General features: G+C 57.0%; 34 protein-coding genes, 1 other RNA gene and 1 riboswitch. Of the genes, 17 read left to right on the forward strand and 18 right to left on the reverse strand.

What is annotated here, in order from left to right; all coding sequences use genetic code 11:
* The first annotated feature begins 152 nt into the window (after window positions 1–152).
* The gene (locus tag KYK14_RS08975) at window positions 153–1,004 is read left to right on the forward strand and encodes a transporter (protein ID WP_219158561.1); all 852 of its coding nucleotides are present in this window, start codon (window positions 153–155) and stop codon (window positions 1,002–1,004) included.
* Between the two features lie 148 nt (window positions 1,005–1,152).
* Here the strand turns inward: KYK14_RS08975 and KYK14_RS08980 are convergent, their stop codons facing one another.
* Window positions 1,153–2,457: a M20/M25/M40 family metallo-hydrolase gene (locus KYK14_RS08980; RefSeq protein WP_219158562.1), complete on the reverse strand. Its 1,305-nt coding sequence runs from the start codon at window positions 2,455–2,457 to the stop codon at window positions 1,153–1,155.
* 40 nt (window positions 2,458–2,497) lie between these two features.
* Window positions 2,498–3,271 carry a hypothetical protein gene (locus KYK14_RS08985; RefSeq protein ID WP_219158563.1) on the reverse strand — a complete coding sequence of 258 codons (774 nt, stop codon included), beginning with the start codon at window positions 3,269–3,271 and terminating at the stop codon, window positions 2,498–2,500.
* A gap of 155 nt (window positions 3,272–3,426) precedes the next feature.
* On the opposite strand from KYK14_RS08985, the gene KYK14_RS08990 reads away from it, so the two are divergent.
* Complete coding sequence (locus tag KYK14_RS08990) at window positions 3,427–3,894, forward strand: META domain-containing protein (RefSeq protein WP_185283106.1); 468 nt, start codon at window positions 3,427–3,429, stop codon at window positions 3,892–3,894.
* A 99-nt stretch (window positions 3,895–3,993) separates the two neighbouring features.
* Here KYK14_RS08990 and KYK14_RS08995 read toward each other — a convergent pair whose 3' ends face one another.
* On the reverse strand, window positions 3,994–7,440 hold the full coding sequence (locus tag KYK14_RS08995) for a pyruvate carboxylase (protein ID WP_208305946.1): 3,447 nt from the start codon (window positions 7,438–7,440) through the stop codon (window positions 3,994–3,996).
* A gap of 268 nt (window positions 7,441–7,708) precedes the next feature.
* A riboswitch (SAM riboswitch) is annotated at window positions 7,709–7,816 on the forward strand.
* A 163-nt stretch (window positions 7,817–7,979) separates the two neighbouring features.
* Here KYK14_RS08995 and KYK14_RS09000 point away from each other — a divergent pair.
* From KYK14_RS09000 to KYK14_RS09025, 6 genes are all read left to right on the forward strand, one after another.
* Entirely contained in the window at window positions 7,980–9,245 is a 1,266-nt protein-coding gene (locus KYK14_RS09000; RefSeq protein WP_219158564.1) for a homoserine dehydrogenase, read from the forward strand.
* 138 nt (window positions 9,246–9,383) lie between these two features.
* Window positions 9,384–10,100: an SDR family NAD(P)-dependent oxidoreductase gene (locus KYK14_RS09005; RefSeq protein ID WP_219158565.1), complete on the forward strand. Its 717-nt coding sequence runs from the start codon at window positions 9,384–9,386 to the stop codon at window positions 10,098–10,100.
* Between the two features lie 150 nt (window positions 10,101–10,250).
* Window positions 10,251–11,561 carry a cryptochrome/photolyase family protein gene (locus tag KYK14_RS09010; RefSeq protein WP_219158566.1) on the forward strand — a complete coding sequence of 437 codons (1,311 nt, stop codon included), beginning with the start codon at window positions 10,251–10,253 and terminating at the stop codon, window positions 11,559–11,561.
* Window positions 11,562–11,605: 44 nt separating this feature from the next.
* Entirely contained in the window at window positions 11,606–12,238 is a 633-nt protein-coding gene (locus KYK14_RS09015) for a TetR/AcrR family transcriptional regulator (RefSeq protein ID WP_185283101.1), read from the forward strand.
* Between the two features lie 218 nt (window positions 12,239–12,456).
* Window positions 12,457–13,764: an ABC1 kinase family protein gene (locus tag KYK14_RS09020; RefSeq protein ID WP_219158567.1), complete on the forward strand. Its 1,308-nt coding sequence runs from the start codon at window positions 12,457–12,459 to the stop codon at window positions 13,762–13,764.
* Between the two features lie 109 nt (window positions 13,765–13,873).
* Window positions 13,874–14,731 (forward strand): dienelactone hydrolase family protein, encoded by an 858-nt coding sequence (locus tag KYK14_RS09025; protein ID WP_219158568.1) that lies wholly within the window; start codon window positions 13,874–13,876, stop codon window positions 14,729–14,731.
* A 168-nt stretch (window positions 14,732–14,899) separates the two neighbouring features.
* On the opposite strand, the gene KYK14_RS09030 is transcribed toward KYK14_RS09025, so the two are convergent.
* The 10 genes from KYK14_RS09030 to KYK14_RS09075 form a co-directional block, all read right to left on the reverse strand.
* Window positions 14,900–15,631 carry a phenylalanine 4-monooxygenase gene (locus tag KYK14_RS09030; RefSeq protein WP_243900078.1) on the reverse strand — a complete coding sequence of 244 codons (732 nt, stop codon included), beginning with the start codon at window positions 15,629–15,631 and terminating at the stop codon, window positions 14,900–14,902.
* A 376-nt stretch (window positions 15,632–16,007) separates the two neighbouring features.
* Window positions 16,008–17,021 carry a 3-deoxy-7-phosphoheptulonate synthase gene (gene aroF, locus KYK14_RS09035; protein ID WP_208305940.1) on the reverse strand — a complete coding sequence of 338 codons (1,014 nt, stop codon included), beginning with the start codon at window positions 17,019–17,021 and terminating at the stop codon, window positions 16,008–16,010.
* Between the two features lie 50 nt (window positions 17,022–17,071).
* Window positions 17,072–17,854 carry a tryptophan synthase subunit alpha gene (trpA, locus tag KYK14_RS09040; protein ID WP_246601763.1) on the reverse strand — a complete coding sequence of 261 codons (783 nt, stop codon included), beginning with the start codon at window positions 17,852–17,854 and terminating at the stop codon, window positions 17,072–17,074.
* 147 nt (window positions 17,855–18,001) lie between these two features.
* Window positions 18,002–19,207, reverse strand: a complete 1,206-nt coding sequence (gene trpB, locus KYK14_RS09045; protein WP_219158569.1) for a tryptophan synthase subunit beta — start codon at window positions 19,205–19,207, stop codon at window positions 18,002–18,004.
* A gap of 63 nt (window positions 19,208–19,270) precedes the next feature.
* Complete coding sequence (locus tag KYK14_RS09050) at window positions 19,271–19,969, reverse strand: phosphoribosylanthranilate isomerase (RefSeq protein ID WP_219158570.1); 699 nt, start codon at window positions 19,967–19,969, stop codon at window positions 19,271–19,273.
* A gap of 17 nt (window positions 19,970–19,986) precedes the next feature.
* Complete coding sequence (trpC, locus tag KYK14_RS09055) at window positions 19,987–20,808, reverse strand: indole-3-glycerol phosphate synthase TrpC (protein WP_219158584.1); 822 nt, start codon at window positions 20,806–20,808, stop codon at window positions 19,987–19,989.
* 76 nt (window positions 20,809–20,884) lie between these two features.
* Window positions 20,885–21,874, reverse strand: coding sequence for an anthranilate phosphoribosyltransferase (gene trpD / locus KYK14_RS09060; RefSeq protein ID WP_185283093.1), 990 nt, complete (start codon window positions 21,872–21,874; stop codon window positions 20,885–20,887).
* A 138-nt stretch (window positions 21,875–22,012) separates the two neighbouring features.
* The gene (locus tag KYK14_RS09065; RefSeq protein WP_219158571.1) at window positions 22,013–22,585 is read right to left on the reverse strand and encodes an anthranilate synthase component II; all 573 of its coding nucleotides are present in this window, start codon (window positions 22,583–22,585) and stop codon (window positions 22,013–22,015) included.
* Window positions 22,586–22,630: 45 nt separating this feature from the next.
* Window positions 22,631–24,046 (reverse strand): anthranilate synthase component I family protein, encoded by a 1,416-nt coding sequence (locus KYK14_RS09070; protein WP_219158572.1) that lies wholly within the window; start codon window positions 24,044–24,046, stop codon window positions 22,631–22,633.
* Window positions 24,047–24,272: 226 nt separating this feature from the next.
* Window positions 24,273–25,157, reverse strand: coding sequence for an alpha/beta hydrolase (locus KYK14_RS09075; RefSeq protein ID WP_219158573.1), 885 nt, complete (start codon window positions 25,155–25,157; stop codon window positions 24,273–24,275).
* Between the two features lie 456 nt (window positions 25,158–25,613).
* On the opposite strand from KYK14_RS09075, the gene KYK14_RS09080 reads away from it, so the two are divergent.
* The 3 genes from KYK14_RS09080 (at window position 25,614) to KYK14_RS09090 (ending at window position 31,439) form a co-directional block, all read left to right on the forward strand.
* The gene (locus KYK14_RS09080) at window positions 25,614–28,655 is read left to right on the forward strand and encodes a SusC/RagA family TonB-linked outer membrane protein (protein WP_219158574.1); all 3,042 of its coding nucleotides are present in this window, start codon (window positions 25,614–25,616) and stop codon (window positions 28,653–28,655) included.
* Window positions 28,656–28,674: 19 nt separating this feature from the next.
* Entirely contained in the window at window positions 28,675–30,285 is a 1,611-nt protein-coding gene (locus KYK14_RS09085) for a RagB/SusD family nutrient uptake outer membrane protein (RefSeq protein ID WP_219158575.1), read from the forward strand.
* Window positions 30,286–30,362: 77 nt separating this feature from the next.
* Window positions 30,363–31,439, forward strand: a complete 1,077-nt coding sequence (locus KYK14_RS09090) for a SusE domain-containing protein (RefSeq protein WP_219158576.1) — start codon at window positions 30,363–30,365, stop codon at window positions 31,437–31,439.
* Between the two features lie 161 nt (window positions 31,440–31,600).
* Here KYK14_RS09090 and KYK14_RS09095 read toward each other — a convergent pair whose 3' ends face one another.
* On the reverse strand, window positions 31,601–34,150 hold the full coding sequence (locus KYK14_RS09095; protein WP_219158577.1) for a cellulase family glycosylhydrolase: 2,550 nt from the start codon (window positions 34,148–34,150) through the stop codon (window positions 31,601–31,603).
* A 477-nt stretch (window positions 34,151–34,627) separates the two neighbouring features.
* On the opposite strand from KYK14_RS09095, the gene KYK14_RS09100 reads away from it, so the two are divergent.
* Entirely contained in the window at window positions 34,628–35,479 is an 852-nt protein-coding gene (locus tag KYK14_RS09100) for an N-acetylglucosamine kinase (protein ID WP_208305927.1), read from the forward strand.
* A 140-nt stretch (window positions 35,480–35,619) separates the two neighbouring features.
* On the opposite strand, the gene KYK14_RS09105 is transcribed toward KYK14_RS09100, so the two are convergent.
* Window positions 35,620–38,487 (reverse strand): alpha-amylase family glycosyl hydrolase, encoded by a 2,868-nt coding sequence (locus tag KYK14_RS09105; protein WP_219158578.1) that lies wholly within the window; start codon window positions 38,485–38,487, stop codon window positions 35,620–35,622.
* Between the two features lie 225 nt (window positions 38,488–38,712).
* Here KYK14_RS09105 and KYK14_RS09110 point away from each other — a divergent pair, with 225 nt between their 5' ends.
* The 3 genes from KYK14_RS09110 to KYK14_RS09120 all read left to right on the forward strand — a co-directional run bounded on the left by KYK14_RS09110 (window position 38,713) and on the right by KYK14_RS09120 (window position 43,125).
* On the forward strand, window positions 38,713–39,663 hold the full coding sequence (locus tag KYK14_RS09110; RefSeq protein ID WP_246601764.1) for a DUF2279 domain-containing protein: 951 nt from the start codon (window positions 38,713–38,715) through the stop codon (window positions 39,661–39,663).
* A 282-nt stretch (window positions 39,664–39,945) separates the two neighbouring features.
* Window positions 39,946–41,049, forward strand: coding sequence for a Smr/MutS family protein (locus KYK14_RS09115; RefSeq protein ID WP_219158579.1), 1,104 nt, complete (start codon window positions 39,946–39,948; stop codon window positions 41,047–41,049).
* A 204-nt stretch (window positions 41,050–41,253) separates the two neighbouring features.
* Complete coding sequence (locus KYK14_RS09120) at window positions 41,254–43,125, forward strand: M1 family metallopeptidase (protein ID WP_219158580.1); 1,872 nt, start codon at window positions 41,254–41,256, stop codon at window positions 43,123–43,125.
* A 474-nt stretch (window positions 43,126–43,599) separates the two neighbouring features.
* Here the strand turns inward: KYK14_RS09120 and KYK14_RS09125 are convergent, their stop codons facing one another.
* On the reverse strand, window positions 43,600–44,829 hold the full coding sequence (locus KYK14_RS09125; RefSeq protein ID WP_246601765.1) for a S8 family serine peptidase: 1,230 nt from the start codon (window positions 44,827–44,829) through the stop codon (window positions 43,600–43,602).
* A gap of 237 nt (window positions 44,830–45,066) precedes the next feature.
* On the opposite strand from KYK14_RS09125, the gene rnpB reads away from it, so the two are divergent.
* Window positions 45,067–45,535, forward strand: an RNA gene (rnpB, locus tag KYK14_RS09130) — RNase P RNA component class A.
* A 77-nt stretch (window positions 45,536–45,612) separates the two neighbouring features.
* On the opposite strand, the gene KYK14_RS09135 is transcribed toward rnpB, so the two are convergent.
* Entirely contained in the window at window positions 45,613–46,056 is a 444-nt protein-coding gene (locus tag KYK14_RS09135) for a c-type cytochrome (protein WP_219158581.1), read from the reverse strand.
* The gene (locus KYK14_RS09140) at window positions 46,056–47,336 is read right to left on the reverse strand and encodes a PQQ-dependent sugar dehydrogenase (RefSeq protein WP_219158582.1); all 1,281 of its coding nucleotides are present in this window, start codon (window positions 47,334–47,336) and stop codon (window positions 46,056–46,058) included. Before KYK14_RS09140 ends, KYK14_RS09135 begins: the two co-directional genes overlap by 1 nt.
* A gap of 301 nt (window positions 47,337–47,637) precedes the next feature.
* On the opposite strand from KYK14_RS09140, the gene KYK14_RS09145 reads away from it, so the two are divergent.
* Complete coding sequence (locus KYK14_RS09145; protein ID WP_219158583.1) at window positions 47,638–48,795, forward strand: sigma-54-dependent transcriptional regulator; 1,158 nt, start codon at window positions 47,638–47,640, stop codon at window positions 48,793–48,795.
* Window positions 48,796–48,881 lie beyond the last annotated feature (86 nt).

A 48,881-nucleotide genomic window follows, 5' to 3' on the forward strand; every position in this document is an offset into this window, starting at 1 on the left:
TGTGAACGACAGACGTCATAACGACTCGTTCTGTGGGCATAAGGTCCTTCGCAAGCTCAGGATGACAGACGGTTTTTTAATATCCATTTTTTTCACCCGTACCTCGCCGACTCATCCACTGAACTTTCCGCCGCTCAAGCGTGTCGGGAGCTATGCGCACGACCACTCTGCTGACGGCTACCGGCTTGCTCCTGCTCGCCGGCTCGGCCCGCACCCTGGCCCAAAGCCTCCCCTCCGACCCTGTTGCCAACGCAGAAACACCCTTTATCCGCAACCTCCGCCCCGACCGGCCCGGCCAAACCGTTACGACGAGCATGCTGTATCCCGGCCAGGTGCAGGTAGAGTTGGGGACGTTGCGCTACGCGCCGCCGGACGGCTTGGGGCCGCGCCGCACGCTTTCGTCGGCCCTATTGCGGGTAGGGTTTTTCAACCACATAGAGCTGCGGGCTTCGCAAGGTTATTTGGCTGATGTTTCCGCACGTCCTACCCTTGGCGATGCGCCGCAACCTACCCTACCCTCTTATCCCAACGGCTTCGCGCCCCTTACGGTGGGCGCTAAGTTCTTGGCTTCCAGCAACCAAGACGCCCGCTCTCAGGTGGTACTACTCACTGAGCTGACACTGCCTACCGGTGACGCGTCCTACCTTAATCAAACCTACGAGCCGGCAGCTCGCCTGCTAGTGTCGCAACAGTTGGGCCAGCGCTACGGCCTGGAGGCCAACGTAGGATTTCGGCAACGTGGGTTTCGGGCCGAAGGAACCAGCCAAGGGCAATACCTGGGTACATTGGCCCTAAATGGTGCTATTCTGCCCACCGTTGGCTTTTTTGCGGAAACTTATACCTTCTGGCAACGCACCTACGGTTGGCAGCCGGGCCTCACGGGTGGCCTCTATTGGCGCCCCCTACCCGGCCTGCGCCTCGACCTAAACGCCGGCAACACCTGGCGCGAAGGTCGCGCCGCCCCGCAGGTAGGCGCCGGCCTCAGCGTGCGGCTGCCGAAGTAGTGAGGTGGTGAGATAGTGAGTAAAAAAGGTGTGTCATCCTGAGCTTGCGAAGGACCTTATGCCCGCAGAACGAGTCGTTATGACGTCTGTCGTTCTGCGGGCATAAGGTCCTTCGCAAGCTCAGGATGACACACCTTTTCTTAACTCCCTACTCCTTCGCCACGCGTGTGGGCGTTTGCTGACCTGATATGATATCGGTAGCGCTGCGGGCAATGGCGTTGATAACGGACGTCATATTTTGTAGATCCAGACTCTCGATTTCGTCGTCGACGGAGTGGTAGAGCTTGTCCGTGGGAATCTGGTCGGTGCTGATGGTGTGGGCTGGCACGCCTAATTTTGCCAGCGTGGCGTTGTCGGAGCGGTAGAACAGGTTTTGCTCGGGATACGGGTCGGGCTCGAAGCGGAACGGCGAGCCTTGCAAGTTTTGCTGCAACAGCGGGCCGAAGTCGCTCCGCTCGTAGCCGGTGATGAAAGCCGTGTTGGGGCCGAACTTCGCTACCTTGCCAATCATCTCAATGTTGAACATCGCTACCACCTTGTCTGGGTCGAGCTGACGAGAGAAATACTGCGAGCCAAACCCACCGATTTCTTCTGCCGTGAAAGCTGCGAAAACTAGCGTGCGGGCGTTCTTTTTCTGCTTTTTGTAGTACTCAGCCAGGGCCACTACGGCCGTGGTACCACTGGCGTCGTCGTCGGCACCATTGGCAATGGAGTCGCCGGCTACGGCCTGGGTGATGCCCAGGTGGTCGTAGTGCGCGGAGAAAACCACCATTTCCGGGGCCAGCTTTTTGTCGCGGCCGGGTAGTATCCCTACCACGTTGCGCATAGCAACGGGTTTGATGGTAGTGGTAGCCGTTACGGCGTAGGTAGGCGCAGCACCTTCTAGCGGTGCAGTCGCCAGCAACATTGCAACGGCGTGTGCTGCTGGCTGTTGGGCCTTCACCGACCCCTTATTCAATCCTAGCAACCGCTTAAACTGCGCCTGATGCGCCGGATCGACAATGACCACGGTGTTTTCGTGCAGATCCAGCAACGGCCGCACCACCTGAAACAGATTGTCCTGCGCCCCTACCATCACTGTGCGTATCGTCGCGTCGGTATTTGTCCAGTCCACCTGGGGCAGACCCGAAGAAAGCACGATGTTATCGGGGGGTAGGGCCGTACCATTCAGAGTGGCGGTCCGGGCGCTCGTCTGCGCTTCATAGGCCTCAAACTCCTGTAAAAAATTGTCCTTGCCCGGCAGCGGCTTCAAGCCAATACGCTTGAACTCAGCGGCCAGAAACTGACCAGCTTTCAGGTTGCCGGGGCCGGCGCTAGGGCGGCCGGCCATGTCGTCGGCGGTGAGGGTACGGGCCACGCGCTCCACAGTAGCCGCCGATACGGCCGGTTGCTTTTGGGCGGTGGCCTGAGAGCCAACCAATAGGCCAGCAGCAAGTAAAAAGAAGTGTTTCATAGGACAAGCTTACTGCTTTGCGGTAGGTTCTACAATTGCATCACGTTGTTGGGTCTACTACCCGCAGCAGCGCTATCAAGTCAGCCTCCGATTTGCCCATGCTCTTGTTGCGGTCGGCCTCACTTTTCAGCTTAGCTGCTAGCTCCGGCGCCGCGCTCTGCAAGGCTTTCAGCGTGAGCTTATTGATGGGCACTACCTTGCCATCGGGCCGGCGTAGGTAGTACGTTTCTTTGGTTACCAGCTCGTCATAGCGCTTGTCCTGGCTGTAGGCGCCTTTGTAGCTGGCTTGCTCCAGCTTCTTCTGGTACTGCTTGAGCACCGTGTACTTGCCTTCGTGCAACACCTCCACAAACTCACGGCCCTGCGCCGGTTCCGGAGCCTCCACGAAGCGTCGGAACCGGCGCTCAGGCACCGTGCCGGTAGCATCTGTCAGCACGAAGCTTTTCACGCGGTTCTCGTTCAGCAGCATCGAGTCAGTGCGAGTAGGCTGACGGGCGTAAAGGAGTTGCTGCACCACATCGTATTTCAGCAGCACGGGTTGCAGCTTCACGTCGTGGTCGGTGGTGACGACGGCTGGCAGCCAGCGCGCAATAGCGTAAGGCGAGCCTACCAAGCCCTGATATCGCGTATCAATGGTGTAGCCCTGTCCACCACGCGCAATGGAGTTGATGTTTTCCTGAGCCATCACGCCGCTGCCGCTGGTAGGCACCTGGCTTACTTGGGCCCTACTTTGTTGGACGGATAATCCTACCAACAACCCGGCGATAATCCCACCCCAACCAACTGCCCGACGTGTAGTTGCGTACTGCATCATGGTATTGCTTTTTAGTAGATACTATACTGTTGGTTCTAACGGTTCTGCTTGCGTAGCAGTATCTGCCAGCGTTTCCGACTGCGACCAATAGCAATTGGCAAGCTAAAAGATTTCATCTTTGTTGCCTACTCCCTTGTTTTTCCCTCATCTATCTCATGCGTATTTCTTCGTTTTTCGCTTCCGTAATCACCGCGGCACTGCTCGGCAGTTGCGCCGGCCGCGAGCCTGCCGAAACCACTCAAACGCCCACCGCAACCACCACGCCCCTACGCGGTACGTATTGGGTACTCGAGCAACTAGGCGATTCTGCCGTAACTACCCCCGAAAACAGCCAGGAAATATACCTGACATTGGCTGCTGACAGCAGCAACCGCGCCGAAGGACAAGCTGGTTGCAACCGCTTCCGGGGCCGCTTCACTCTGGCTGCCAACGATCAGTTGAGCTTTTCGCCGCTTATGTCGACTAAGATGGCCTGCCCGCGTGTGTCCCTGGAAACCCGCTACCTCAACGCCCTCGAAACAACCACGCGCTATCAGCTAGAAGGTGACACCCTCCGCCTATTGGGTGCCCCTGCAGGTACGCAAGTGGTAGCACAGTTTCACGCCGGCGAAGCGCCGGAGTAGAGTTTATAAAGGCAGTTAGCCGTTGGCTGCTAGCGCTTAGCCTTTCAGTAAACGAAAGCTAAGCGCTAGCAGCCAACGGCTAACTGCTTTTATAAACTCCTACCCCAATGTCAGTACCAAATCGTCGGCATTCACGAGGGTGCCCTCTTCCAGGGTTACGGCTTCCACGGTGGTATCGTCGGGGGCGGTGATGGTGGTTTCCATCTTCATGGCCTCAATGATGAACAGCGGGGCGTTGCGCTTCACTTCCTGCCCAGGTTCCACCAATACGCGCGACAGCAGCCCCTGCAATGGTGCTCCTACCTGGCGCGGATTGGCTTTATCGGCCTTGGCGTGCTGTACTTTCACTACTTCTACCGAGCGGTCGCGCACTTCCAAGTTGCGGGTTTCGCCATTGATGGAGAAGAACACCGTGCGCTTGCCCTCGTCGTTGGCAATGCCTAGGGAGCGGAATTTTACGATGATGCTCTTGCCGCGGGCAATGTCGATGATGCTTTCTTCGCCCGGTTGCAGGCCGTAGAAAAACAACCGCGTGGGCACCACCGACACGTCGCCGTACTCCTGCACAAAGGCCCAGTATTGCTCAAACACTTTAGGATAGAGCAGGTAGGAAAGCAAGTCCGTGAACTCCACACTCGGCCCAAACTTCTGTTGAAACACCTTCCACTCCGCATCAAAGTCGATGGCTTCGAGGTGCTCGTTAGGCCGTTCGGTGTAGGCCGGTTGGCCTTTCAGGATAATCTCCTGCAAGCCCTCGGGCCAACCGCCTTCGGGCTGCCCAATATCGCCGCGAAACAGGCTCTGCACCGATTCGGGGAAGTTTAGCGTCTGGCCTTTGTCCCACACATCCTGGGTCGTGAGGTTGTTGGACACCAGGAATAGCGCCATATCGCCTACTACTTTCGAAGAAGGCGTGACCTTGGTGATGTCGCCAAAGAGCTGATTGACATCGGCAAACGTCTTCTTAATCAGCTCAAACTTGTCGCCCAGGCCCAGCGCTACAGCTTGCGGGCGCAGGTTGGAGTACTGCCCGCCTGGAATTTCGTGCTGGAACACGTCGGCCGACCCAGCTTTCAGGCCCGACTCAAACGGCTGGTAGTAGGTGCGCACGCCTTCCCAGTAGTTGCTGAACTCGTTGAGGCTCTGCTGGTCGAACTCGCGATGGCGGGGCGTGTGGCGCAACATCTCCACGGTGGCGTTGAAGTTGGGCTGCGAGGTGAGCCCTGACAGGCTTCCCAGAGCGACGTCAATCACATCCACCCCAGCCTCCACGGCCTTGAGGTAGGTAGCGGCTTGCAGGCTGCTGGTGTCGTGGGTGTGCAGGTGGATGGGTAGGCTGATGGTATCGCGCAGGCCGGCAATTAGCTCCTGCGCGGCATAGGGCTTCAGGAGGCCCGCCATGTCCTTGATGCACAGAATGTTTGCACCGGCGTCCTCAATTTGTCGGGCCAGGCGCAGGTAGTAATCGAGGTTGTATTTCTTGTTCTGCGGGTCCAGCAAATCGTTGGTGTAGCAGATGCTAGCCTCGGCTAGCCCCCCCGTTTTCTCGCGCACAAACCGGATGCAGCTTTCCATACCCGGCATCCAGTTCAACGAATCAAAAATGCGGAACACGTCGATGCCGGTTTCCCAGCTTTGCTGCACAAAGCGCTCTACCAGGTTGTCGGGGTAGGCCTTGTAGCCCACGCCGTTGGCCCCACGGATCAGCATTTGCAGCAGGATGTTGGGCACGGCCTCGCGCAGCTTGGCCAGGCGCTCCCAGGGGTCTTCGTGCAGGAAGCGCAGGGCCACATCGAAGGTAGCACCGCCCCAGCACTCCAGCGAAAACGTCTGGGGGTGCTGCTTGGCGAAGCGCTCCGCCACCTTCAGCATATCAAAGGTGCGCATGCGCGTGGCCAACAGGCTCTGGTGGGCGTCGCGCAGGGTAGTATCGGTGTAGTGGATGAGGGTATCCTCGCGCAGCCACTTGGCAAAGCCCTCAGGACCTAGTTCGGTAAGGCGGTTTTTGGTGCCGGGGGGGTAGGGCGCGGTGGCATCGTAGTGGGGTAGCTTGGGCTTGGGCAGGTCGCGGGCCGGGTCCTGGGCGCCGTGCACGTCGGGGTTGCCGTTCACGATGATGTCGCCCAAGAAGGTCAGCAGCTTGGTGCCACGGTCTTGGCGCACCTCAAACTTGAATAGCTCGGGATGGTCTTTGATGAAGTCGACGGTGGCGCTACCATTCTGAAAATCAGGGTGCGCCACAATGTTTTGCAGGAACTGAATATTGGTGCGCACGCCCCGAATCCGGAACTCCGATAGGGTGCGCAGCATCCGCTCGGCCGCCTCCTTGAGGGTAGGCGCCTGGGCCGACACCTTCACCAGCAAGGAGTCGAAAAACGGCAGAATCTTGGCGCCCTGGTACACCGAGCCCTGGTCCAGCCGGATACCGAAACCGCCCGCCGAGCGGTAGGCCACAATGGTGCCGTAGTCGGGCTTGAAGTCGTTTTCGGGCGCTTCGGTGGTGAGGCGGCACTGCAACGCAAAGCCCGTAATGCGGGGCCGCACCTGCGGGTCGAGGTTGATTTCGGGGTCCTGCAAGTGGTAACCCGACGCGATGTAAAGCTGGGTTTTGATGAGGTCGACACCCGTGACCATTTCCGTGACAGTGTGCTCTACCTGAATGCGCGGGTTCACCTCAATGAAGTAAATCTCACCTTCCTCCGGCTTCACCAGAAATTCCACCGTGCCCACGTTGTTGTAGTTCACGGCGCGGGCCAGGCGCAGGGCGTAGTCGTATAATTGCTCGCGTAGTTCCTCGGCTAGGCCCAGAGCGGGCGCTACCTCCACTACCTTCTGGAAGCGGCGCTGCACCGAGCAGTCGCGCTCGTAGAGGTGCGTTACGCTGCCGTAGGCGTCAGCCACCACCTGCACCTCAATGTGCTTGGGTTGCTCCACAAACTTCTCGAGGAATACGGTGTCGTCGCCGAAGGCTTTCAGGGCTTCGTTGCGGGCCTCGAAGAAGCCCTTCTCCAACTGGTCGTCGTCGCGGATGACGCGCATGCCCCTTCCCCCACCGCCGCTGGCAGCTTTCAGCATCACGGGGTAGCCGATGCGGTTGGCCTCGGCGCGAGCTGTTTCGAAGTCATTCAACTCTTCTTCACTGCTCTGAATAATAGGCACTTGCTCGCGCAAGGCAACTTCCTTGGCGCGCACCTTGTCGCCGAGCGCCTCCATCACTTCGGGCCGCGGCCCCACGAAGATGATGCCTTCCTCGCCGCAGCGCCGGGCTAGGGTCGCGTTTTCGCTCAAAAACCCGTAGCCGGGGTGGATGGCGTCTACACCGTTGGCTTTGGCTATGCGCAGCAGGCCTTCAATGTCGAGGTAGGGTTTCAGCGGCTCGTCGTCTTCGCCAATCTGATAGGCCTCATCAGCCTTGTAGCGGTGCAGGGAGTAGCGGTCCTCGAAGGTGTATACGGCTACCGTGGTGATGCCCAATTCGGTAGCGGCACGCATTACGCGAATGGCAATTTCGCCCCGATTGGCAACGAGGAGTTTGCGAATATTCATGAGTAGGTAGAGGTGTTTTAGTCAGCGCGGCCTCAAACTAGGCAATAATTTAACAGAAAGGACAAAAAAGGCTGCTTTTTACGATCAAAATGACAATTATTAGGCACTTCCATTCAATTTTGTACTCATGCACTCACCTTCGCACTCGCTCGGCATAGTACAGCGAGTGCGGAGGCGAGTGTGAGTAGTGCTACGAGCAAGTACGAAAGCAAATACTTGCCGCCAACCGCGGGCCTCGTATATTTGCCCTACCGCTCCCACAACGGAGCACTTATCAAGAAAGGCGGAGGGACAGGCCCTGCGATGCCTTAGCAACCGGTAGTCATAGCTACAAGGTGCTACATCCTGAATCTGCGACAGCAGATGAAGATAAGTTACGAAAGGCTCGGCGCCCCGTTTTGGGGTTTGGCTCTTCTGACTTGTCGGAAGGGCTTTTTTTTAGGCCTTTTCGGGAAGAAATCTTGGTGAGATGCTTTGGGATGGAGGCGGAATTTTCCCTCACCTACGGCAGTAGCCGCTGCCTTGATTCCGTTTTCCGCATGACTCGCTCCGACATCCGTATTGGTTTATTTGGTTTTGGCGTGGTAGGCCAGGGCCTGCACACTGTTTTGGAACGCACGCCCGGCCTGCGCGCCCGCATTGGCCGCATTGGCGTGAAAGACCGCGCCAAGCAGCGCAGCCTACCCACCGAGCTATTCACGTTCGACCGCGCCGATCTGCTGAATGATGAGTCCTTGAACGTGATTGTGGAGCTGATTGACGACGCTGACGAAGCCTACCACATCGTGACCGAGGCCCTGCGCCGGGGCAAAGCCGTGGTGACGGCCAACAAAAAGATGTTGGCCGAGCACTTGCCCGAGCTGATAGAATTGCAGCGTCAAACCGGTACTCCGTTGCTCTATGAGGCTGCCGCCTGCGCCAGCTTGCCCGTCATTCGGAACCTGGAGGAATACTACGACACCGACTTACTGGAAGCGGTGGAGGGCATCATCAACGGCTCCACCAACTACATTCTCACGGCCATGCACCGCGATGCCATTTCCTTTGCCGAGGCCCTAAGCAAGGCGCAGGCGTTGGGCTTCGCCGAGAGCAATCCTGCTTTAGATGTGGAAGGTCTGGACGCCCGCAACAAGCTGGTGCTGCTGCTCACGCACGCGTTCGGACTGGTGACCTCGCCCCAGCAAATCCTAGCCGTAGGCATCGACCGCCTCAGCGACCTGGCCTCGGACTACGCCCGCGAGAAAGGGCTGGCCCTCAAGCTCATTGCCGAAGCCCGCCGCCTCCCCGACGGCAACGTGGCGGCTGCCGTACTGCCTACCCTGGTGCGGCCCGAGCACGAGCTGGCACGAGTGCAGGACGAGTACAACGGCCTTATCACCCAGAGCGGCTTTGCCGACCGGCAGTTTTTCCTAGGCCGCGGGGCAGGCGCGGTGCCTACCGCCTCGGCCGTGCTCAGCGACTTGTCGGCCCTTACCTACGGCTACCGCTACGAGTACAAGAAAATCAGCCAGAACGTTGACTCAGCCTTGACGCCCGACGCTGCTGAAGTAGACGTGCTGGTGACGTTCACGGACGAGCATGCCCCCCAAGAAGCCGACTTCACGCGGGTGCACGAAACCTTCCGCTCGGCCGTGCGCGGACATTATCTCACGGGCACCATTGGGCTGGCGCAACTGGCGCAAGCCGAGTGGCTGCGGCTGCCCGGCATTTGCGTAGTGCGCCTCCCTACCCCGTTGCGGGCAGCCGCTACCGCCCAGCCCGCCGATACCCAGCTCGCCGGAGCCGCCGCGTATTTTGCCGAGTAATTGATTGTCTATCAACTTATAGCTCGACGGCTATCGGGAAAGAATCCTGCTAGCTGTCGAGCTTTTTTGAGCTGGTAATAACCACCTACAGCCATTCCTGCGTAGCAGAAACTCAACCGTTCACTTGCTTCGCTTTTCATGGAATTTGCTGATAAGAATATTCTCCTGGTAGGTGCATCCTCCGGTATTGGCTTGGCTACAGCTCACCTGCTGCATGGCCTGAAAGCCAATCTGTTCACGGCCTCGCGGCACGAGTCGCCGGAGCTGGCCGAGTTGGGCACCACCTTCCTACCCCTCGACGTTACGCAGCCCCTTGCCGCTACCGCTTTCGACTCCCTACCCGACACCTTGCACGGTGTGGTATACTGCCCCGGCAGCATTCGGCTACGGCCCTTCGAGCGCATTGCGCCGGCTGATTTTCGGCAGGATTTTGAGCTGAACGTGCTGGGCGCTGTGCAAGTGATGCAGGCTGTGGTGAAGCGGCTGAAAAAAGCCAATGGCGCTTCCATTGTGCTTTTCAGCACCGTAGCCGCCGAAACGGGCATGAGTTTTCATACCAGCGTAGCCACCGTGAAAGCCGCCGTGGAAGGCCTCACCCGCGCCCTGGCCGCCGAGTACGCCGGCGCCAACATCCGCGTGAACTGCATCGCGCCTTCCCTCACCGATACGCCCCTGGCCGCTACCCTCCTCAACACCCCCGAGAAGGCCGAGGCCAGCGCCAAGCGCCACCCCTTGCAGCGCGTGGGGCAGCCCCAGGATATGGCCTACATGACGTCGTTCCTACTATCCGACCACAGCAGCTTCATCACGGGCCAAGTCTTGCCCGTGGATGGTGGCATGGGCCGGTTGAAGTAAGGCAGTGATGTTTTGTAATCTGTCATCCTGAGCTTGCGAAGGACCTTCTCACGCTAGAACGAGTCGTTGGTAAACTTGTCGTTCTAGCGTGAGAAGGTCCTTCGCAAGCTCAGGATGACAGATTTTTCAGTTGCATAAGAAACAACCCTTATGAAAATCACGATTTTCTGGCACCGGCGCGACTTGCGCATCACCGATAATACCGGCCTAGCAGCCGCTTTGCAAGACAATGCGCCGGTAATACCGCTGTTCATTTTCGACCGCGACATTCTGGATAAGCTGCCCAGCAAGCAGGACGCCCGCGTGACGTTCATCTACGACGCCGTGGAGCAGCTGGCGCAGGAAACCCAGGACAACGGCGGTACTATGCTGGTGTTCTACGGCAAGCCGGAGGAGGTCTTCGAGCAGTTGTTGAAGGACTATGACTTGGCCGCTGTGCACACCAACGAGGACTACGAGCCCTACGCCCGCCAACGAGATGAGGCTATTGGCAAACTGTTGGGCAAGCACGATGTGCCCTTTACAACGCACAAAGACCAGGTGATTTTTGCTAAGGACGAGGTGCTGACCAAATCGGGCACACCGCCTAAAGTATACGGTCCCTACAATAAGGCTTGGCGGGCCGCTTTGCAGGACGACAGCTTCCAGGAACGGCCGTCGCGGCGGTTATTCACCAAGGAAAACCTGCACCATATTGCGCATGCTCCGGCTCGCCCTACCCTCTCCGACATGGGGTTTGAACGCTACGAGCAGCCCGTACCGCCCGCTCGCCTACCCAATAAAAATTACGTAGAGGATTACGACAAAACCCGCAACCGCCTCGCCGACGACCACGGCACCACGCACCGCTCGGTGCACCTGCGCCACGGCACGCTCAGCGTGCGGCAGATGATGGGCAAGGCACAGGAGCTAAACGATAAGCTACTGGACGAGCTCATCTGGCGCGACTACTTTATGATGCTGCTCTGGCACTTCCCTGAAACCGTGGAGGAAAGCTACGATAAGCCCTTCCGGCACATCAAGTGGCGCAACAACCAGGAGGAGTTTGCGGCGTGGTGCGAGGGCCGCACGGGTTACCCTCTGGTGGATGCCGGCATGCGTCAGCTCAATGAAACCGGCTGGATGCACAACCGCGCCCGCATCACCACGGCCAGCTTTCTGATTAAGGATTTGCTGATCGACTGGAAATGGGGTGAGCAGTATTTCGCCGACAAGCTCATCGACTACGACATGAGCAACAACATTGGCAACTGGCAATGGACGGCTGGCACGGGCGTGGTGTCGGCACCGTGGTTTCGCATTTTCAGCCCCGAAAGTCAGCTTCAGAAATACGACCCGAAGCTGGAGTACGTGAAGGATTGGATACCCGAGTTCGGCACCGACGCCTACCCCCAGCCGATAGTGGACCACAAGAAGGCCCGCCAACGTGCGCTGGATGCCTACCGCGCCGCTCGTAAATAGGTTTTTATCGGCAACTTAAACCCCTACTCAACGGTTATACCATCATGGAAAAGGAAGCTATCAAACTCGCTTATCTCGACTACGTGCTGCGCAAAGGCCAGCCGCCGGTTTCGGTCTACAAGCTCATGCATAAGCTAGGCGCTACCGAGGCCGAATTCTACCAGCACTACTCTACCTTCGCGGCCATCGACCGCGAGATTTGGGCTGATTTTGGGCGCCAGGCCCGCGCCCGCGCCGCCGAGGAGCCCGTATGGGAGCAGTACGGCGCCCGCGAAAAGCTGCTGGGTTTCTACTACACGCTGCTGGAAATTCTGAAGCAAAACCGCAGCTACGCGTTGTGGTCGTTGCGCTACTCGCTCTCCAAGATGCCCGGTATGACACCGCGTATTCTGGACGATTTCCGCCAGGGCTTCGAGCAGTTCGTGGCCGATATTCTGCGCGACGGTCGGCGTACCGAGGAAGTGGCTTCCCGCCCCATGATTCAGGAGAAATATCCGCGCGCTTTCTGGCAGCAGATGCTGTTTGTGCTGGGCTTCTTCGCCAAAGACGATTCCCTGGGCTTCGAGCGCACCGACGCGGCCATCGAGAAAGCCGTGACACTGAGCTTCGACCTGGTAGGCCGCAACACCCTGGATTCCGCCGTGGACTTCGTGCGGTTTCTGGTGCAGAGCCGGTAGGGTCGACGATTACCCCACCCCCCGGCCCCCTTCCCTCCGGGAGAGGGGGAGCCTTTACCGGAGCTGTTAGCTGATGGCTACTAGCCGATAGCTCGGTTCTAGGAAAAGCTAACAGCCAACAGCTATCAGCTAACAGCTAAATCATCTGGCTCCCCCTCTCCCGGAGGGGAGGGAGCCGGGGGGTGGGGTCCACGTTAGTACAGTATTCAACAGCCACAATGTCCGAACCTACTAAGCCACTCGTTTCCCTACCCACTACTAAGGTGGCCCGCGCCGCCCGTTTCGCCAAAACGGGCTTAAACGTTGGCGCCAACTACGTGAAGCACTACGCCAAGCGAGCTGTGGGTGCGGAAAGCGCTACGGCCGATTTGCACCAAGCCAACGCCGAGGAACTGTACGGCGCGCTGAGCGAGATGAAAGGCTCGGTGCTGAAAGTGGCGCAGATGCTGGCGATGGAGAAGAACATCCTACCCACAGCTTATGCCGAGCAGTTTGCCCAAGCCCAGTACCAAACGCCGCCGTTGTCGGGGCCGCTGATTGTGAAGGCGTTCCGGGATGCGTTTGGCAAGTCGCCTTTTGAGCTATTTGACACGTTTGAGTTGAACGCCCGCCAGGCCGCCAGCATTGGGCAGGTTCATTTTGCCGAGAAGGATGGTAAAGCGCTGGCTGTGAAGGTGCAATACCCCGGCGTGGCCGACAGCATCCGTTCGGACTTGCGGATGGTGAAGCCCGTGGCCTTGCGTGTGCTGGGACTGGATGAAGCCACGATGCGGCCCTACCTGGAAGAGGTGGAAACCCGCTTGCTGGAGGAAACGGACTATCAACTAGAACTACGTCGCGGGCAGGAAATTGCGGCTCAGTGCGGCCACATTCCGCACTTGTGCTTTGCGACGTACTACCCTACCCTGTCTGCCGCCCGCATCCTTACAATGGACTGGTTACCGGGTCAGCACCTCAAGGAGTTCCTGGCGACTAATCCCACTCAGACCGTGCGCAATCAACTTGGGCAGGCGCTCTGGGACTTCTACGCCTACCAGATGCACACGCTACGCCAAGTGCACGCCGACCCTCACCCCGGCAACTTCTTGCTTGATGCTACGGACGGCGGGACCCTGGGCGTGTTGGATTTTGGCTGCGTGAAGAATATTCCAGCCGATTTTTACCAGCTCTTTTTCGCCCTACTCGACCCAGCAGTACTAGCCGACGACGCCCGCCTCACCGACTTGCTCACCCAGCTCGAAGTCCTTCGTCCCGACGATGCCCCTACTCTGCGCGACTTGTATCTGCGCACGCTGCGTATTTCGTTGGAGCTGGTGGCACGGCCTTTCCATCAGCCCGTATTCAACTTCGGCGACCCAGCGTATATGCAGGCGGTGTATGCCCTCGGCGACGACCTGATGCAGGAACCCGAGCTACGCAAGCAGCGTGAACCACGCGGTTCGCGACACTTCATCTACGTCAATCGTACCTACGTGGGACTTTACGCGCTGTTAGCTGAGCTAGGCGCCGAAGTGCGAACGGCGTAGGGGCGCGTTGCACACGCCCATCGTTGACAGATACAGGGTAGGCACACTGTCTACCCTTAATTTTCTCTCCATCGGGCGCCCGTTAAGCGTCCACACTCTTCCCACACGTATGCAAAAAATTCTCTCCCTGCTGGTGTTTTTCTTCAGTACCGTCACCTTCGCTTCGGCTCAGAGTGCTATGATGAGTTGCTGCACCAAACCCACTGCTGCCACCGAAGCCTTTGCGATGTTAGCTAACGATGACGCCTTTGTAGGTGGCCACGACGCTCCCTTACCCTATACCTACCAGGGCGCCGGCGATATGGTTTCCTACCCTACCCCAGATGGCAAAACGGCCAAGGCGTTTATGCTCAAAAGCGCCACGCCTTCCACCAAATACCTGTTCGTGATTCACGAATGGTGGGGCCTAAACGATTACATCAAGCGCGAAGCTGCTGGCTTTGCGCGGGAAATGCCCGGCGTCAACATCATCGCCCTCGACCTCTACGACGGCCAGGTAGCCACCGCGCCCGCCGAGGCCGGCAAGCTGATGCAGAGTGTGCAAACCAGTCGGGCCGAGGCTATCATCAAAGGTGCTATGCAGTATGCTGGACCGAAAGCGCAGATTGCCAGCATTGGTTGGTGCTTCGGGGGCGGCTGGTCGTTGCAAACGGCGCTGCTCGCTAGCAAGCAGGCAGTAGGCTGCGTGATGTACTACGGGATGCCCGAGAAAGACGTAACGCGTTTGAAAATGCTGAACACCGATGTACTCGGCATTTTTGCACTGCAGGATAAGAGTATTTCGCCCGAAGTAGTGGCGCAGTTCCAGAAAAACATGGCCGCCGCAGGCAAAAAGTTAACCGTGAAAAATTACGATGCTGTGCACGCCTTTGCCAACCCCAGCAATCCCAACTACAACAAAGCCTACGCCGACGAAGCCCACGATTTGGCAGTAGCGTATTTGAAGAAAAGCTTCAAGTTGAAGTAAGGATAGGTAGATAGTTATCAGAGAAAAGGCCCTGTCATCCTGAGCTTGCGAAGGACCTTATCACGCCTGAACGACTGACGTAGCAACGTCTTGTTCTATCGTGATAAGGTCCTTCGCAAGCTCAGGATGACAGGGCCTTTTCTCTAATAACAATTGCCCACCTCTCCCCTACCGCACCGCCAATTGCCAGTTACTAGCCAGCAAGGCCGCCAGTTCGGCTACACTTTCGGTTAGCTGCTCCCAGGAGTTGAGCACAAAATATTGGTCCTGATAGTGCGCCTCAGAATACGGCGTGTGCAGTACAGTAGCCAGATCAAACGGATGGCGCACGTCGGTGCTATTCAGCCAGTGATGAATCTCGCCTGCCGATGACAGTAAACCCGCGCCGTAGATGCGCGTGCTGCCGCCTTCGGTCACGAGGCCGAACTGCACCGTGAAGCCGTAAAGCCGCGCCAACTTTTGCAGTGCCACCGTGTCGTGCAGGTGCTGGCCGGCCACCCTACCCAAGAAGTGCAGGAAATCGGCAAACGCATGGTCTAGCAGCAAGGGCAAGTGGCCGAAGGCGCAGTGAAACAGATCGGGCTGCTCAATGAAATCGAACTGCTGCATAGACCGAATCCAGGTGGTAACCGGGAACTTGCGGTCGGCTAGCAGGCCAAAAAAGGTAGAAGCATCCAACTCACCACCCACGGGCGCAATCTCCCACCCCGTACGCCGCCGCAGCCGCTCGCTCACTTCCTCGAAGCGAGGAATAGCTGTACGCTGAAAACCAATCTGTTGCAGACCCTGCTCAAATGCTACGGCCGCTCGTTTGTGCAGCAGGGCAGTTTGGCGGTCGAACAAAACTTTCCAGACCAATTGGTCTTGGGTGGTGTAGTGATGGTAGTGTTGCGTATCCATAGCTTTTGGCATAAAAAAAGCCCGGCCTCCGGGAGGAGTCGGGCTTTTGTGGTTTACAGCTTCGTACGTCATGAATTAGCTTCCGTACTGGCAATACCGCCCGACTCCGTCCTCCGCGGGACGAATATTCATCAGGGTAAAGTGTTTGACAGATTGTTGCTGCATGACAAAACAAATATAGAGAATATTTTTAATTTGATACTTCTTCCCGAAAGATTTTATCAAAAAAAGTTGATTAAATCTATAAATTCTTCACATAATATAAACTCACAATAAAATTATTATTTTAAACAAGCCTTTATATTGCCAATTACGCAATAGATCATCCAGGTTTATGGTTTCTTTATCCCTTGGTTAAGTCCAAGCTCGACGGCAGCTATTCCAGCTCCTGCCGCAGGGCATAGACGCGGCGTAGGTTGCGGATCAGGCGCGCCGATTCGGCAAAATTCAGGGTTTGGGCGCCGTCGGAGGCAGCTTGCTCCGGCTTTTCGTGGGCTTCGTAGATGATGCCATCGGCACCGGCCATCACGCCAGCTAAGGCCATATCGGCCACATAATCTCGAATACCAATGCCGTGCGAAGGGTCTACGATGACGGGTAGATGGGTTTTCTCTTTCAGAATGGGCACTGCATTCAGATCCAGCGTGTTGCGTGAGGCCGTTTCGAACGTACGAATACCCCGCTCGCAGAGAATCAGCTTTTCGTTGCCGCCGGAGAAAACATACTCGGCCGATGACAGCAGCTCTTCAATAGAACCCGAAATCCCCCGCTTAATCATTACGGGCTTGTCCACGCCGCCCAGTGCATCCAGCAGGTTGAAGTTCTGCGTGTTGCGGGCGCCTACCTGAAACACGTCTACGTAGTCGTGCATCTCCTCTACCTGCGACACCTGCATCACCTCCGTCACGATTTTGATGCCGTGCTGCCGGGCTAACTGGTGAAATAGTTTCAGCCCATCCATGCCCAGGCCCCGAAATGAGTAGGGCGAGGAACGTGGCTTGAACACGCCGCCGCGCATGATGCGCACGTCATTCTCCACCAAGTGCTGCATGATGCTTTCCATTTGGGCTTCGCTCTCGATGCTGCACGGGCCGGCCGCCAGCGTGAGCGTGCCTTCACCAATGCGCACGCCGTCGCCAAGGTCGAGGACGGTAGGGCGCACGCGCCACTTGCGCGACACCAGCTTGTAGTCGTCCGACACACGGTGGATGTCCACAATGCCCGGCAACTGGCCCACCGTGCGAATGTCGAAATCGGCCTTACCAATGCCGATGAGGTAGTGCGCGCGCTGCGTGGTCACCTCCGTGACTTTGTAGTTCACCGCTTTAATGCGGTTGATAATCGCCTCCCGATTTTCGGAAGAAATGGCGGGTTCTAGTTGAATGAGCATGGAGAAAGTGGCTTGTCATCCTTCGCAAGCTCAGGATGACAGGAAAACAGTTAGTTCAGGACCGATTGCACAAACCGACGGGCAGCGGCGGGGGCATCGTCTACCCCATCCATTGCTTTAATTAAAGCCGAGCCGATGATGGCACCTTCGGCATATTGGCAGGCGCGGTCGAAGGACGACTTATCGCCAATGCCGAAGCCGATGAGGCGCGGGTTGCGCAAGTTCATGGCTTCGATGCGCTGGAAGTAGGCTTCCTGCACGCCTTCGGCCTGCCCTTGCTGGCTGCCCGTGGTGCCGGGGCCGGAGACGAGGTAGAGGAAAGAATCGGTCAGCTCGTCGATGCGACGGATGCGCTCGGGCGCGGTTTGGGGCGTGATGAGGAACACCGGCCGCAGGTTGTAGCGGCGGAAAATCTCCTGATATTCCTCCACGTAATCGTCGAGCGGCAAGTCGGGTAGGATGACGCCATCTACGCCGGCTTCGGCGGCTTCGCGGCAGAAGTTTTCCACCCCAAATTGCATCACCGGATTCAGGTAGCCCATCAGCAGAATGGGCGCATCGGGCACGCGTTGGCGCACACCTTGCAGCTGGCGGAACAGCACGCGCATGTTCATGCCGTTTTGCAGAGCCACCGTGCCGCTGTGCTGAATCACCGGCCCGTCAGCCAGCGGATCGGAAAAGGGCATCCCGATTTCCACGAGGTCGGCGCCGGCTTCGGTTACGGCTTCAATGAGCGGCACTGTAGCTTCCAGGGTAGGATAACCGGCGGTGAAGTAAACGTTGAGCAACTTCTTACCCTTCTGCTCAAAGGTGGTTTTGATACGGTCTTTCATGGGGTATTTCAGTGTCATCGTTCCGTCTGTCATCCTGAGCTTGCGAAGGACCTTCTCACGTTTGGTTACTCACTGAACGATTGTCGTTATACTGTGAGAAGGTCCTTCGCAAGCTCAAGATGACAGATGGAATAATACCAGCCCTTTTTATTTCTGCTCCGTTAATTTTTCAGCGTATTTCAGATACGTTTCCAAATCCTTATCTCCCCTACCCGACAAATTCACTACCACCACATCATCCGGCCCAGCCCCAATTTGATCGAGGGCGGCCAGGGCGTGGGCGGTTTCGAGGGCTGGAATGATGCCTTCGAGGCGGCTCAGCTCTGCCACGGAGCGCAGGGCATCATCATCGGTGATGGCGATGAAGCGCGCACGGCCCGAGTCGCCGAGGTAGGCATGCAGAGGGCCGATGCCGGGGTAGTCGAGACCAGCGGAGAGGGAGTAGGGCTCGGTAATCTGACCGTCCTCGTCCTGCATCAGCAGCGTACGCGAGCCGTGGATGATGCCGGGTTTACCCAGCACCGAGGTAGCCGCCGAGTGGCCGGAATCGACGCCGTGCCCAGCTGCTTCCACAGCAACCAGCTTCACATCCGGCTCGTCAAGGAAATGGTAGAAGGCGCCGGCCGCGTTGGAGCCGCCGCCCACGCAGGCCACCACATAGTTGGGCAGCTCGGAACCGGTTTTTTCCAGCAGCTGCTTACGCATCTCCTCGCTGATAACGGCTTGCAGGCGCGCCACCAGATCGGGGTACGGGTGTGGGCCCACCACCGAGCCGATGATGTAGTGCGTGTCCACGGGGTTGCTGATCCAGTCGCGGATGGCCTCGTTGGTGGCGTCTTTCAGGGTTTTGCTGCCGCTAGTAGCGGGGCGCACTTCGGCCCCGAGCAGGCGCATGCGGTACACGTTGGGCTTCTGGCGCTCCATGTCGATTTCGCCCATGTACACAATGCACTCCAGGCCCATGAGGGCGCACACCGTGGCTGTAGCCACGCCGTGCTGGCCAGCGCCGGTTTCGGCAATAATGCGCTTTTTGCCTAGGCGTTGCGCCAGCAAAATCTGCCCTACCGTGTTGTTCACCTTGTGGGCACCAGTGTGGCACAGGTCCTCGCGCTTCAGGTAGATGCGCGTGTTGTACTTTGCCGACAGCCGTTTCGCCTCAAACAACGGGGTAGGCCGGCCCACGTAATCGCGCAGCAGCTGCTGGTATTCCTGTTGGAAGCTGGGGTCGGCCAGAATATCCAGGTATTGGTTGCGCAGCTCTTCCACGTTGGGGTAGAGCATTTCGGGAATGAAAGCCCCGCCAAACTGGCCGTAGTAGCCGCGGGCATTGGGAGCAAAAGCAGAAGTAGCCATAGGTAGAGCCAAAGGTCGCGCTGGGCGCGCATGATGGTTGGTAGTTGTAGAAAAAAGCCGCCGTTAGACGCTCGAAATGTTGCTGCCGGGCCGGAGCTTCTGAAACAGCTGACGCAGCTTACCTACGTCCTTCTCGCCGGGCGCCAGTTCGAAGCGGCTATTCAGATCGATACCGAAGAGGCCGGGTAGGCGTAGCGTTTGCAGTTCCTGCGCGTGCGCCAGATCGAGTCCGCCAGCCAGAAAGTAGGGAACCGACAACGGGTACTCAGCCAGCAACTGCCAATCGAAGGTCGTCCCGTTGCCCCCCAGCGCTGGGCCTTTGGTATCGAATAGGAAGTAGTTACAGCAGTCTGCATAGGGCGTTACCTGCGCAAAGTCGAAATCTGCTCCCACCGAAAAAGCCTTGATAATGAGGATGCCCGCCGCACGCAACTCGGCGCACTGCGCAGGCGACTCGTGTCCGTGCAGTTGCACCAAATCGAGGCCGTATTCCTGCACACGCTGTTGGATAACAGGCGTTGTTTCATTCACGAACACACCTACCTTCAGGATAGACGGCGGCAGCTTGGCAAGCATTTTTACGTCGAGTGTCGGCACGACGTAGCGCGGCGACTTCGCGTAAAAGATGAACCCCATAAAGTCCACGCCCAACTTCGCTACCTCCCAGATGTTGTTGTCGGAGCGCATGCCGCACACTTTGATGCGCAGACCGGGGCTGTTGACGGATGACAAAGGATAGGTAGCAAGTGGAGTAGGAAACATACGGTAGTAGTGGAAATTTAAAGAACAATAGCCGGCTCCGTAGCGCGCAGCTCTTGCACCAGCGCCGCGCACGCCTTCTCGGGTCGGCTGTGGCGCATAAAGGCCTCGCCCATCAGGAAGCCCCGGTAGCCCACGCCACGCAGGTAGGAAATGTCAGCAGCCGAGGTGAGGCCGCTTTCGGTTACTTTCACAAACTCCGCCGGAATCTGCTCGGCTAATGCCACGGAAGTTTCCAGGCTTACGGAGAAATCGTGCAAGTTGCGGTTGTTGACGCCTACTAAGCTTACAGCGTCAGAGTGCAGCGTGCGGGTGAGTTCCTCGGCGTTGTGCACTTCCAGCAGCACTTCCAGGCCCAGCGAACGGGCAAATTTGCCCAAACGGGCCACCTCGTCAGCCGATAGCACGGCAGCAATCAGCAGCACCACATCGGCGCCCATGCTCTTGGCTTCGATGATCTGGTATTCGTCAATCACAAAATCCTTGCGCAGAATAGGGCAGAAATTGTAGCGCCGCGCAATGGTCAGGTCCTCGGTTTTACCGCCAAAGAACTCCGTATCCGTCAGCACCGACAAAGCCGAAGCGCCCGCCTGCATGTAGCCCAGGGTAGTGCGCTCCACGGGGGCATACTGGTTGATAAATCCCTTGCTGGGCGACTTGCGCTTGAACTCGGCAATGATGCCGCTGAGGTCGTCGCGAAGCAGGTAGCGGCGCAGGCTCAGCGGCTGCGCGTCCATATAGAGGCTGCGTTCCAGCAATTTAGTGGGCACCAGCTCGCGGCGCTCGGCTACCTCGCGACGCTTGTGGGTGATGATTTTATCGAGAATGGTTTCAGTCGACATCGTGCGGTTGCAGTTTCCCACCGTAGTGCGCCGTAGAAACGCTTCGGCGCGTGGTGGGCGTTCAAACAAAGTGAAATTAAGCGGCCAGTAAGCGGCGCAGCGCCTCGCGGGCCCGCCCCGAATCCAGGGATTCTTGCGCCGCCGCTAGGGCCTGCGCAAAGGTAAACTCTGTTTCGCGACACTGAATGGCCAGGGCCGCATTGGCCGTCACCACGTCGCGCTGGGCGGGCGTGGCCCTACCCTCCAGCACATCCAGAAACAGCCGAGCCGACTCCTCCACCGTGCGTCCACCGGCCAAGCTGGCGGGCGTGGTGGTCGTCAGGCCCAGGTCGGCGGCCGTTACTACCCGCTCACCAGTACTGGTGGCTACCTTGGCCGCGCCGGTTAGCGAGAGTTCATCGTAGCCATCCAGAGCGTGAATCACGGTGTAACGCGTCTGGGTTTGCTGAAAGAGATATTGATAAAGACGCAGCAGTTCCAGGCTGAACGTGCCCGCTACCTGGTAGCGCGGCCGCGCCGGATTCACCAACGGCCCTAGAATGTTGAAGAACGTACGTACGCCCAGCTCCCGCCGGATAGGCCCAGCGTGGCGCATGGCCGGATGAAACGCCGCCGCGTGCAGAAAGCAGATATTCGCCCGCTCTAGCTGCCGCTTCAGCACGTCGTTGCCTACCCCAAACTCGATTCCCAAGCTCCCCAACACGTCGGCCGAACCGCACACTGACGACACCCCAATGTTGCCATGCTTGGCTACCGGGTAGCCTGCGCCCGCCACCACAAAGCACGCCAGTGTGCTGATGTTGAGCGTGTCTTTACCGTCGCCACCCGTGCCCACAATGTCCACCACGTCGTGCGTGCCCAATTCCGGGTCGCGGGAAAGTTCGAGCAGCGCGTCGCGGAAGCCCGCCAGCTCCGGCACCGTGATAGGCCGCATCCGGTAGATGGTCATGAAGGCCGCCATTTCGGAGGCGTTAGCACCGCCTTGGCCAATTTGCGTCATGGCCTCACGGGCCTCGGCGTGGGTCAGGGGTTGTTGGTCGAATAAGGTATTGAGAAGGTGTTTCACGTGGGAGGGAATTTTCGAGGTAGGAGCGGCTTGCTGCCGCCCGTGGGAACGACTGACAAATCTTAAAACAACGAGTAGGTACTTATGCGGAACTGTTAGCTCTAGCGCGTCGCACCGACGGGCGAGGACAACGTGCCCCTACCCTTCCAGCCAGTTTTTCAGCATTTCCTTACCGTACTCCGTCAGGATAGACTCGGGGTGGAACTGTACGCCGCGCACGTCGTACTCGCGGTGACGGAAGGCCAGCACCTGACCCTGCGCATCAATGGCCGTCACTTCCAGCTCGGCGGGTATGGAGTCGGGCTGCACCACCCAGGAGTGGTAGCGCCCTACCTTGAACTGCGTGGGTAGGCCGGCAAACAACCGGTCGTTTCCAGTGACGATATCAGCATCGGTGGCTATGCCGTGCAGCACGGCCGGCAGGTTGTAGAGCGTGCTGCCAAAGCTCTCAGCAATGCCCTGGTGGCCCAGGCACACGCCCAGCATGCGCTTGGTAGGTGCGTAGCGCTGAATGATTTGCGGCATCAGCCCCGCATCGGCTGGCACACCAGGACCGGGCGAGAGCATGATGGCATCGTACTGCTCTACCTCTTCCAGCGTCAGCTTGTCGTTGCGGACGACGGTGGTTTGGTCGCCGTAGCCCAGTTCGCGCAGTAGCTGCACTAAGTTGTAGGTAAAGGAATCGTAGTTGTCGAGGACAAGAATTTTCATCAGACTAAAAAGCTAAAGCTGTTCTGAGGTTCACGTTTTCCTACCCTACACCTGCTCGGCCTCTTTCAGGGCTTTGCGCAGGGCGGCCAGCTTGTGGTGCACTTCGTTGAGTTCGGAGTTAATGTCGGAAGCGGCTACAACCCCGGCACCGGCCTGGAAGTAGAGCTGGTTATCGGTGCTGAGGAAGGAACGAATCATAATAGCGTGGTTGAAGTCGCCATTGAAGCCCAGGTGGCCTAGGCAGCCGCCGTAGTAGCCGCGAGCTGTCGGTTCCAGCTTATCAATAAGCTGCATGGCACTATGCTTGGGCGCCCCCGAAAGCGTACCAGCCGGAAAGGTATCAGCCACTACCTGTAGGGGGTTGGTGCCGGGTAATAGCTGGGCCGTCACCTCACTTACCAAGTGAATAACGTGGGAGTAGAACTGAATTTCGCGGAACACTTTCACCTCTACTTGGTCGCCGTGGCGGGCCAAATCGTTGCGGGCCAGGTCTACCAGCATCACGTGCTCGGCATTTTCCTTAGGGTCAAGCGCCAGCCGTTCGGCGGCGGCGGCATCCTCGGCATCGTGGCCGGTGCGGCGGAAAGTCCCGGCAATGGGGTACAGGCTGGCTTTGCTACCCTTAATAAGGAGTTGCGTTTCGGGCGAGGAGCCGAAGATCTTGAAGTTGCCGTAGTCGAAATAGAACAGGTAGGGCGAAGGGTTAATGGAGCGCAGCGCCCGGTATACATTGAACTCGTCGCCGGTGAAGCCCTGCTGGAAACGCCGGCTCAGCACAATCTGAAACACGTCGCCGCGCAGGCAATGCTGCTGTCCCTGGGCCAGCACCCGCAGAAATTCTTCGTCGGTCTGGTTGGTTTCCACCTCACCCTGGGTCTGAAACCGAAACTCCGGCAAGGAGGGGTTGCGAATGAGATTGACCAGCCGCTTCAGGCCATCCTCGTCCACAGCGTCGTCTTGCAGCGTGTGCTCAAATACGTACAGCTCGTTGCGAAAGTGGTTGAGGGCGATGACGTAGCGGTAGGTGCCGTACAGCATCTCCGGAATATCGCCAGCTGCTTGCTTGGCCGCATTCAAATCGAGATCCTCAAAATGCTGCACCGCCTCGTAGCCCAGGTAGCCAAACAGGCCTCCCGTAATGAAATCAAAGCCGTCCTCTTCCGTTTGGAAGCTCTGGGAAAATTCCTGTAGCCGGGCCAGCGCGGCGCGGGGCTCGGTTAGCGTCTCGGTGGTGACGGTGCCATCGGGAAACGTCTGTTTCACTACCCCGCGCCGCACCTCAAAGCGAGCCAGTGGGTCGCAAGCCAGGTAGCTGAAGGCGTTTTGCTGACCATGGTAGTCGGAGCTTTCCAGCAGCAGGCAGTTGTCGTATCGGTCGCGCAGGCGCAGGTAGAGGCCCACGGGCGTTACGGTGTCGGCTAGTACGCGCAGGTGGCGAGACTTAAGCGTGAAATGCGGCATTCGGCAGGGCGTAGCGAGGTTGGAGGTAGAGAAGGGCTAAAAAACAGAAAGCCCGGCGGTCGGCCGGGCTTTCTGTTGGAGTATGCGGAGTAGTATACTTCACCGCACGCACAGGGTATCCCGTCCGGAGTTTCGGAGAGGCCACCACCAAGCTTGCAGGAAAAGTTGCGTTTTCATGAGTTGAAGAAGCGTCTGTTCGACGCGTCACAAAGGTAAGCAGCCGAGTTTACGGCGCAAGTGTTTTTTTGGTTTCGGCCGAAATTCCACCAAACAGCCACTTATAGGCCGCCGGGAACTCGCGGCGCCAGAACCACTCGCTGTGTTTTCCGTCCGCTTGCACTGTGTAATGCAGCTGCCGGCTTGGCACGCCAGCCTGGTGCAACTGGTCGCGCAGCTCGGCCATGTAGGGCACCATCGTTTCACCTTCCTGTGCGCCGGCCACCATATAAAACCGGGTAGCACGCCCCGGCTGGGCCTGCCGCACAAAGCTGTCCAGCGAATCCTTCGCAAACCACAGCGCCGGCGAAAAAGCCCCTACCCTGCCATACACTTGTGGGTAGCGCAAGGCAGCGTACACACTAATGAGCGCGCCCATGCTGCTACCGCCAATGCCCGTATGGCGCCGTCCAGGCCGGGTGCGGTAGTGCTGGTCGATGTAAGGCTTGAGCATTTCGACCAAGAAGGCCGCGTACTCCCTACCCTCACCCCCACCATACTGCGGGTTGCGCCAGGGCGAGTACTCGTCCAGGCGCTTGTCGCCGCCGTTGTCTACAGCTACCACTATAGCGGCACGTTTTTCCTGGTTCAAGGTTTCGTCTACGCCCCACTCGCCGCTGAAGCTGGTTGCCTCATCAAATACGTTTTGGCCATCCTGCAAGTACAGCACTGGGTAGCGACGGTGGCTGGTTGTGTAGTCGGATGGCAAGTACACCCACACCCGGCGCGTGCGATGCAACTGGGTCACTGTTACTTCCAGCGTCGTGACGGTAGGGGAAACTGTGTGCGGCTTTTGCGCCTGCACCGATACCGACCAGCAGATTGAAGTTAAGCAGATGCTACTTAGTCGCCCCCACCCTAGCATACGCACTACCGCTGACTTACTCTCGCGCATATTTTCTCTATTCTAGTCTGATTCTAGCTTGCCAGCAAATGAGCAAAATTTATAGAAAGGATTTAGCAGAAAACAGTTGCTCACAATCTTTTTTTCAACATACTATCTTCATTTTATACAAATTACTTTGCAAACTGATTTTCGTTAGTTAAGCAAGGTCTCCTATTCATAACCTGTTCGTAATTAACATACTATATTAAGACTACCCAAACGTTTGCGGTAGCAAATACCCAACGGCACTCGGCAAATGTCTGGGCCTCGACTAAGCGTGTCTTCTGAACACCTAGATCACAATTGTTTTTATAGGTTTTATCATAGTATCTTCGTCTTTACATTCAATTTTGGACGAAAAAAAAACCGCTTAAGTAGCCAAAGTGTGTAATTTTTCGTAGGAGCCGAAATCGTTTGCAAATCGGCTCTGCCGAAAGTTAAATTCCCAACCCTAATTGTTTTTCAATGAAACACCCTTACCTGGTGAAACTATTGTTTCTCCTGCTATTTGTGTGCGCTGGTTTCACTGGCGCATTCGCCCAAACCGGCTCCATAAGCGGCCGCGTATTGGACGAACAAAAACAGGGCTTGCCCGGCGTAACCGTTGTGATAGAAGGCACCTCGCTTGGCAACTCCACCAATGCCGATGGTACCTATTCTATTCAGAATGTGCCCACTGGCCCGCAGATACTGATTATTTCCTTCGTAGGCTATAATACGCAACGCCAACCCGTTACGGTAAACAATGGCCAGAACACGGCTGTACCCAACGTGGTAATCGGTGAAAACACCACCCTGTTGAACGAAGCAGTGGTAGTAGGCTACGGCACGCAGCGCAAAGAAGACGTGACGGGTGCCGTGACGCAGATTGATGAGAAGCAATTCGTGAAGGGCCAGGTAACCAACCCCGAGCAGCTGATTCAGGGCAAGGTAGCTGGCGTGCAGATCACGACCGGCGGTGGTGCCCCCGGCTCGGCTACCACCATCCGTATCCGTGGGGGCTCGTCGCTGAATGCCAGCAACGACCCGCTGATTGTAATTGACGGCGTACCAGTAGACAACAGCGGCGTGAGTGGCGCCGCCAACGCGCTGAGCCTCATCAACCCCAACGACATCGAGACCTACACGGTGTTGAAAGACGCATCGGCCACGGCTATCTACGGCTCGCGTGCCTCGAACGGCGTTATCCTTATCACCACCAAGCGGGGTGTGCAGGGCGAGAAAATAACGGTGAACGTTAGCTCGCTGGCTTCTGTCTCGAAGCGCTACAACTCGGTAGACGTTCTATCGGCCAATCAGCTACGCAATACCGTAGCCAGCGTGGCACCCACCAAAAGCAACCTACTGGGTTCCAGCAACACCAACTGGCAGGACGAGATTTTCCGCACGGCTTTCACCTCCGATAACAACGTGAGCGTGGCCGGCGCAGCGGGTAAATTACCCTTCCGGGTTTCGTATGGCAACCTGGAGCAGCAGGGTATTCTGCGCACCAACCGCCTTATTCGTAACACGGGCTCTATCAGCCTCACCCCCGTTCTGTTCGATAACACCCTGAAAGTGAACTTGAATTTGAAGGGTTCGATCATCGACAACAACTTTGCTGACGCTGGTGCCGTTGGTGCAGCCCTGGCTTTCGATCCTACCCAACCCGTGCGCAGCGGCGCCGAAGGCTACGGCGGCTACTTCGAGTACCTGCAAAGCGCCGGCGGTGTGCCCCAACAGAACGTACCCCGCAACCCAGTGGCCCTGCTAGAGCTGCGCCGCGACCGGAGCACCGTGAAGCGGAGCATCGGCAACATTCAGCTAGACTACGCCCTACCCTTCTTCCGCGACCTGCACGCCAACGTGAACCTGGGCTACGACATCACCCGCAGCAACGGCAGCAACCTGGTTGATGCAACGGCCGCAGCTGCGTATTTCAACCGGCCACTGGATCCTGCCATTACCGACCGCCAGGGCGGCTCCTTTAACCGCTACGCCCAGAACCGCGACAACAAGCTGCTAGAAGCCTACCTCAACTACACCAAGCAACTCGGCGAAACCCGCCTGGATCTGCTGGCTGGTTATTCCTACCAGGACTTTGTAACTACCTCGCCCAATCTGCCTACTTACCTGGCCGACGGTACCACCATCTTCCGGGCAGCAGCAGTTAATCCGTTCCGCACACAGTACACCATTCTCTCGTATTACGGCCGCGCTAATCTGAGCATCAACGACCGGTACGTACTTACGGGTACGCTGCGCAACGATGCCTCGTCGCGCTTCCCCTCCTATAACCGCAACGCCCTGTTCCCCGCTGTTTCGGCCGCGTGGAATATCAAGAACGAGTCGATCCTGAAGGACAACAACACGTTCTCGGACCTGAAATTGCGCGCTGGTTACGGTATCACGGGTCAGCAGGACATCGTGGGTGCTGCGGGCAGCGACTACCCATACATTCAGCGCTACGTTGTGAACTCGCTACAGGCGCAGTATGGCTTCTACAATCCTGCTACTAGTCAGTATGAGTACTATATCCCCTACTCTCCGCAGGGCTTCAACCGCAACCTGAAGTGGGAGCAGACCACCACCTACAACGCCGGTATTGATTATGGTTTCCTGGATGGCCGCCTGAGCGGCTCGGTAGACGTGTACTACCGCAAAACCAAAGACCTGTTGGCCGTTATTCCTATTCCAATCCTGACCAACTACACCAACCAGCTGGTGTCGAACGTGGGCTCGTTGGAAAACAAAGGTGTCGAGCTGAATCTGAACGCGACGCCGGTACAGGGCGAGCACTGGAACTGGACGCTGAACGCCAACGGTACTTATAACGTGAATAAGATTCTGTCGCTCGGGCCACAGGTAGAAGGCTTTGCCGGTATTGAAAACAATGGCGTAGCTGGCGGTACCGGCACCAACATTGGTATCTACCGGGTAGGCGAGCCGTCTTCGTCTTTCTACGTGTACAAGCAAGTGTACGGAACGGATGGCAAGCCGCTGCAAGACGTGTACGCCGACCTGAACGGTGACGGTATCATTAACAGCAATGACCGGTACGTGTACAAGCAGGCCGCGCCGCCAGTTATCCTGGGCTTCAGCTCCAACGTAAGCTACGACCGCGTGAATCTGGCCTTCACACTGCGCAGCCAGCTTGGCAGCTACTTGTACAATAACGTGAACTCGCAGAACGGTACCTACAATGGTCTCACCAGCCAGCCCACGGTGATAACCAACGCTACCCAAGACGCCCTCTACACGGGTTTCACCAACCTGAAGCAGGAGCGCTATTCCTCGGATTACTACATCCAGAACGCTTCTTTCCTGCGGATGGAGAACATAACCCTGGGCTACGACGCCGGCAAAATAATGGGCAACCGCGGGAATCTGCGCCTGACGGCTGCTGTTCAAAACGTGTTCCTGATCACGAAGTATTCCGGTCTCGATCCGGAGATTTTCAACGGGGTTGACAACAACGTGTATCCCCGCCCCCGCACCTACACGATTGGCCTGAACCTCAGCCTATAATTGTCTCTCTGATTGTATAATGAAAACATCATATATTTTTCGTCGCACTTTGGGCCTGGGCCTCGTTGCCGGTTCGATGCTGGCGGTTACGTCGTGTAATGACGACCTGGACCGCGTACCAACCTACGACCTGAATACGGAGAGCGTATACAAGGATGCCGAGGGCTACCAGCGCGTAGCGGCCAAGGTATACAGTGGTTTCGCCGTAACGGGTGGCCAAGGTCCTGATGCAGCTACGGGTGACATTCTGGGCATTGACCAGGGCACTTCCGACTACGTTCGCTCTTTGTGGAGCGCGCAGGAACTGACCACCGATGAGGCGGTTATCCAATGGGGTGACCCCGGCGTGCAGGACTGGCACAACATGAACTGGACGTCTAGCGGCGTGCTGATTCGGGGTTTGTACAGCCGTATTCTGTACGAGGTAACGCTCTGTAACGGCTTCCTGGCGCAGGCTACCGATGCCAACCTCAGCAGCCGCGGCATTACGGGTGCTGACCTGACCAACATCCAGCGCCTACGGGCAGAAGTTCGTTTCCTGCGGGCTTTGGCGTATTACCACGCCCTGGATTTGTTCGGCAACCCACCCTTCGCCACGGAAAACGACGAGATTGGGGGAACCACTCCGCCCCGTCAAACGACCCGGACTGAGCTATTCACCTACATCGAATCGGAGCTGAAAGCCATTGACGCCGACCTGGCGGCTCCCGGCCAGAACCTCTATGGCCGCGCCGACAAAGCTGCTGCCTGGACGCTGCTGGCGAAGCTCTACCTCAACGCCAAAGTATACACCGGCACGGAGCGTAACGCTGACTGCGCTACCTACGCCAAACGCGTGATTGACAGCGGTGTGTACTCCCTGACGCCGCAATACAAGAACCTATTCCGGACCGACAACAACACCAGCAAGGAAATCATCTTCCCGATTGTGTATGACGGCAAGCGGACGCAAACCTATGGCGGTACTACCTTCCTGACGCACGCCGCTGTATCGGGCACCGCCAACTCCTTCTGGAATCCTGCCCGCTATGGTATTGATGGTGGCTGGGGCGGTATTCGGACCACGCCGCGCCTGTACCAGCAATTCCCGGATACGGCTGCCGATGCGCGGGCTAAGTTCGTGACGGGCGGCCAGTCGTTGGAAGTGACGTCGCAAACCACTTTCACCGATGGCTATGTACCCATCAAGTTCAAGAACATCTCCTCTACCGGCGCTCCTGGCTCCGATCTGGTGTTTGTAGATACTGACTTCCCGATGTTCCGCTTGGCTGATGTGTACCTGATGTACGCCGAAGCAGCCCTGCGCGGCGGCGGCGACCAGGCCCTGGCTCTCACCTACGTGAACCGTGTGCGGGCGCGGGCATTCAACAATGCCCCTGCTGGCAACATCACCAGCGGGCAGCTCACGCTGGACTTCATCCTGAACGAACGTTCGCGCGAGCTGTACTGGGAGGCTACCCGCCGTACCGACCTGATTCGCTATGAGCGCTTCACCACGGGCGATTACCTGTGGGCCTGGAAAGGCGGTGTGGCCGGTGGCCGGGCCGTATCCGACGACCGTCGCTTGTTCCCACTTCCGGCCGCTGACCTGAGCGTGAACCCCAACCTAACGCAGAACCCAGGTTATTAATAAGCAGGCTGCCAAGCGTCAGTTGGCACTTGGCAGCCTGTCTGGTTCCTTTTTCCGACATTATAATTTCCCACACAATGAAAACTTGGTTTACCAAAATATTGGGAATAGGTGCAGTTGCCCTAGCCCTTACCGCGTGTGAAAAGGACGAAGATAGAGCGGTAATTAGCTCGAATGGCGGGCCGACGCTTACAGCTTCATCTACAGCCCTTGGCGCACTTTCTGCCGACAATGCGGCTAAAGAAGCCGTAGTTTTCAATTGGACCAACGCCGATTACGGCTACCCTGCTGCTGTAACTTACACCTTACAGCTTGACGTGAAGGGTAACAATTTTAAATCACCTAGCGAATTCACTACTACTGCTACCAAGCGGGCATTTACGGTAGCAGAATTAAACAGCACGTTGCTGGCTTTAGGAATTGCGCCGGGCTCAACTGGCCAGCTAGATGCACGTGTGCTCTCAAACGTGAGCAGCAACACTACGTATGCGCAGCAATCGGGCGTTACTTCCGTAACAGCCATGCCCTACTTATCCATCATTGCGTACCCATCATTGTACGTTCCGGGCAAGTACCAAGACTGGGCTCCTGAAAAAGCACCCAAGATAGCCTCGCCGGCCAACAACGGCACGTACGAAGGCTACGTGAATTTCACGGATCCTAACGGCTTCAAGTTTACAAGTGCACCTAACTGGGACAATACCAACTATGGTATTTCGGGCACTATTACGACTGATCCTGCTACGAAGGAGGTTTCGGGGAAACTTTCTACGACTGGTGGTGACATTTCATTGCCCGCTACAGGCTACTATCGCTTGATAGTAAATGTTCCTAACCTGACGTGGACGGCTACGCCTACTACTTGGGCAGCCATCGGTTCTGCTACCCCAGGCGGGTGGGACAATCAAACGCCGCTAACCTACAATACTGCCACCGGCACTTGGTCTGCTACGATGAACCTGAGTGCTGGCGGTGAAGTTAAATTCAGAGCCAATAATGCCTGGGACATCAACTACGGTGACAGCAAGGCAGACGGCGTGCTGGATGCTGGCGGCGACAACATCAAAGGTCCCACGGCAGCTGGTAGCTACCTGGTTACGCTTGATTTAAGCCAGGGTGCTGGTAACTACACTTACTCTATTCGCAAGAACTAACGTTCTTCACTGACCTATTAAAAAAGGCTCCTGATAATAATCAGGAGCCTTTTTTAATGTTACAACTTATCGATAATATTGATTCTACCGGACATCTTCGATTGCGTTAGTATGAATGCTATTGTAGAGTTCAGTTGGCATGCAATAGAAGCCCTTCTACCTTACCGCAGCTGCACCGACCCGATATCTACGTGCCTGGCTGCTGGTGCGGCAGGCAACACCACCTGAAGCACCTCGGCATCGGCCAGACGCAACACCGGGGGCTGCGTGGCGGGCTGAAACGTGAGGGGCAGGAAACTAGGGTAGGGTCGCGGGCTCAGCAGTAAGGGCGCGGGCCGGAAGCTGGTAAGGGGCACGCGTACGGTCTGGTGGTCGGTACCCAAGGTAATGGTAGCAGCATAAGCGGCGGCGTCTTTGGTCACCAATACTACCTGTATAACCGTACCCGGTTGGCTGGCCTGCCCCGTGAGCAGCAACTCTTTGCTGTTGAGCAGGTCCTGATGGCGCCCCTGCACCTTGTCGGTAAAGTATGCTCGCAGGCTCATGGCCGGTCGGTTATCGGCAGCGCCAGCCTCCGTTTGAGGCTTGCCAAACAGGCGCACGGCCAGAGCACCCGTAGCGGGGCTGGTCACGTAGTCAGCGTAGCTGCCCTCGCCAATGCGGCCCAGCTCCACCTGGTCGTAGTCGGTGGCAGCGGTGAACAGGGGAAGCGGCGCGGCAGCTGGCACAATGGCTGTTTCCCAGTGCTCGGGGTGGGCGTAATCCCACTGGCGTGGAGAGCCCGCAACATTGCCCGGAAACGTAGTGGTTTTGCTACCTTGCTTCACCACTACCCAGTACCGCAGCTGACCGGGATATAGCAGCTCAGCGGGTACTCTCGCCTCAAACAAGGGGTAGGCCCCGCGCTGCATAGGAATGGTTTGGGTGCGGCCGTAGTAGTGTTGCGCCACCAGCAATACGCTGTCGGTGGGCGCTAGGCCTACCACGTTGGCGGTGAGGCGCAGCGGCTGCCCAGCCGCTACTTGAGGGTAGGACTTGTGCACCACTTGTAGTCCGGCAACGGTGGGCGCGGGTGCCACAAACTCACCCAGCCGCAGCGTACCTAACCGCGTTTGGGAAGTCCAGACAGTGGTTTTCTGCTGCGAAGTCGCTAGCAGGTATACGCCGGGGTGCACAGCTACTGCTCCGTTGGCGGCCTGCGCCTGGGCAGCATTGCCCTCGTTGAGGCCACGCACAGTGAACTGCTGCCCTAAATCGGCCAGGGAAATCTGCATGGGCTGCGTGTTCCACTCGATGCGCGTGACAGTGCGCCGCAACGACGCTTGCGCGAAGGGGTCTTCTACCTGCACGGCGTCAGGCATCACCTCCAGGCGCCACACGCCGGCGGCCAGCTGATCGAGGAAGTAGGCGCCCGTGCCTTCGTAGCGCACTACCGGCGACGACCCTACCCCCGCCACGTGCCGGAGGGCGGCGGGTTTCCGGGGCTCCGTGCGCGTGGTACTAGTGTAATAAAATGCTTCCGGCGTGTTCATCTCACTGAGCTGCTCGCGGTAGCTGATGCGGAAGGACCCAAACGTAGAATCGGTGGGGTAGGCCGGCGTAGCCTGCCCGCGCTTCACCTGCCGAAATACCTGCCCAGCAATTAGTAGGCTCAGGGCTTTCGAGGGAGTGTAGGCCAGGTTCAGGTAGTGCGTTTGGTACTCGGTATTAGCGTAGGCAATGGCCAGGGGGTCGTAGGCAAACTGCGTGGCCCACTGGAAGCCCGCGGCCCGGAAGCTGCGCGCCATGGCCGGGTACATAATAGGCTGCAAAATATCGGCCGACTCAAACTCGTACACCATCTTCGCTTTTGAGGTGAAGCGCTTATCCTGACGGTAGGGAATCGGGTATTGATCGACGTAGGGTAGGAAGTTGCCGCGCAGCGTGTGGCCGCTCACCAGGCCTTCGGGATACCACTGGTAGGTGAGGCCGTCCACTTTGGCATTCAGGATGGCTTCGTGCACTTGTGGGTTTTCGGCAATGTTATAGAACACCGGCTTGCGGCAGCCGGTGTTGCGGATGGCAGCGGCCATGCGGTCGGCAAAGGCCGTCACCTGCGCGGCGGGCTCGTGGTAGCGCGGCTCGTTGCACACCTCGCAGGCAATGATGTCGGGGTCTTGGCGGTTGAGTTGCTTGGTGTACGTGTTGCGGTGGTTGAGGAACTGCGTGAGATAACGCTCCTGCGCAGCAATGGCGCGCGGGTTGGTGTAGGCCTGGCCTTTGTCGTAAATAGACGAGAAGCCCGTCATGGCCGTGTCGGGTTCGGGGTAGCCGTTGCCCCAGTAGGCAATGGGCGTCAGGATAATTTTAATACCCCGCTCCTTGAGGCGGGCCACCAGAAAATCAAGGAGGCGCAGGTGCTCGTTCTCCAGCAGATTGCCTACCGTATCGGTGATTTCCACGTCCCACACGTGCACCCGAAATGCATCGACGCCCAGCCGGGCGAGGTGGTATACGTCCTGTTCGATGGCCTGCTCCGGCGACACGCCCAGGCGCCTGTGGGCGCGGTAGGAATAGGCAAACGGCGTGGTATAGTTGACGCCGAACAGCGCTACCTCCTGCTTGCCCTTTTGCCAGCGCAACACGCCCTGTTTGTCAACATATACGTCGCCCTTGGGAACTGCCTGCTGTTGCGACCACGCAGCCGGCGCCACCATCAGAGAGCAAGACAAAAAGAAGAACAACGAGAGAAAAAGCTTCTGCATCAGGAAGATAAAATGGGAGAATGTAAGCGTAAGCCGGCACTCGTGCGAGCGAAGCAGTGCCCGCATCAGGCCGCCGACTTTAAAACAGCAGCAAGTTAACGCAAACGTTTGTCTAACCGGGAAAACCAACGCCCCTACTTGCCAGCCATTGCGTTGCAGTTTGTTACCATTTGCTCTTTCCCCACCCTCTCAGCAACGCCGGGCTGATTGCGTTGTTTTCGCTGATGTTGATCACTCCCTTTCGCCTTCTTTCGAAACCTGTCTGTTCAGCCAATCAGCAGTTTTTTTCTTGCGCCATATCATTGCTTTCCAATAACATCATGGCCAACGGCTTTCAACTACCGAAAACTTTTCCGTGCTTCGCTATTCTGCGCTACGTAGTACAGTATGCATTCTACCCCAGGATGCTGCGCATTTCTTCTTTTACTTTCTTCTACCCTACCCATGATCATCATCGCTGACGGCGGCTCCACCAAAACCAACTGGTGCTTAATCGACAACGCGGGCACGCGCATTTATTTCAATACCGAAGGCTACAATCCCTACTTCATCAGCACCCAGGGAATTATTGAGTCACTCGAAACAAGCCTGCCCGACAACCTGGACCTGCCGGCCATTAGTGAGGTGTATTACTACGGTGCTGGTTGCTCTACCCCAGAGAAGGTGGAAACCGTAGCCGCTGCCATGCGCCATGTGTTCAAGCAGTCGGAAGTATACGTGGGACACGATTTGCTGGCCGCCGCCCGCGCTCTGCTGGGTCTGGAAAAGGGCTTTGCTGCCATCCTGGGCACGGGCACCAACACGGCCCTCTACGACGGTAAGGACGTGACGCTGAACATCGACTCGCTGGGCTATTTCCTGGGCGACGAGGGCTCGGGCTCGTTCATTGGCAAGCGTCTGCTGCGCGACTACATGCGCGGCTACCTCCCCGACGGCCTGCAAGAGGCCTTCCAGAAGCAATACGAGCTGGACAACGAGGAAATCTTCGACCGCCTCTACAATCAGCCCCTACCCAACCGCTTCCTCGCTAGCTTCGCCAAGTTCGCCTACGATCACAATAACGTGAGCTACTGTCGCGAAATCGTGTTGGAAGGTTTCAACACGTTCTTCGACAACCTGGTAGTGCACTACCCCAACTACCAGGACTACAGCTTCAACTGCATCGGATCGGTGGGCTACAACTTCCGCGACGCCCTCACGCAGGCCGCCAAAAACCACAACATGGAAGTCGGCAAAATCATCCGCTCCCCTATTGATGATTTGGTAACTTACCACACCGTCCTCAGCAAGAAATAAGGCTGATTTCTTGCTGAGTTGATATGCTGGTATACTGACCAGTCATACTTCGGCTCGGCTCAGTAGTACAGACTTTCAAACAAAAAAGGCGGCTCCACTTGGAGCCGCCTTTTTTGTTTGAAAACAATCATCACATCAGCCTAGTGCTGCACCACCAGACGCGTGGTTTGCTGCTGCGTTCCGGCTTGCAAGCGCACGAAGTAGATGCCATTGGCCAGGTTAGCCACGGGCAGCGTCAGCTCGTGGGTTCCGCTGGTCTGGCGGCCCGATACGGGTACAGTGCGTACGGTGGCACCCAGCATGTTCTGCACGGTCACCGATACAGTAGGCGCGGCGCTGGTTAGCTCGTAGTAGAGCGTGGCGGTGCTACCCGTGGGGTTAGGCGAGGCTAACAATTTAAGGCCGCTCATAGCCTGCGCTCCTTTTACGGGCAGCACTGAGTTGGCGGGCTTGGTGATGGGCTTGCTGGTATACACGAAATACTCGCCGGGTTGCAGCGTGATGGTCGCGTTGGCATCAGCCACGTTCATGGGCGTGCTGGTGAGGTAGTTATACCAGGTGCCGGTTTGCTGAAATTTGGGGTTGACGGTGGTAGCCGTCACACCGAAGTTGCCAAGCACCGTCACGCTCAGGTCGCCGTTTGATAGGTGAATGGCTTTGGCCTGCCCGGTTAGCTCCTGCGAGAAGGAGGTAAGCGCGGCGAACAAAGGCTGCTTTTTCAGTGCAATCAGGGCGCGGTAGGTGTCATAGAGGTGGCGGCGGTCGGCCTGCTGGTAGTAGTCCCAGCGGATGGGCTTGTTGCTGAGGCGGCAGTCGTTATTGATGGTCGTGCCATCGGCGCACACGTTAATGCTGTAGTCGTAGCCTACCTCTCCAAACTGCCACATCAGGCGCGGACCAGGTATAGTGAAGAAAAAGGCTGCTGCCATCTCGTCGCGCTTCAACCCTGTTGCCAAGTCCTTCACGTTGTAGCTACCACTGCTGTTGCCGAAAGCTGCATTCTTGAATTGCAGACGCTCTTCGTCGTGGCTTTCCATATAGGTAATCAGGTTGGGCTGGTTCCAGTCGCGCTGCCGATAATAGCCCCAGTTGAAATCCCAGCCGTCGCTATACCCCATCGTGGCTTGGTTGTATGCATGGTTTAGATTGCCCCACAGCATCATACCGTAGTCGGCTAGTTCCTTACCTTCTTGGTTGGCGGCAAATGACTCCAGAATAGGATACGACGTATTGTCGACGCTCATTTGGTAGTCGTAGTACTCTTTCCAAATAGCAATGCGCGTAGGGTCATACACAGCGTCATAGGTGGCCTCCGTTTTCTGCACCTGACTGAAACCACCGGCCAAGTCAAAGCGGTAGCCATCAATGTGATATTCTTGCAGCCAGAACTGCATCACGCGCTTCGTGAAATACTTGGTGTAGGCGCTTTCGTGGTTGAAATCGTAGCCAACATTGTAAGGATGCTTGGCATCCTGGTTGAACCACGGGCTATTGGCAGCAGGTTTGTCGCCATCGAAATACAGCTGCACCATCGGCGACTGCCCAAAGGAGTGGTTCAACACCATATCCAGCACCACAGCAATGCCGCGGCGGTGGCACTCATCAACCAGCTTCTTGAGGTCGTTTTTGGTACCGTAGTACTTGTCGGGTGCGAAGTAGAACGAGGGGTTGTAGCCCCAGCTTTCGTTGTCCTCAAACTCGTTGACGGGCATCAGCTCCAACACGTTCACGCCCAGGCGCTGGAGGTAGGCCAGCGAGTCGGTAACGGTTTTGTAGTCGTGGCGGGCTACGAAGTCGCGCACCAGCAGCTCGTATATCACCATGTTGGTGCGGGCCGGGCGCTGGAAGTTGGTCGTGGTCCAGGTGTACTCGGCTGCGCCCGGCGACAGCACCGATACAATGCCGGTGGTCTTACCCGTGGGGTAAGCCTTCAGGTTGGGGTAGGTAACGGCCGGAATGTACTGGTCGTTGTTGGGGTCCAGCACTTTTTCGGTGTAGGGGTCGGCGATGCGCAGGCTGCCATCTACCAAGTACTGGTAGGCATACTCCTGGCCGGGCGTGAGGCCGTCAATCTGCACCCACCAGCGGCCGTTTTCGGCGTCGTTGGCGTCGGTGCGCTTCATCAGGGTGGCGGCTGTGGGCTGCCAGTTGTTGAATTCGCCAATCACGTATACGCTTTGCTTGCTGGGCGCCGTCAGGCTCAGAATGGCGGAAGTGCCCCCGTTCAGATAGGTCACGCCATCTTTCTTAGCGCCGGCGGGTAGGGCGGCCGTGGTGATGGTGGGCTGCACCAGCAGCAAGCGCTGATCCGTAACGGTAGTAGTGCCGTCGGTGGCCGTGAGCACCAGCGTGTTGATACCGGGCTGCGTAACGGCTACCGTGGCCGTGAGGGTGGTGGTATTGGCCTGCTGCGCCACCTGCGCACCATTGAGGGTAAGGGTAAGTGTAGCCGCCGCCGAGGCCGTAGCCGTCACGGCCACTGAGCCGCCGCTCACCAGTACCGGGTTGTTGTTGTTCGTAGCCGGCGCCGTAATACTGGCCTGCAAGGCCGTAGTTTGCGATACATCCAAGAAAATGTCGGTGTTGCCAGCGCCTTTGCCCTCGGGCGTGCCATTGGTCCCACGAAACACCATGGCCAATTGCCGCACGGTTTCGCCGGAGCCCTTTAGGCCGGGGTAGTAGTCCTCGGGCACGAAGGTGATGCTATAGCGGCGGTTGCCCAGCGCCGTCATCTTTTCGGCTGCAATAGGCGTACCGAAACCGTTTGGGTTTTTTACGTGCTTCCAGTCGCTGGGCGTGGTGCTCAGGTTGGTGATGACGCCGGTATAGATGTACACGTCGCCGGTGTAGTTGGCCAGACCAGCGTTGCCTTTGGTGGCGTCAAAGGTGATGGTTACCTGATCCGTTGCGCGGAAAAAGGTAGGAGTAGCCGTCACTACCTGCGCCCAAGAGGCAGACGCGCTACCTAGCACCATTAGCAGTAAACAGAAGAGTCGAATTGTTTTCATTCAGAACGTTGAGAAGATGGGAATTTGAAAAGCAGGACGATTACGGATTCGTACAAAAGCGCTGTTTTTCGGCTCCGTAATCGTTTGCATAGCAAAGGTACGCATTGTCTTTTCCCAGTATCTAATTGCACCCGCGAATTGTGCGTAGTTTTGTTGCCTGCTACTGCTTGCGCCGCTGTAATGTCCTGTTTTCACTCTCTTTGCTGCTGGTTTTCACTCTGGAGCTTGCTGCTCCTACCTCAGCAACTTACTCAAGCGCAAGCGCTAGCCCAGTTGCACACGGCACCGCAGCTTTCCGGCTTCTCTTATTCTGCGTCGGCCCCATCTGTCTCGCTTGCGCTTGCCCTACCCGATTCGGCGCGACAAGCCCATCTCAACCGCCGCCTACCCCTGCTGGCTGGCGGATTGGTAGTTACCTACACTGGCCTCACCTACGGCCTCGGCAAAGCCTGGTACACGGGCGAGCGAAGCAGCTTCCATTGGTTTGACGACTTCCCAGAGTGGAAGCAGATGGATAAGGCCGGTCACTTCTGGGGAGCCTTCCACGAAAGCCGGGGCGCCGTAGACATGCTGCGCTGGGCGGGCCTCGACGACCGCAAAGCCATTTGGTACGGCGGCTTTGTGGGATTCTTACTGCAAAGTCCCATTGAAATCCTCGACGGTCACGACCCCGAGTATGGCGCGTCGGCGACCGATCTGGCAGCTAATTTTCTGGGCTCGGCGGGGCTGATTGGCCAGCAGCTGACTTGGAATGAAGTGCGCATCATGCCCAAAGTGTCGTTTCATACCACACGCTATGCAGCTATGCGGCCTAACGTGCTGGGTCGCTCCTTCGCCGAGCGCCTGCTGAAAGACTACAACGGCCAGACCTACTGGCTGGCCTTCGATGTGGGCGCGTTTATGCCCACCGCCTCGCGCTGGCCTCGCTGGCTACAGCCAGCAGTGGGCTACAGCGCTCAGCAAATGGTATACAACGATGCCGACGCCAACGCTGCCCTGGGCCTGCGCGCCTACCGCCAATACTACCTCACGTTAGACGTAGACCTGCGCCGCATTCCTACCCGTAGCAAGCTGCTGCGCCGCGTGTTCTACGTAGCCAGCATCTTCCACCTACCCGCGCCGGCTTTGGAGTACAATAGTCGGCGCGGGTTGGTGCTGCATGGCTTGTATTATTAAGTCTGAATCACGGATTCGCTCGGATTTTTCGGATTACGCGGATTTTGTGGACTCCCTGCTTTTCCGAGGGTTGCGCTCTCGACTGACCTGTAAGAGCGGTGTAACTACCTCAGCCCCTCCGTAGCCCAGGGTTTCAACCCTGGGCATGCGCGCCAACCGATAGTTGATAACTCACAGCTGACAACTAACAATTCACCCCTGACAACTAATAAGCAACGCTACCACCGTTTGGCCGTTACTTTTGTTGTATTCTGACATTGAACCCACCCCCTCATAATAGATATGCAAGTAGGAGATAGAGTGCGGCTGCTGACTGGCCGCGAAGAAGGCATTGTTACCCGCCTGCTCGATAATGAGCTGGTAGAAGTTGCCATTGATAACGATTTCACGATTCCGGTGCTGCGCCGGGAGGTGGTAGTGGTAGCCGCAGAAGAGCAGAAAGCCTTCGGCAAAACGGCTGCTGCCGTGGCCAATGAGCGCAAAGCCGCTAGCACTGGGGCCGCCCGCGCTGCGCAGGCCGCCGGCGAAAAGCCCGCAGCAGCATCTGCATCAGGTTCGACTAAAAAAGGAAGCGGTCCTACCTCACCTCCTGTTAAGATTGCCAAAGGTCTGTACTTGGCGCTGGTGCACCAGTCGCCGGAGCTGCTGGCCGTGCACGTCATCAACAACACCGATGCCGACGTGCTCTACACCTACGGCGAGGAGCGCCCCAACGGCACCTACCGCGGCCTGGCTTCTGATAAGCTCGATTCCAAAGCTGCTAGCAAGCCGTTGGGCCACTGGCATTTGAAGGATTTCGATAAGTGGCCCGCTGTGCTGGTGCAGCTTCTCCCCCACCAGCTCAACGGCACCACGGCCTACGATCTGCTCAGCAAGCGCACGCAGTTCAAGGCAGCTACCTTCTATAAGAGCCGCCAGCAGGCACCCATTATTCAGAAAGAAGCCTACCTCTTCCAGCTCGACGAGAAACCCGCCGCGCCCCTCGCGCCGCCTACCCCCGAGAAGCTGGCCGAAACTCTAAAGGCTCAACTCTCCGGCGACGCGCCCGCCAAGCCCGCCACCGTGGCGCCTACCCCCGAGCCTGCCAAGGCCCTAGTGGCTCCGCCCCACGAGCTGGACCTCCACATTGAAGCCCTACGCCCTGAGGGTGCCGAGGGCCTCAGCAACACCGCCATGCTCAAGCTTCAGATGGATACATTTGAGGATGCGTTGTCGCGGGCGTTAGCTACCAACATGCACGAAATCGTCTTCATCCACGGGGCTGGCAATGGCACGCTGCGCAAGGAGATTCACAAGCAACTGAGCCGCAACAAAGACATCAAGTTCTTTGAGGATGCCCGCAAGGAGAAGTTCGGCTACGGCGCTACGCTGGTGCGGCTGAAGTAAGCAGCAACTGCTAGCTTAATAAGAATTCGTCTGTCATCCTGAGCTTGCGAAGGACCTTCTCACGATAGAACAGGACGTTATTACGTCAGTCGTTCTCGCGTGAGAAGGTCCTTCGCAAGCTCAGGATGACAGACGAGTTTTTTGCGCTTTGGTACGCATAAGGCTTTATAGAAAGCCAGGCTCGCTTATTGCGTACTTTGCGCCATGTTTCGCACCCTTTCTCTCGCTTCTCTGCTGGCGCTTGGTTCCTTTGCTGCGCAAGCGCAACAGCCCCTACCCATCCCACGCAACCTGGCGGCCACCTATGCCGCTGGCACCCACGCCGAAAACGGCCTGCCCGGTCCCAACTACTGGCAAAACACGGCCGATTATACCATTAAGGTTAATTTCAATCCGGCTACCCGCTTGCTGAAAGGCACCGTGGATATTGCCTACCAGAACAATAGCCCCGATTCGCTGCGGCAGTTGGTGTTCAAGCTCTACCCCAACATCTACCAAAAGGGCGCCCCCCGCGACACCCGCTTCGCTGCCGCCGACCTCACCGACGGTGTGCAGATTGAGCAACTGACCATCAACGGCCAAGCCACCGATGAAAGCGTGCGCCGCATAGATGCCACCAACATGACGGTTTCCGTGCCCAAGGCCATTGGCCCCAAGCAGACAGCCCGAGTAACCGTGGCCTACTCCTACACCCTCAATAAAGGTTCGCACCAACGAACCGGCGAGGTAGAGCCGGGGGCTGACTTTGTGGCCTACTTCTTCCCGCGCATTGCCGTGTACGATGACATCGACGGCTGGAACCGTATTCCTTACACCGGCTCGGCGGAGTTATACAACGACTTCTGCAACTTCAAAGCAGATATCACCGTGCCCAAGGATTTTGTGGTGTGGGCCACCGGCACGCTCACCAATGCTCCGCAGGTACTGCAAAAGAAGTACGCCCAGCGCCTACAAGACGCGGAGAAAAAGGACGACGTTATCACAATTATCAGCGCCGCAGAGGCCAAGCGCAAGAACATCACGACAAATAACGCGCAGAACACCTGGCACTTTGAGGCGCAGGATGTCGTGGATTTCGTGTTTGCTACTTCCGACCACTACGCCTGGCAGGCCAGCAGCTTGATGGTAGACCCCGCCACCAAGCGCCGTACCCGCGTAGATGCGGCCTACAATCCCAAGCACAAGGATTTTGAAGAAGTGGTGCATTTTGCCCGCCGCACGGTGGAGGCCATGAGCTACACCTTCCCGAAGTGGCCCTTCCCCTACTCCCACGAAACCGTATTCGACGGCCTCGACCAGATGGAGTACCCGATGATGGTGAACGACAACCCCACCAAAACCCGCGAGGACGCCATCACCCTCACCGACCACGAGATTTTTCACACGATGTTCCCGTTCTACATGGGCATCAACGAAACCAAGTACGGTTGGATGGACGAGGGCTGGGCCACCATTGGCGAGTGGATTATCTCGCCCCTCATCGACCCTAAGCTGGTAGATGAGTACGGCGTGATGCCTTACGCCCGCTTTGCCCACACCGAGCAGGATATGCCCATCGTCACGCTCACCACGCAGCAGACAGGTACGCCGTTTTACCTCAACTCCTACCCCAAACCCGGCCTGGGCTACCTCTACGTGAAGGATATGCTCGGCGATGAGTTGTTCACGAAAGCCCTGCACACCTATATCCGCAACTGGCACGGCAAGCACCCCATGCCCTACGACTTCTTCAACTCGATGAACGCCGGTGCGGGCCAAAATATGAACTGGTTCTGGCAGCGGTGGTTCTTCGACCTGGGCTACCCCGATTTGGCCATCCAAACCGTGACCAAGCAAGCCACCGGCTACCAGGTAACGGTAGCGGCCAAAGGCACCAAACCCGTCCCAGTAGACCTCACGGTGACCTTCACGGACGGCACCACCACCAAACTGCACCGCTCCGTGGCCGCGTGGCAATCCGGCAATACCTCTGTTGTATTGGACATCTCAACCACCAAAACGGCCAAGCGCATAGTGTTAGGCAGCACGTATGTGCCGGATAGCTTCCCGAAGGATAATGTGTGGGAGGGTAGGTAACTAATCTATGGGTATCTTAATAATGCTTGTGTTGCTACTAGCTACTGCTGCTTGGTGCCGAGCAGCAGTAGCAATAGTTATTGCCTCTTCTCAGATAAGCCTGAAAGTCAAAATTGCAGGAATTTTTCTGGCTATTGCGCTAGTAATTTGGCCGTTAGCAATGTGGAGTACTACCTACAGCATATATGCTTTCGGTCCACCGTTTATCTATATGATCTTTTCAATTTTTGTCCCATGTGCTTTAGGCGAAATTCTACTGAGCTCTAAAACTGAGGAACCAAGAGACAATAATTTCATCATAGCACATTCACTATTTTTAGCGGTGAGCGTAGTCTTCCCCTTCATACTGACTTATTATTTCCTAATGCCTGAAAGTATGAGTATACACGTCCTTTTGGGTTTGAAGCCATACCATTGAAAAGGCCACCGCAACTTCTGTTGCGGTGGCCTTTCTTCTTCAAAGAAATACTCCTCTTATAAATGCGCAATCGGGTCGGCGTTGCCGTCGGGGTCGTTCTTTACAGCGCCACTGGTTGTAAAGCTCTTACCCTTCATAAGTAGCACGCCAGCCATGTGCGGGGTAGCCATAGAAGTGCCGCTGATGGTGTTGTAGCCGCCGCCCATCCAGGTAGACTGGATGTTTACGCCTGGCATGCAGTAGTCCACCGGTGGGTTGCCGTAGTTGGAGAACGACGCCCAGCTATCGGAGCTGTTCATAGCGGAGATGGTGAAGATGTTGGCCCCATTCACGCGGGCTGGCGAGTGGTTGTTGGCATTGTCGGTTTCGTTGCCGGCGGCCAGAGCAAACAGCACGCCGCCTTGAGAGGCACGTAGCACAGCATCGTCGAGGGCCTGCGATACGCCGCCGCCCAGGCTCATATTGGCCACATCGCCGGCTTTGCCGTTGGCGCCTACGTAGTCAACGCCTGCAATAACGCCGGAGTTGGAGCCGCTACCACGCGAGTCGAGCACGCGCACTGCCACTACCGAGGCGCCTGCGGCTACCCCTACCACGCCGATGCTATTGTTGAGGGCCGCAATAGTGCCCGCTACGTGCGTGCCGTGGCCGTTGCCATCATCGGGCGAAGTATAGCCCTTACCACTGGTCAGGAACGAGCGGCTACGCGTGGCGTCTACGCTCAAGTCGGGATGGTCCAGGTCAATGCCGGTATCAATTACCCAGGCTGTTTTACCGCTGCCGTCGCCGTAGCCTACCCGCGCAATGCCGTAGGGTATAGTTTGAGAAGGAGAAGTAGTGCCACCGCCAGCCGCTGGCTTGCCCAGCGAAATAATTTTATCCTGCTCTATATAGGCCACGCTGGCATCCATGCGCAATTTCGCAGCTTCAGCAGCCGATAGCTTAGCCGAAAAGCCTTTCAGCACGTGCCCGTAGGCATGGCCCACAGCTTGCTCGCTCAACCCGTGCACTTTCAGCAGACCATATGCCTTGGCTTTCACTTTTTTCACTTTCCCCTCATAGTTATCGGCTGAAGTGGTAGCAACGGCGGCGTCCTTCAACACCACAATGTATTGACCGGCTATATCCTCGTCGGCCGATTTAGCGTCGTTTGTTACAGTGGCTACAACTGGTTCCGATGGCATGGCCATTTCGTCGGAGCAGGAAGTGAGGGCAGCCGAGCCAGCCGCTACAGCAGCTACTACAGCCCAGGAGGAGAGGCGCAGGTGATGTACTTTTTTCTGCATGCTACTAAGATTTAGAAAGGAGAGAAAGAGTGTTTGAAAAGATCTAATTGCCAAGTATTCTATAATCAGAAATCGATTACGGATATAATTGGCTCATCAAACTAGCCCTTTTATTAATTTTTTCATATTAAAATAGTAAAAAATAATTTAGGCTATATATTAGAAAACGGCTTTGTTCAACATGGATTTTTGCAAGCCTATTGCCCTAGTATTTCTCATTGCACTACCTTTGCTTCTGTAATGAGTCGCTCCACCGCGGCGCCCTTGGGCGACGAGGAAAGTCCGGGCAACGCAGAGCACCCTGCTTCCTAACGGGAAGGACGGAGAAGCGTAAAGCAACTTCGGACAGCCAGTGCCACAGAAAATTACCGCCGTTCTTTGGCTGTTAGCTAGTAGTTGCTAGCTGTTAGCTCTCGTTGTAGAAAAGCTAACAGCTAATAGCCATCAGCCAATAGCTCAAAAAAAGGTAAGGGTGAAAAGGTGCGGTAAGAGCGCACCAGCGGCCGGGTGACCGTGTCGGCTGGGTAAACCTCAGGGGTTGAAAGACCAAATAAGCGGATACGCTCCAGCCTTCGGGCTGGGGCACCGGGCGGCTCGTCCGGCGTCCGTGGGTAGGTTGATGGAGCCTTTCCGCGAGGACTGGCCTAGATAAATGGTGGAGGCGCGGCAACGCGTACAAAACCCGGCTTACAGACTCATTACCAGCAACAAAAAGGCCGCTGCAACATCTGTTGCAGCGGCCTTTTTTGCTCTTAAAAAAGGAGAAGAACAGAGGCTAAGCCCCTACTTTTTCTTCGCAGCGCGGGCAGTCTTCACTTCTCCGGCTTGCACGGCGCTAGCTTTGTTGCCAAAGCTGTTGCGCACGTAGGTAAGTACGTCGGCAATTTGCTGGTCGGTGAGGAAGTCGTGGGCGGGCATTACGTTCTGGTAGGATTCGCCGTCAATGTCTTGATCCTCCATGCCATTGAGCAGGATGTTGATGAGGCGGTTTTTATCGCCCAATACGTAGCTCGTCTTGCTAAGAGGCGGGTTCATGTTCTGCACGCCTCCACCGTCGGCCATGTGGCAGGTCAGGCAGTTTTGCGTGTATACCTTCTTGCCCGAAGCCAATACTGCCCCCGAAATGGCTGATGCGGCCGGCTTTTGGGTAGGCGTTGCTGGCTTTTTTTGCGCCAGGGTAGGTAGGGAAAGCAGCGCAAAGGCAGCAATTAGGAAAGGGGACTTCATTATTTTTTGTTGTAAACGATACGGTAAATAGTGCCCTTCACGTCGTCGGAGACGTAAAGCGAGCCGTCGGGACCCTGGGCCAGGCCACAGGGGCGGTGGTCGGCGCGACCAGAGGCCGCTTTCTCGGGCGAGCCGGCAAAGTTGTCGGCAAATACTTCCCAGTTGCCGCTGGGCTTGCCATTTTTGAAGGGCTGGAATACTACGAAATAGCCCTTCTGGGGTTCAGGAGCGCGGTTCCAGGAACCGTGGAAGGCAATGAACGCACCGTTCTTATACTTCTCCGGAAACATGGAGCCGGTGTAGAACAGCAGGCCATTGGGCGCCATGTGGGCGGGGTAGGCCGCCGCCGGGTCGATGTACTTATCGTCCACGGTTTTCTTGCCGTCGCCGCCGTACTCGGGCGCCATCATCTTCTTGTTTATCTCTTGGTTGTAGTAGATGTAGGGCCAGCCCGCGTTATCACCTTTATCGAGAGCATACATACACTCCGCCGGAAACTGCGCCGATTCTTTCTCGGTGTACTTATCCGGAAACAGCGTGTGCAACTGGTCGCGGCCGTGCTGCATCACAAACAGCTTATTGCCTTGCTGATTCCAGTCCAACCCTACCACGTTGCGCAGGCCCGTAGCGTAGCGCATGCCGTCACCGTACTTCTGATTCAGCTTGTTAGCCTTGAACTGCCAGATACCACCGGCCGAGTCCAGCACGGGGCAGTTGGGCATGCCCAGGGAGCCAGGGCGCCGGTCGCGCTCCTGGCAGGAGTTGGAGTAGGCGCCCACGTTCACGTAGATGTTGCCGCTGTTGTCGAGCACCACCGATTTGCTTTCGTGCTGCTTGCGGTTAATCAGGCCTGTTATAATCTTCTCTGGCTGGGTAGGATTCGTTACTTCGCCTTTGCTGTCGAGCTTGTAACGGTACACATCCTCATCAGACGAAGCGTAGAGGTAGCCATCCTTGTTGTACATACCCGTACCACCGTAGCCGCCAAAACCGCCCGCAATGGTGGCTTTGCCGGTGCTGGTGGGGTGTAGTGTCAGGATGCCTTTGCCATCTTTCACCCGGCTCAGCTTCACATATACCACGCCTTGGGGCGTTACGGTGAGGTGGCGGGCACGCCCCCCGGTTTCGGCGGCTACCAGCGCACCGAAGCCAGCTGGCAGCTTCAGGCCGGCGTTATCGGCATCGGGCACTACCCGGGCCGGGGGAGTTAGCGCATACAGCGCAAGGCTACCTGCTACGGCCGTAGCAGGTAGTAAAAAACGAGTCAGGGTGTTTTTCATGGAGGAAAGCGTAGTGATTCTGGCAAATAACGCGGCCGACTGCCGACGGTTGCTTTTGTCGATACGGTAGGACCACCCTAGTACGGATGTGCCTGTAGAAACTACCGGGCAAACTCATTGTTTATTATATGAGTTCCTATGCAAACTAGCATTGCTTTAGCGTTCGTATATACATTTTAGCTCTTGCGCTGGGTAGCCTACCAGCACAGGTATCAGGGCGTCATTCACTTGTTGTGCGGCTGCCCATGGCTTTTTGCTACCTTCGCTCTATTACGCACCTCTCGCTTTCTCTATTTATTTCATGCCCCGTATTCTCATCATCGACGACGAAAAAGCTATTCGGAATACTCTGAAAGAGATTTTGGAATACGAAAGCTACAAAGTCGACCAAGCCGAAGATGGCCCCACTGGCCTCGACATGCTTATTAAAGATAAGTACGACGTCGTGCTCTGCGACATCAAAATGCCCAAGATGGATGGCATTGAGGTGCTGGAGCGCGCCCAAATTGTGGCGCCCGACGCGGCCTTCATCATGATTTCGGCCCACGGCAACATCGACACGGCTGTGGATGCCACCAAAAAAGGCGCCTACGATTTCCTGCAAAAGCCACCAGATCTTAACCGCTTGCTCATCACCGTGCGCAACGCTCTAGACCGCACCAAGCTGGTAGCCGAAACCAAGACGCTGAAGAAGAAGGTTGCCAAGAACTCGCAGATGGTAGGCACCTCGCCGGCCTTAGAGGTGGTGCGCAAAGCCATCGAGAAGGTAGCCCCTACCGATGCTCGCGTGCTCATCACCGGCCCCAACGGCGCCGGCAAGGAGATGGTGGCCCGCCAACTGCACGAGCTGAGCAGCCGTAACAACGGCCCTATGATTGAGGTAAACTGCGCTGCCATTCCATCAGAACTCATTGAAAGTGAGCTATTTGGTCACGAAAAAGGATCATTTACCTCAGCTGTAAAGCAGCGCATCGGCAAGTTTGAGCAAGCCGATGGCGGCACCTTGTTTCTGGACGAAATCGGGGATATGAGTCTCTCGGCGCAGGCCAAGGTGCTGCGGGCTTTGCAGGAAAACAAGATTACCCGGGTAGGCGGCGAGAAGGAAATCTCGGTGAACGTGCGCGTGCTGGCCGCTACCAACAAGAACCTGTTGCAGGAAATTGCCGACCGCAACTTCCGCGAAGACTTGTACCACCGCCTCTCAGTTATCCTCATTCAGGTGCCGCCGCTCAACGACCGGCGCGAGGATATTCCGGCCCTCATTACCAAGTTCCTGGCCGATATTGCCGGCGACTATGGCAACAAGCCCAAGAAGGTAGACCCCGCCGCCATGAAATACCTGCAAAACCTCGATTGGCGCGGCAATATCCGCGAACTGCGCAACGTGGTAGAGCGCCTCGTGATTATGAGCGACGATACCATTTCCGAAAGCGACGCCAAGGCGTTTGCAGGGAAGTAACGTTTGCCTGTTACATAGAATAAAAAAGTTTGTCATCCTGAGCATGTGGCGCATCAAGCCAGTGTCGAAGGACCTTATGCCAGTTG

This window comes from Hymenobacter profundi (genome assembly GCF_019334315.1).
GTDB classification, from domain to species: Bacteria; Bacteroidota; Bacteroidia; order Cytophagales; family Hymenobacteraceae; genus Hymenobacter; species Hymenobacter profundi.

Coding starts and splice junctions, on each gene's coding strand:
- trpB (WP_219158569.1), bottom strand. CDS start 19,207: ATGGCTACTTCTGCTTTTGCTCCCAATGCCCGCGGCTACTACGGCCAG.
- KYK14_RS08980 (WP_219158562.1), bottom strand. CDS start 2,457: ATGAAACACTTCTTTTTACTTGCTGCTGGCCTATTGGTTGGCTCTCAG.
- KYK14_RS09105 (WP_219158578.1), bottom strand. CDS start 38,487: ATGAAAACAATTCGACTCTTCTGTTTACTGCTAATGGTGCTAGGTAGC.
- KYK14_RS09125 (WP_246601765.1), bottom strand. CDS start 44,829: ATGCAGAAAAAAGTACATCACCTGCGCCTCTCCTCCTGGGCTGTAGTA.
- KYK14_RS08985 (WP_219158563.1), bottom strand. CDS start 3,271: ATGATGCAGTACGCAACTACACGTCGGGCAGTTGGTTGGGGTGGGATT.
- KYK14_RS09145 (WP_219158583.1), top strand. CDS start 47,638: ATGCCCCGTATTCTCATCATCGACGACGAAAAAGCTATTCGGAATACT.
- KYK14_RS09080 (WP_219158574.1), top strand. CDS start 25,614: ATGAAACACCCTTACCTGGTGAAACTATTGTTTCTCCTGCTATTTGTG.
- KYK14_RS09075 (WP_219158573.1), bottom strand. CDS start 25,157: ATGCGCGAGAGTAAGTCAGCGGTAGTGCGTATGCTAGGGTGGGGGCGA.
- KYK14_RS08995 (WP_208305946.1), bottom strand. CDS start 7,440: ATGAATATTCGCAAACTCCTCGTTGCCAATCGGGGCGAAATTGCCATT.
- trpA (WP_246601763.1), bottom strand. CDS start 17,854: ATGAAAGACCGTATCAAAACCACCTTTGAGCAGAAGGGTAAGAAGTTG.
- KYK14_RS09005 (WP_219158565.1), top strand. CDS start 9,384: ATGGAATTTGCTGATAAGAATATTCTCCTGGTAGGTGCATCCTCCGGT.
- KYK14_RS09000 (WP_219158564.1), top strand. CDS start 7,980: ATGACTCGCTCCGACATCCGTATTGGTTTATTTGGTTTTGGCGTGGTA.
- KYK14_RS09085 (WP_219158575.1), top strand. CDS start 28,675: ATGAAAACATCATATATTTTTCGTCGCACTTTGGGCCTGGGCCTCGTT.
- KYK14_RS09065 (WP_219158571.1), bottom strand. CDS start 22,585: ATGAAAATTCTTGTCCTCGACAACTACGATTCCTTTACCTACAACTTA.
- KYK14_RS09135 (WP_219158581.1), bottom strand. CDS start 46,056: ATGAAGTCCCCTTTCCTAATTGCTGCCTTTGCGCTGCTTTCCCTACCT.
- KYK14_RS08975 (WP_219158561.1), top strand. CDS start 153: ATGCGCACGACCACTCTGCTGACGGCTACCGGCTTGCTCCTGCTCGCC.
- KYK14_RS09115 (WP_219158579.1), top strand. CDS start 39,946: ATGCAAGTAGGAGATAGAGTGCGGCTGCTGACTGGCCGCGAAGAAGGC.
- KYK14_RS09010 (WP_219158566.1), top strand. CDS start 10,251: ATGAAAATCACGATTTTCTGGCACCGGCGCGACTTGCGCATCACCGAT.
- KYK14_RS08990 (WP_185283106.1), top strand. CDS start 3,427: ATGCGTATTTCTTCGTTTTTCGCTTCCGTAATCACCGCGGCACTGCTC.
- KYK14_RS09070 (WP_219158572.1), bottom strand. CDS start 24,046: ATGCCGCATTTCACGCTTAAGTCTCGCCACCTGCGCGTACTAGCCGAC.
- trpC (WP_219158584.1), bottom strand. CDS start 20,808: ATGTCGACTGAAACCATTCTCGATAAAATCATCACCCACAAGCGTCGC.
- KYK14_RS09100 (WP_208305927.1), top strand. CDS start 34,628: ATGATCATCATCGCTGACGGCGGCTCCACCAAAACCAACTGGTGCTTA.
- KYK14_RS09025 (WP_219158568.1), top strand. CDS start 13,874: ATGCAAAAAATTCTCTCCCTGCTGGTGTTTTTCTTCAGTACCGTCACC.
- KYK14_RS09140 (WP_219158582.1), bottom strand. CDS start 47,336: ATGAAAAACACCCTGACTCGTTTTTTACTACCTGCTACGGCCGTAGCA.
- KYK14_RS09030 (WP_243900078.1), bottom strand. CDS start 15,631: ATGGATACGCAACACTACCATCACTACACCACCCAAGACCAATTGGTC.
- KYK14_RS09090 (WP_219158576.1), top strand. CDS start 30,363: ATGAAAACTTGGTTTACCAAAATATTGGGAATAGGTGCAGTTGCCCTA.
- KYK14_RS09050 (WP_219158570.1), bottom strand. CDS start 19,969: ATGTTTCCTACTCCACTTGCTACCTATCCTTTGTCATCCGTCAACAGC.
- KYK14_RS09020 (WP_219158567.1), top strand. CDS start 12,457: ATGTCCGAACCTACTAAGCCACTCGTTTCCCTACCCACTACTAAGGTG.
- KYK14_RS09120 (WP_219158580.1), top strand. CDS start 41,254: ATGTTTCGCACCCTTTCTCTCGCTTCTCTGCTGGCGCTTGGTTCCTTT.
- KYK14_RS09015 (WP_185283101.1), top strand. CDS start 11,606: ATGGAAAAGGAAGCTATCAAACTCGCTTATCTCGACTACGTGCTGCGC.
- aroF (WP_208305940.1), bottom strand. CDS start 17,021: ATGCTCATTCAACTAGAACCCGCCATTTCTTCCGAAAATCGGGAGGCG.